Genomic DNA, 51,769 nt, shown 5'->3' with positions numbered 1-51,769 from the left:
GCCCGCAGGATGCGCTCCTCCTCGCCTTCGGGCAGGACGATGTGTTTGCGGTGGGCAACTGCTTCGTCGATCAGCTGGTGCTCGAACATCAGCGGTGTCACCGCGTTGCTGCGTGCGACCTCGAGCTGATCGAGGAGGACCTCGCCGTCCACGTTCCGCTCGAACAGTGACAGCGCGGCGTCCACCTTGCGCGGCGACTCCTTCGTGAGGCGCCCGCGGACGGCGGTCAGGGCCGCCGACGTGGCCTGCGTGTCGAAGGTGGTCTCGAGGATCGGCAAGGTCACCCCGAGGCCGTCCATCAGTCGCTGGACCTGGGCCGGCAGCGTAAAACCACCGTTGAGGACGACCGCGGAGATCTGCGGGAAGTTCAGTGACGCGTGGGCCATCAGGACCCCGAGCACGACCTCTGGGCGGTCCGCCGCGGTGACCACCGCGGCTCCGTCGAACAGTCTGTCGAGCACGTTAGGCATCGTCATAGCGGCGACGACGAGGCCGGTGACCTCGCGCGTCAGGAGCGCGGGGTCGCCCCTCAGCAAACGACCTTGGACCGGGGCCAGCAGGTCGGCCACCGTAGGTTGGCTCAGAAGCGGCTCTTCCGGGAGGGCGAACGCCGGTCCACCGGCACCGGTGAGTGCCGCGACCGTGTCGGCGAGCTGTTGCGGAGCCACGCGGTTCGCGACCACAGCCGCCAGCGAACCGTGGTTGCCTCGGAGCTCCCCGATGGCCATGTCGCCGATCATCCGAAGATCACGCGGACTGCGTTGGAACCCGTTGAGAACAAGGACGACCGGCGTACCAAGGTTGGCGGCGATCTTCGCGTTGTAGGAGAACTCCGTCGGCGTCCCCACGTCGGTGTAGTCGCTGCCGACGACGAGTACGACGTCGGCGCGGTCGGCGACCTCGTGATAGCGCTGCACGATCGCGTCGAGCGCGGCGTCGGGGTCCGCGTGCACCTCGTCGTACGTCACGCCGAGGCTGTCGTCGTACGCCAACTGGACCGCATCGTGGGCCGTGAGCAGGTCCAGGACGTAGTCACGGCCACCATGCGTGGCGATGTCCGGGCGAACGATCGGGCGGAACACGGCCACCCGGTCGACCCGGCGCGACAGCTGCTGAAGCAGTCCGAGGGCGACTGTGGATTTTCCGGTGGACCCCTCCACCGACGCGACGTAAACGCTGCTCCCCATGCCTGAACCCTAACCACTCACCGCCGGGGTGCTGCGGCGAGACCAGGTTGCAGACTCGCCGGCCTTCAGTTGCCGGGTCCGGCCGAAGCAGCGGACGGTGATGGGGGCGCCGCGGTCAGGATCGACGGAGAGGGTCACCCCGTCGGTGGACACCTCCGCGGTGAGACGGTGTCCGCGGTAGCGCAGTATCATCCGCAGGGTGCCGAGCTTGCCCGGCCAGTGCGGCTCGAAGCGGAGTACGTCGTTCGTCGTGCTGAGACCGGTGAAGCAGCGCTGGATCAGATCGACACTGCCGGCCATCGCGGCAAGGTGGATGCCCTCGGCGGTCGTACCGGTCCGGCTCGGATCGCCGGCGTCGCTGTGCAGCGCCTGCTCGAGGAACCCAAGGGCCTGATCAGGATCGAGCATCGCCAGTCCCCAGGCGTGCACCACCGCGCTGAGCGACGAGCCGTGGCACGTGCGGGCCAGGTAGTACTCGACCGTGGCGCGGATGGTCTCGGCGGTCAGCGGGTAGCCGAGCCGTTCCATCAGACCGCGCAGCTCCCGGCGCGGCAGCAGGTACAGCAACATCAACACGTCAGCCTGCTTGGAGACCTGGTACGCCGTCACGTCGCGTCCCTCGGCTTCGAGAATCCGGTCCAGTCGGCGGATGTCGCCGTACCTGGCTCGGTAGTTCTGCCAGTCGAGCTCGGTCAGTCGCTCGTACCCCTCGAACTGACTGATCACCCCGTCGTGGAATGGGACGTACATCCGGCGGGTCAGTTCGTCCCAGTGGCTCAGCTCCTCGGGCCGGAGGCCGATGGACTCGCCGAGCTCGGTTCGTTGCCAGCTCGGCAGCCGGTTCAGGGCCTTCGCGGCCACGCCGAACAGCCAGGCTGCCATGACGTTCGTGTAGGCGTTGTTGTCGATCCCAGCGGCCGGCTGATCGGGATAGCCGGTGTGGAACTCGTCAGGCCCGACCACACCACGGATGACGTAACGGTCGCGACCCTGGTCGTACTCGGCCAGGCCGGCGAAGAACCGCGCCACCTCGACGATGACCTCGGCACCGTAGTCGCCGAGGAACGCGAGGTCGCCGGTCAGCTCGAAGTACTGCCACATGGTGTAGGCGATCGCCAGACCGACATGCCGTTGCCGGAACGTCGCGTCCTCACTCCAGCGACCGGACAGCGGATTGAGATGCAGCCGCTGGCTCTCCTCGCGGCCGTCGCTGCCGGATTGCCACGGATACATGGCTCCCGGATAGCCCGCCTGCCGGGCCGCTTGCCGGGCGGCGGGCAGCCGCCGGTACCGGTACAGCAGCAGCGCCCGGGTCAGAGCCGGCCGGCGCAAGGTCAGGACGGGGAAGATGAACAGCTCGTCCCAGAAGATGTGACCGCGGTACGCCTCCCCGTGCAGGCCGCGAGCGGGTACGCCGGCATCGGTGTCGGCGCTGTGTGACGAGACCGATTGGAGCAGGTGGAAGACATTCAGCCGGACGGCGGCCAGGGTGCCGTCGAACGGCTCCTCGAGATCGAGCGAGAACTGCCGCCACAGGTGTGACCAGGCCAGCACGTGGGCTTCGCGCAGCTGGTCGAAACCGGGCGCGTTCGCGAGTGCCGTGCGGGTGGCCAGCAGCGGTTCGGAGATTCCCGGGTCTCGCGACCCGTAGATCGCGGCCACCTTCTCGGCGGTGACGACGTCGCCAAGGCCGACCGGGATGAGCACCTCCGCGGACGCGGACGTCCGCGAGATCCAGCCCGCGACTGGCGATCCGTTGTGGGCGGCGATAGTTCGCGTGCCGACGGCGACCCGGTGGCGCGATTGGGAGGTGGTCGCGGTCACCGTGAGGTTGCCGTCGGCAACCGTTGCGGACACGTCGGTCAGATGCCGGCCGGACAGTTTCCGGTAGCGCTCGACGCCGGCGTTCCGGACAGTCCCGTTCACCGCCGTCCCGAGCCGTAGACGACCCTCCCAGTTGACGACGGTGACGGCGAGCGTCTGGCCGGCCAGGTGTGCCTCGGCCATGCTGACGAAGCGCCGTTCCACGCCGAGGATCTCGCGGCCGTGCGGATCGCGGAGCCGGAACCGCCGGGTCAGGACGCCGCGCAGCAGGTCCAGCTCCTGGTCGTGCTCGAGTACCTCGCAGTTGTCGGGAGTGAGCCAGTCGCCGTCGTCGATGGCAGCCGTCAGCGGCAGCCAGTCCGGCAGGTTGACCAGGCTCTCGTTCTCGACCATATGGTCGTTGACCTGATCGGCCAGCCGGTTGTAGTAACCGGCCAGATAGGTCCCCGGGTAGTGGTGTTCGCCGGCCACCGCGCCCGCCCAGGCGCCTCGGGTGGCGACGTACCCGTTGCCGACGGTGCACAGCGCCTCGCGCCGGCGCTCGTCGCCAGGATCGTAGCCACCAAAGCGGTGGATCCAGTCGTTCATGGCTCGACGCTGACCCGATCGACGGTCTCCGACCACTGGCGGCGGCCGGTGCGTGCCTCTGCCTGGGCTGGATAGCCGATCCGGAGGATCATCTGCGGCCAGCTCCGTCCGCCGACCAGCTCCCGGACCTGCGCCCGTAGCGCCGGGTACTCCAGCGCCTGGTTGAGGAAGGAGGCGGCCAGCACCGAGGAAGTTGCTGTCAGCAACACTCTCTCCAACGCCTGGCCGGCCTGCACCCATGCGCGCTCGTCCTCGTCCGCGGTGCCGAGTACGGCGATCCGCGGTTGTCGTTCGAACACCGCGTGCTCGCGTCCGGGTACGGCGAACCCGGCCGCCAGGTCCCGGACCATGGCCGGACCGGTCGGCGCCGGCCCGAGGGCAGGGCCGGGTATGCCGTCGTACTGGCGCTTGCCGCCGATCCATCGGCCACGCTCGTGCAGGCGGTCCTCGTCGTGCAGGTCGAGGTCGTCGGCCCTCCGCAGGAGCTGTCCGAGCTTCCGGGTGGTGTGCTCGTTCAACCAGTGCAGCTCGGCGCTTTCGACCTCTGCGGCCCGGGTCAATGCGCTGATCACCGTCAGCGGGATTGCCTGGTCGAGCAGCGGGCCGCGATAGGTGTGACGGCGCGAGATCTCGCCGAACAGGGAGGACAGCTCGGTCACCGGGCTGCTGCGGTCGGACAGGTAGATCCGGGCGACCACCGCCGGTTCGGCCGGGTCGGGGGAGGCGGCGAACGTCGGCTCGTGTCCGAGCATGGCAGCGGCAACGCGGAGGTTGAAGGCCGCCGCGCCCAGACCGATCCTGATCGCACGGCCGGCCGGGTCGGCGGCCGGCAGGACCAGGTCCTCGTCGAGCCGGACGTCGATCACGGGTCCGGCGACCTCGAACCGCCAGGGCTGGGTGTTGCCCATGGACGGGGCGTACATCGCGGCGGTGAGCAGAATGCCCACCTCGTCGCGGGTCAGGACTGGAGCGTTCACGGGTATCCTCCCTTGCTGGTCATCTCCAGCACACGGCAAGCGGCGGGCGGTCGGCAGGGCCGACAGTCCTGAACCAGGCGGGACCCTCGCTCGCTCAGAGCCCTTCAGCAGCCGATCTCCGACCTGCTCATGGCTGCCTCCGAGTACGACGCCGGACGGCGACGATCAGGCCCGGGAGGATCGCGAAGGTAGCGGCGACAGCCAGCTCGGAAGCCGACAGGGCGTGCAGGCTGAGCAGCTCGCGCAGCGGTGGAACGAACAGCGGCCCGATCTGCGCCAGCAGGGCGCCCAGGACGGCGACGTCGAGGAAGCGGAGCCGACGCTCACCCCTGGGACGCGGTCGGCGGAGAGCAATGGCGACGCCCAGTTGGGCCATGCCGAGGACGACGTACGCCATCGTTTGCCAGGGTCCACCGGTCGCGCGGATGCACAGGGCGGCGGCGAGGGTGACGGCGGCGATCAGTGCGCCGGTCCAGGCGACTCGTTGCCAAAGGCCCGCACCGAGGACCTGCTCGCGCGGAGATCGTGGACCGCGCCGCATCGCCCCGGGGGTCGGCGGGTTCGGCGCCGATCGCGACGCCCGGCAGTCCATGGGTGAGCATGTTGATCCAGAGGATCTGCGCGGGGAGGAGCGGGGCGGCGAGTCCGAGCATCGGTCCGATCAGCATCACCAGGATTTCGGCCAGTCCGCCGCTGAGTGCGTAGCGCAGGAAGGTCCGCACGTTGGCGTAGATGCGGCGTCCCTCCTCGATGGCCACCACTACCGTGCCGAGGTCGTCGTCGGTCAAGACCAGGTCGGCCGCCTGCCGGGCCACCTCGGTACCGTCCTTGCCCATCGCGACCCCGATGTCGGCACACCGCAGGGCCGGTGCGTCGTTGACGCCGTCGCCTGTCATGGCGACGACATGCCCAGCGCGCTGCCAGGCGCGCACGATGTCGAGCTTCTGCTCGGGCCGGATCCGGGCGAACACCCGTCCGACGGCCGGGTCGGCGCCTTCATCGATGTCGGCACCGGTAACGACGCCGGCTGTGTGCAGGCCGACCCGTTCGGCCACCGCATGTGCGGTGCCGGGCGCGTCTCCGGTGATCAGGAGCAGGTCGACGCCGGCGTCGCTGAAAGCGGTCGTCACCTCCGCGGCGTTGTGGCGGACCGGATCGGTGAGCGCCACCAGGCCGACGAGCTGCAAGCCGTCCTCGGTGCGGGGTGTACCAGGTGGCAGCAGCCGATCGGCAACTGCCAGTACCCGGTACCCGTCGTCCGCGAGTTCGGCCGCGACGACCCGGGCCGTCGCGATGTCGCCGTACGACGTGACCGCCGGATCGAGGATCACTTCGGGTGCGCCCTTGCCGACGACCAGGATGCTGTCCTCGCCGGGTATCCGGTGAAAGGTGGTCATCCGCTTGCGGACGCTGTCGAAGGGCAGTTCGGCGATCCTCGGGTGGGCCGCCCGCAGCGGTTCGGGATCGAACCCGCCGCGATGGGCCACCGTGAGCAGCGCCGCCTCGGTGGGATCACCCAATGGCAACCATTCCTGCTGGTCCGGTCCCGGTGGCCTGAGGTCCGCGTCGTTGCACAGCACGATGTCACGAAGCAGCTGTTGCGGTGGGTCGGCATCGCCGAGCGGAGCCAGTCCGCCGGCCGGCGCATAACCGTTGCCGCTGGCAATGAATTCGCCGTGGTCGGTCCACAGGCGCTCGGCCAGCATCACTCCTTCTGTCAGCGTGCCGGTCTTGTCCGCGGCCACGACTGTGACGGAGCCGAGTGTCTCGACGGCCGGCAGCCGGCGGACGACGGCCGACCGGCGGGCCATTCGATGGGCACCGATGGCGAGGGCGAGGGTGACGACGGCGGGCAGGGACTCGGGTACGGCCGCGACCGTGAGGCTCACCGCGGTCACGATCATGTCTGCGGGCGGGAGCCCCCGAAGCAACCCAGCCACGGCGACGACGCCGGATAGCAGCAGCGCGACCACGCTGAGGATGCGACTGAGTGACCTGAGCCGGAGTTGCAGTGGCGTAGGTCGTGGTCGCTGATTGGAGAGCAGGTCCGCGATCCGGCCGAGCGCGCTGTCCGGGCCTGTGCGAGAGACAACTCCGGAACCTCGGCCGCGGGTCACTACCGTGCCTGCGAAGACTTCGTTGCCGGTGTCTTTCTCGACCGGCAGCGACTCACCGGTGAGGGCTGACTCGTCGGTCTGCAGGCGAACTGCTCCGCTGAGCTCGAGGTCTGCCGGGACGATGTCGCCTGCTTCGAGCAGGACCAGATCGCCGGGAACGACGTCCGCCGCGGGGATCACCATCGTCCGGGCGGAACGGAGTACGGTCGCGTGCGGTGCGGCAAGACGGTTCAGCGCGGCCAGCGCGTGTTCGGCCTTGAGTTCCTGGACCACGCCGACGGCGGTGTTGAGCACGATCACGATCAGGATCACCGCGAGGTCGGCGAGGTCGTGGAGCGTCGCCGTGAGTACGGCAGCGCCCAGGAGCAGCAGGATCATCGGGTCCCGCAGTTGTGCCAGGATCCGGAGGAGCGCGGACGGAGGCTTGGGGGAGGCCGTGGTGTTGGGGCCATACTGGTCGAGCTTCCGGGCAGCCTCGACCTCAGTCAGGCCGGGCGGCGCCGGCAGCTGAACGAGTTCGGTCATCGCACAGTCACCTGTACGGTCGCCAGGTTCGTCATGTCAGCTGAGGACAGCAATAACGCCGCGGACGGATCCGGCCAGGACGCGGGCGATGTTGCGCTCGCGCGGGTCGCCCGGGCCGGTCACCGTGACGACACCGTCGTGGACGTCGACCTGCCAGTCCGGGTTCTCGGCCTGGATGACTTCTTGAACCTCGGCGCGGATCCGGTCGTCACGGCCGGCGAGCAGGTGGACGACGTCGCTGCGGCTGATCATGCCGATGACGCGGGTGTGATCCAGCACCGGCAGGCTCTTCATCATCGTCGACGACATCAGGTCGATCGCGACGTCCAACTCGTCGTCGGCGTGGACGGTGACCACCAGGTGGTTCATCACGTCGGCGATCCGGCGTGGTGGTGTGTCGGTGGTTGTCCGGACGGCCGCCTTCAGCGCGCCGTCGTCCAGGGGTACGGCGTCCTGGACGAGGTCGGCCTCGCTGACGATGCCGACGAGTACGCCGGTTGCGTCGACGACCGGCATGGCGGTGATCTTCCGATCGTCGAGGAGCCGGAGTGCCACGCCGACCGGTGTCTCCGCCGTCACGGTGACCGCGGGTGCGCTCATCAGGTCCCGGATCAACATCGTCATCACCTCGTTCTGCGTGTCTACCTTCACGATGTCCTGGCTGCGAAGGCGCTCCCAGAGACGAAGGTCCCAGCCGGCACGGGACCTGTGTTCAGTGCTGATGGATGAGCCGTGCGCCGTCCGCGCCGCATGCCGTGCCGGCGGAGGTCTCGAGCTCGCAGCCGTGGCTGGTCTCGGGGACGAGGCGGATCAGGTCACTGCGGCAGACGGTTCCGACCACTCGATCGTTCTCGACGACCGGCAGGTGCTCCAGCGTGGTCGACCGCAGGAGGGCGATCGCTGCTTCGATCTTGTCGTCAGGACTCACGGTGATGACGTGGTGCGTCAGGGCGTGGCCGACCTTGCGGGATGGCGACGTACCGGAGACGCGTCCGGCCGGGACCCGGTCGGCCAGAACCGCGTCCTGAAGGAGCTCTGTCTCGCTGATGATTCCGATCAGAGCCCCGCGGTCGTCGACGACGGGAACCGAACTGATCTGCTCCTCGTGCATCAACCGCAGAACGGACCCGGTCGACGACCGCGTCGTCACGGTCACTGCCGGAGTGGTCATGACCTCCCGGATCAGCATCGTCCTCACCTCTGTTCGACTCTCGGCTCGCTCTGCCTACAGCGTGCAGTCGGTCAACCGAGCCGTGCAGGGCCGGAAGACCCGTAAACACCCTGCCGACCGGGACCTCCCGTTGTGCCGGGCTACCGATCTGCGAGGTCGCCATGCGTCTTTGGTCCCGAGTCGGCGGGCAATCCGGCCCTGGATACGGCCGGACGGCGAGACGAGGGTGGACGCACCGGCAGTGAGGAACTGGTCATGACAGAGAACATCTCGATCGCCGTAGGTGTGGACGACAGTTGGTCCGCCAACGGTGCCGTCGACTGGGCGCTGTATGAGTCAGCACTCAGTGCCGCCTCGATACGGGTGCTGCACGTGGTCGGCGAGCGGCCGCCGACGGGACTCTTTGTCGACGGACACGGCGCCGCCGAGGCGGGCAAACAGCTGGTAGCCGATGTCCGCGAGTACCTGGATCACCATGACAGCGTGGGGCTGCACACGGCCGTGCTGCTGTCCGGTGCGCCGGCGCACATTCTGGCGCGATCCACCGGGAACGACCGGATGCTCGTGGTCGGGCGGCACGGACGTGGCATCGTGGGCCGGCTGCTGATCGGATCCACGGCGGAAGCCGTCGTGTACGAGGCCTCGACGCCGGTGGTCGTCGTACCGGCGGATGGTGGCGCTCCTGCCGGGCGGCACGGCCCGCGGCATCCTGCGGCACGCCAAAGGCCCGACAGCGATCGTCCACCAACCAGGCACGCACCCCTCCAGTCCTAGGTGAACTGATCGGTCACGTGAGGCCCCAGCCGATCAGGTGCCAAGTGGCGAGCTGGGCGATCACGGTGACTGAGGCAACGGCAAGTACTGCGTAGTGGAGTTTGAGCGCATTCGACCACCAGCGGAGTGCCCACCCCGCGGTCATGAGGACAAGCGTAGACGCGCTCAGAACGGCCAGCGCTAGCGGCAAGTGCAGCGCCAAGCGCTGTGCCAAGGGGATGTCTAGCCAGCCGAGGAAGCCGGAGTCCACGAGTCCGGGCATCCACGCAAGCAGGGCCACGTTGGCGATCGTCAGCATCGCTGTGACGACCGGGGTGAGGGCGGCGATCCGACGCAGGCCGGCGGGCCGCTCGCCTGAAGCCGAGCGCGTCCGGTGGCGACGTACCTCACGAGCTGCGGCAGCGACGAGCCATGCGGCTGCAACGAGCGCGGCAGTTCCGAGAATGCTCCATTGCCACACAGCGGGGCCTTCTGCCACTCGGACGAGTCTGAGACCCTGCCACCTCGGGTCAGGGCCTCGCAGGTCTAGCGTCTCGCCGCTGTCTGCGAGGAAAAGGCCGGGTGCGACTTCGACGAGTTGGTGGCGGATAAGGGAGTCCGTCTCGACCTCGAAGTATGGGACGCCTGCGTCGACGACGAATCGGCCCAGCGGACCAGTTGGAGCGAGCGCGCCCCACTCGGGCGCCCGGTAGGGACCGGAGTAGCCCGCCCAGCGGGTCGGCTCATCACCGGTCGTGGCCATGGCGGCCTTGGCGACCAGCTTCGTCATCCCGGCCGGGGGTTCGAATCGGCTCGGATCGACCACCGGCGGCCGTGGCGGCAGTGCGAGCAGCCGATCGCGATACACGCCCGGCTCCGTTACCAGGTCACCGAGAATCGACAATGCGAGATCTCCCTGGAGCTGGTGATCTTGGGAGTTGGTCAAGATGGCGATCCCGATCCGAACCTGCGGCAGCCACCACAGATCGGAGAGGAAGCCGAAGCCACCGCCGCCGTGGGTGAACAGATCGGGTCGTTGGTCCCAGCGATTCCATCGGGTGCGCATGACGCCGAGCGCGTAGCCGGCCGGTGCTCCGGCACTGGGTGCCGGGACAGTGCGTAACTCCTCCATGGACTTCGGATCGAGGACAACGCGACCGCCGATGGAACCGTCGCTCAGCTGGAAGCGAAGGAAGCGGGTCAGGTCGGTGGCGCTGGTGTACAAGCCGCCCCCCGCGGGGCCTCGTGGGTGAAGCGGGCGGTATGGCCCAGGAGCATCCGGAGCGTGATCTTCCGCTCGGGATGCTCCTCGAACGCGCTGTGGACAGTGAACCCGGGCAGGTACGTCGTGATCGGCTCGTCGAGATCCAGTCGACCGGCCGCGACGGCCTGCATGACGGCCGTAGCCGTGAAGGTCTTCGACATCGATTGGACGCTGAAGATCGTGTCAGCGGTCACCGGGGCACCGCCCTCATGGTCCCGGTAGCCGAAGCCCTCGACCCATAGCGTCCGATCGCCGTCCACCAGCGCGATGGCCAGACCCGGTACAGCCTGCTCGGCCATGAGTTGGGGGATCCGCTCTCGGTACCGTGCGATGACCGTCGCCGCCACATCGGCCGCGGGGGCTGGTGGCGCCGACCAGAGAGAAGCCATCGGCGCGGCGGACCCAAGAAGGAGGCCTGCAGCAACGGTCCCTCTCACGACCCTAACCAGCCAGCATGACGCCCGGCTGACGGCGTTCGCGCTCATGTCGCCCACCAACGTGCTCGTCCGATGCGCACCTTCGACTCGAGCATCATCCGCCGCAGACGTGGAGCGGCAGAGTCCGAAGTCCCTCAAGCGTGGGCGACGGTGGACTTCTGCCTAGGTGTGACCTCAAGTGGCGCCACTCCTCGTCGCTTGGTGGCGGAGCCTTCAGGTGCGTTGTGTGGCGGCGCCCAGGAGTAGGCGGGAGCGGGCCTTGGCGGCGGCTTCGGTGCGGCGGCGGGCGCCGAGTTTGGCGAGGACGTTGTGGACGTGGTTCTTGACCGTGCTCAGCTCGATGCACAGACGACCGGCGATCTCCTTGTTGGACAGGCCGTCGTCGATCAGCCCGAGGATCTCGCGTTCCCGGGCGGTCAGTTGGGTCGCGCTGAACTGGTCATGCGGCGACCGGCCGGAGGAGCCGATCCGGCGAAGCATCGCGGCGGTGACCGTCGGCGGGCAGGCCGAGTCGCCCCGGGCGACGGCCCACGCGGTCGTGACGACGTCGCGCAGCGTTCCCTCCCGGGCGACGAAACCCGGCGACCCCGGCCGCCACGCAGGCGATGATCGACTCGTCGTCTTCCGGTGTTCCCAGCGCGACCAGGCGCGCTCCGGGACGGGTTGCGGGCAGCGCGGGGATGAGCTGGGTTCCGCAGTCCCCGGACACGTCCACGAGGATGATGTCGGGGTTCACGAGATCCTGTGACGTGGTGCCCGGGAAGGTCGGCGCCGTACCGATGACGTCGATTCCGGCGATCTGTCCCAGCGCCGTCGCCAGATTCTCACGATGAACCCGAACCGGACCGATGATCGTGATGACGAGCGGTCTGGTGTCGCGAAGCCCTCCCGTTGCCGCGCGGCCTGTCGTCACATCCACCACTGCCTGTGTCATGGACCCCTCCCCGACCTACGACGTTCCGGGTCGCGCCCCGTGATTCGGCCGCACTCCTAACGCGGCGAATTCTCCCCTCCTACAGAGTGCTACACCCCGGCCGGTCGCGCGAGGCCCAAACCTGGAAGGCCCGGATCTTTCGATTCAGCCCGGGCCCAGCAGAGCAGGGTCAGACAATGTTCGGTGCGGGAGGCAGGTCGTACGCCGTCTTGTCGTCGACCTTGGCTGCGCGGCCGTCGAGAGTGAAGTGGACTCGGCCGGTTGGGTATATCCAGATCTCGTCGAGGGTACGAGCGCGGAACTCCGCGAGCATCGCCGTACTGGCGTTCTGCGGCGGTCTCGTCGTGGTCCAGTAGCCGACCTTGGCCGGCCGTCCGAGCAGGGCCTGCACGGTCGCCTTGTCCTGGTGGACGATCCGCGTCCGCAAGCTGGTCATGCGTTCGAGCATGCTTCACCTCTCTCAGAACGGCCGCCAGATGCCGCGGCCTTCGTCGGTGCTGTCGAACTTGATCGAGCCGTCGCGGTTGACCTGGCTGCGGCCCTTCTCCGCTTCCCACCAGGCCTTGTGCCACCAGTTTCCTCCGGAGCGGCACGAGTCGACCGATCCGATCACGATGCCGCCGGTCGCGGCCTGCACCGCCTTGATGAAGATGTCTCCCGGACCTGCCGACGAGCAGGCGGCGATCGAGACGAACGACGGCCCGGCGCCGAGCGCGTTCTTGATGATCGTCCCGAACTTCGTCGCCTGGCTCGTGGTCGACACCATGTCGTTGGCTTCGCCGGACTCGATGTGCCCGTCGCCGTCGGTGTCGTTGCCCATCCGGAATCCGCCGTTGCCCGACCAGCCGCCGTGCGCCTCGATGTGGATGCCGGTGAGGTAGCCGCAACTTCCGACGTACGCGCGGATCGCCTCGACCAGATCGCTGACGGTATGGACCAGAATCCACGCATCCGCATCGGTGTAGCCGCCGTAGTCGCGCAGGTCGATCTCGGTCTCGGCGTCGTGCACGAGCAGCAGGGTGCCGAGGTTCTTCAGCCCGCCTAGACAAAGGGCGGCGGCCGATCTGGGGGCGATCGGCGTCAGGGCTTCCCAGGCCTGCGCCGCCTGGGTGCCGATGCGCGCCGGAAGCTTCGCCTCCGCCGACGACTGAACCGCAGACCAGTCGGGCGCTTCGGCGAGGTCTTCATCGACCGATTCAGTACTGCCCGACTGGGGGAGTGGCCCGCGGATGTTGTAGCCGCCGGTCAGCGTCGTCTCGATCGTCCAGAGGCCGCGGCTGTCCATCGCGATGGCGTTGTTGGCGTTGCTGTCACCGTTCACGGTGAGCCAGTCCCGCACGTGGTCCGTCGATCCGCTCTTCAACTTGGCCGCCATGGCCGCGGCGACCGCGTCCCCGTTGGGACTGTCGCACGGCGCCTGGCCCTGGTAGCCGAGCAGCGCGATGAGCGGTCCGCCCTGCGAGTTCAGCAGCCGTCTCCACGCGAGGCCCGGCCCGGTCGGTGGCGACTTCGTGAGGTCGATCCGCAGGACGGAGCACCCTGCGATGATCAGGAGGTCGACATCCAGGTTCGCCGGCCAGGCGGCGGCGAGTTCGGTCGGGCCGAGCCAGTTCGCGTACGTACCCGTCGATCCGCAGGCCGCGCCGGTGGTCTCGATGGCAAGCATCCCGCTCGCCGACAAGCCGTGGCCCGAGTAGTAGAAGATGTCCGCGGGGCTGCGGACGAGGCGGTGTACGGAGCTTCCGGTCTGCCAGTTGGTGCGCGGGGTGACGGTCAGGTCGAGGACCTCGACGCCACCGGCTCGGAAGAGGGCCATCGCGTCCGGCACCTCGCGGGTCTCGTCGCCGGTCGACGTTCCCAGACTCTGAGGTTGGGTCGCGATGCCGCGGACAGTCGCGCCCAAGCCGGAGCGGAAGGCAGCGTCGCTGGTTCCGCCGGACCGGACCACTGTCGCGAGCTCGGTCATGCTGGAGTCGACCGCCAGGAGTGGTCCGAGCGAGCTGACAGTTCTGCTGCCTCGGTAGCGCAGCCTGTTCGGGTTGGCCGGGTCTGGTCCTTCCAGGGGGATGGTCCAGGAGACCGCCGTGGCCACCGTCCCAGCGCCTGCCGCACGGTTCGGCGGCCGGCTCTTCAGTTCGACCGCGATCTCGGGCGGCATCGTCGCGGCCGGCAGCCCGGAGGCCGTCGCGAGTACGTCGACGGTCCGGGTGTCCAGACCGAGCACCTCGTCCCAGCGCAGGGGTGTGCCCGCGCCGCCCGGTCCGGCGAACCACAGTCCCTCGACCACGACCTGCGCCGTACCCGCCGGGCCGACGACGATCGCGTCGAGCTGCGCCCACGTCCGGGTCCCGACCTTGCCGTCGACCTCGGCCGGTGTCGTCGGAAACGCCAGTCGCTGGAACGACTCGACGGCCGCGCGCGTGTGTACGCCGTACTGGCAGTCCTCCTCCAGTGGCGCGTCGGCGAGGCCGGTCTGCCCGGCAGCCAGCCGGTACGCGTGGAGGGCGTTGAGCTTCCGCTGGATCTCCCGGACGGCAGGGTGCTGCGAACCGAAGCGCAGCACGGTCGGCCTGTTCGCGGGCGCGACCACCACGTCGGGGCAGGGGCCTTTGACCGTCTCGGTCGGCAGGTCCGTGGTCGTCGGGCGGAGGACAACCATGTGCCCGGGTACGACGCCTTGCTGGTCGGCGACCCGTCGGGCGTACCGGTGAGACCACGGGTGGGACTGGGGCTCGAGCACGTGTACGTAGAGCCCTGGTAGCGATGAGTCCGTGCGGTAGCCGGCGGCGTGCAGTTGCCCGCGATGGCGCAGATCGCCGGTCGCGATGACTGCGACCGTGCCGAAGGGGCTGCCCCGACCACGGCTCACGACAAGGTCGCCAGGGCGCAACGGACCGAGCGAGGTCTTGGGGCCGGCGATCAGGTCGAAGCGCCGGCGCAACTCCGCAGGCCCCGCTCCGGAGACGAAGAGGTCGAAGAGGGTCGTCGCGGCCAGCTGCGGTCGGGCGGAGAGCCCGGCCTCTCGCAGGAGCTGTTCCCACCACCACTCGCCGGCCTGCTCAAGGTCGTTGCCCTCGGCCACCGTTTCCGAGCTGCGGCAGGCGGCCGTCACCGCACCGACGACTCGGTAGGCCGCGAGTACGCCGGAGGTGAGCGCTCCCTCCATGTAGCCGTAGAAGCCCGGCGAAGCCTGCTCTCCGGCGAAGAACAACCGGCCCTGGAACGGCTTGGTGAGGTTCGGCGCGATCGTGGTCACCTCGCCGGGTGCGGGAATCGAGTAGCCGGTGCGGACCCACGGTTCCGACGGCCAGTCGGCGAAGACGGTCTTCGGTCGCTGAGCGGCGTACCCGCGATAGAAGATCTCGAGCCGTTCCTGGTAACGCCGCGAGTCGAGCACGAAACCGCCGCCGGAGTACACCGACAGGCAGGCGGCCGACCCGCCGGTCTGGTGGTCGGTGCCCTCCCAGACACTGCCCAGTTCGTCCCAGAGTGCGTGCGGTGCGAGGTGAGCGTCCTCCCAGAACGGGCGCGAGACGCCGCTCAGGAACTTGACGCACGGACCGTGGCTGATCGTGTAGTCGGCGGCGCGGAACGGCGTACCGGCCTGGATCCGGGGCCAGACCATCGGAGCGGTCGTGAGGATGACGTAGTCGAACTCCTCGGAGGCTGCCGGCGTACCGAACCCGACCCGGACCGATCGGGAGCCGATCTCCACCGACGTCACGGGGGTGTTCAGCCGGACGTCCCGCAGCGTCTTGGCCAGATGGGTCGCGAGCTGCTCGTTGCCACCCTTGCACCGGTGGGTCTCGATGCGGGTCCAGTAGGCGAGTGGATCGCCGGGCAGCATGTGGGCGCGGACAGCTGCCAGGTAGCCGAGGTAACTCTGCCGTGCGAGGGGAGCGCACTGGTCGTTCTCGGTGACGAACTCGAAGTACCTGCGGGGGATGCTCGATGCGCGGCCGAACAGATCGGGTTCGTCGAGACGTTGCGCGAGTGACTTGCGGTCCAGGGCGGCCGCATTGGGCGACGTCCAGGGGCGGAGGGCGTCGACTGTCGAGGCCTCGCGAGCGATCGTCGTACGGACGCGTAGCAGTTCCCGTTCGACCTCGGCGAGCTGGGCGTCGGTCAGATCCTTCGTCCCCAACCGGACCCGGACCTTGAGACCTCGCCGTTCGTAGTCGGCTTCCTTGCTCACCTTCTCCAGCTCGAGACCGAATCGGCGGGCGAGCTGGAACCAGGTCGGGTGATTCTCCCCGATCAGCTCCGCGCCCGCCTCGGCGATCTTGCCCGCGGCGAGCGTCGGGTCTGTGCGCACTCGTCCACCTAGTCGACCGGTGGCCTCGAAGACGGTGACCTTCGTGCCACCCGTCTCGAGAGTCCAGGCGGCCATCAGACCGGCGAAGCCGGCCCCGATGACGGCGACCTTGGTGGCAGGCAGGCAGCCGGCGGCAACCGCTTCTGACGCAGAGAGATCGGGTGACGGTGGTGGTTCGAAGACGACCTCCGCAGGTAGATCTGACACCGCTTCCTCCTCGGAACGTGACTCACGCACTGCCTCGAGCGCGCGGCGCGGGTTGAGGTATCCACTGCCGAGCCGGAACAGGTCTGTACCCGGAGGAGGCAGATCGCAGCTGGACAGCAGCGCACGGCGGGTCTCGTCGATCGGAAGCGGCCGATCAGCCACCTCGAACATCAACGCGACCGTCCCGGTCACCGCCGGTGCCGCCATGCTGGTGCCGCTCATCCGGACGTACCGGGGTACGTCGTCCTCCGCCGTGCCGGACCGGGCTCCGAGCACGAGCACCCCGGGCGCGACCAGATCCGGCTTCTGCCGGCCGTCACGGGTGGGACCGGAACTGCTGAAGTCACCGATCGGCCGGTCCTGCCGGTGGGCGTTGTAGGCGCCGACCGTGATGGTCCGGTAGCCGTTGCAGATCGTCCCGGTCGTCGTCCGCGGGTTCGCTTGGTCGTCGCCGAGGTGGGCCTGGCAGGGCGGGCAGGCGGTATCGCGTTCGATCCACGCATGGACGCGACCGTCCACGATGTCCTGTCCGGTCAACGTGATCTCCCAGCCGCCGGTCGGTACGCCGGGATCCGTGAAGACGCTGATCTGGTTGTCCCCGTTGTTCGGGTCGCACGCGCGGTGGTAGATCCGAGCCGCCTTGCGTCCGTCGACCATCACCGTGCCGTTGGACCCGAGCGGGACGACGGACGCCGGGCCTGTCCCCGGTGCGACCTCGACGCCGAGGCGATCTCGGCCGGGGTACCAGATGTCGACCTGATTGACGGTGAGATCTCCCGGTTGGGCTTCGATGCGGAAGCGCCGTACCGAGCCGGGCCGGAGCCGCCACGCCGCGTGGGTCCGGCGCCGGAAGTAGTTGCCGCCACTCGCGATGACGGCCAGACCGGATCTGGACGAGACGAGTTGGTCCATGGCCAGCTCGACGAGCGAGTGACCGGTGTGTTCGCCGGCGTGCCGCCCGAGACTGAGGTTGATGACGCACGGCCTCTGGCGGGCGGTCTCCACGATGAAGTCCAGCGCCTCCAGCAGCTCCACCGAGTCGCCCAGGGGAACCTCGGCAGTGGCCGGCCGGCGACCGAGATTGACGAAGATGAGGTCGGCCTCCGGCGCCATTCCCACGGGGCCTCCGCCGCGCCCGTTTCCTGCGGCGATGCTCGTCGTGTGGGTCCCGTGCGCTCCGCTTCCGGAGTCGAAGTCCGCGGCGTCGTACCCGAGTGATTGCAGGGGATCAGAGCCCTCGAGTGCCTCGTCGATGGTGGCGGCGTCGAGGATCCGTCCGTAGCCGTACTTCACCGCGGTACTGTCGGCGGTCGGCCGCTGATCCCACAGCGCCAGCACCCGCGTCGATCCGTCCGGGTTCCGGAAGTCAGGATGCGTGAGGTCCAGGCCCCAGTCGATCAGAGCGATCACTACGCCGCGACCAGTCGCGCCGAGTTCGACGGACCGGTCGTCGTGTGGATCCACCGGACCCTCGATACCTGCGGGTGCCGGCTCCAGATCCGGCGCGTAGACCCGCGGGGCCTTGACGCTGACGACGGCGGTCTCGGCTCGCAGGTCGGGGATCGCACTCCGGGCTACTCGCGCGGTGGCGATATCACCGAAGCGGCTGACGATGCGAGCGGACGCGGGTGAGTCGCCGGGGTGCCGGAGGCGGAGAACGACCGCGACCTCGTCCTCCGGCTCCCCGGCGCGGATGAGCTCCTGCAGCGCGGGATCCATCGAGGATCACCCGCGCGATCCGCCCCGGCTCGTCGTGGATCGCTTCGACGTCCCCGCGCCCTGACGGACCTCCGGTTCCTCGTCGAGTTTGTCGATGATCGTCTGGAGCCTGGTCTCCGCCGCGGTGTCGGTCTCCACAGCGGCCACAGCAGTGGCGATCTCGCCCGCTGTGGTCACCAGACCATTCACGCCGCCGGCGACGCCGTCCACCTTGGCGTCGAGCCCGTCGACTTTCGCACTGACGCCGTCCAGCTTGGCGACGATGCCGTCGAGTTTCCCGTCGACTGCGGTGACCTGACTGCTCACGCCGGCAACGGCGGTTGCCACCTGGCCGACCGACGTACCGACGTCCGCGACAGCGTTCTCGATGTCGGTCAGCTGCTGATCGAGGTTCGGCGGGATGACCGGTGCCTTGATGATCAGCAGCGTGACGACGGTCTTCTTGGGCCTCGCGGTGTTGGCCGCCGGATTCTGGCTGAAGACTGTGCCCTCGGTGCCTTCGGCCTCGATGGTCTGGACCTTGGGCACCAGCTCGAAGTCACGCAACTTGGCTTCGGCGTCGGCCTGCGGCAGGCCTTGTACGTTGGGTACGCCGACCAGTCCGCCGCCCGCACCGCCGCCGATCACGAGACTCGTCACCGTCATGGCCGCGCCCCCTCACTTCCGGCCGAGCAACACGAACAGCAGCAACAGCATCATGGTGGAGTCGCCGCCTCCCATGAATCCGCCTTTACTGTCGCCGCCGCCGTATCCCGGCATCAGCAGCAACAAGGGCAGGAGAATGCCCAACTGGTTCGACGACTGGGTGAGCACTCTGACGCTGTTCCCACTGTCGTCCGTCGCCGCGATCGACTCCTGCGTCAACAGCGGAAGCAGGACCGCCAGCATCTTGGTCTGCTGGAGGTCGGCACGGATGGCGTCCGTCGACTTCTGGCGGTCGGCCACTTCCCGCCGTACCAGCGCGACTTGGCGGTCCTGACCCGTGGACAGGATGTTGGTCCGATTCTCCAGCGCCTGAACCGCGGTACTGAGGGTCTCGATCTTGCTGTCGAGATTGCGTGCCGCGCTCTGCACCTGGGTCTGGCTGGCGGGCGTGGTCGTCTGACGTGGCATGAAGCTGCTCTGGCGGGTCGGCGTCCGGACGAGGGTACGGCGCGCCGGAGCGGCCTCCTCGAACGCCTCATAGTCCAGGCTCTCGAGCAACGAGTCCAGGTCTTCTGTGTATCCGTTCACTGAGCACCCCTCTCATCGGTGCTGCCGCGGGCCGCCGCGGCGGATGGTCGACCTTGCAGACGAACCTGCAACTTGACCGCGGGTATGACGAGCCGGTCGAACAGACTCGGCTCGGGAGGCATGAAGCCCGGCCGGCCGCGGCCCCGGCACCAACTGCAGTCCTGGTCGTCGCCGAAGCACGCCGGGCATGCACCCAGCGCACCGGCCAGTTCCAGGCAACGGCTCCGCAACGCCTGCAACTCGCCGGTGAGCTCGTCGAACTGCACCCGGACCGCCGCGACCTGCTCTCGGCGCTCGGCTTCTTGCGCGAGGTCCCGTTGGTCCTGTTCGGCCCGCAGTTCCTCCTGTTCGAGGCCCTGTCGCATCTCCGTCTCGCGTTGGGAGATCAGCTGGACCACGGGCGCCAGCTCAGGATCCGCCTGGGCCAACTCCTTGACGCTTTGTTCGAGGCTCTGTCCGCTCGTGAGTTGTTGCTTGAGCAGTTCCAGGACGTCGGTTGCGACCATCACGCTCACCTCAGAACGACGTCGTACTCGTCGTAGGCATCGAGGTCCTCGGGGAAGTCCTCCTCGAAGGCCTCGTCCCAGCCCGCGGCCTCGTCCCAGGCGGCCTCATCCCAACTCGTCGCCTCGTCCCAGGCGGCCTCGTCCCAACTCGTCGCCTCGTCCCAGCTCGCGGCCTCGGCTTCCGCCTCCTTGGCCAGGGCCGACAAGAGTCCGGCGTAGGCGTTGGCCGGTACGGGGGTGCCTGACGGGCCCGCGGAGATGGCGGCGTTCTGGCCGCCGAGGAGCGCCGCGAGGGCCTGCACCATCTCCGGTCTGCCGAGCAGCCTCAACAGTTGGTCGGTCGCCGGTGCAGGCGGGGCCGGGGCCGCAGCCGGGGCCTGGGCCGGGGGAGGACCGGCCGGCCTCGCGGCTCCGGGAAGTCCGCCGCCGCCGGCAAGGTTGACGACGCCGCTGATGACGGACCCGACATCTCGGCCGGTTCCCGTCGTGTGCTTCTGCAGGGCTGCGCCCGTACCTCCCGCCAGCGCTCCCACGAGGGCGCCGTACGGGCCGTACTTCATGCCTTGCATTCCGCCTTCGAGGCCGCCCTGCAACGCGGTCGCGGCGACCGGCGCGGCCTGTTGCGCGAAGTTCGAGAAGGCCTTGCCCAGGCCGGAGAAGAACTCTTCGTACTCGAGCGGTGTGACGTCTTCTCCGAAGGCCGTCGTGAACACCGAGTCCAGCTCGGCATCGGTCAGACCCGAGAACCGATCGTCGAGCGCATCGCGTAAATAGGGGTAGCTGGTGTCCGGCATTCCCTCATCCCTCCTGCGGCATGACTGGTCACCTCGTCGCGGATCGGAGTACCTCGCCCAGTCGCCGCCCGGACAGGTGCTCGATCAGATCCGCATCGGCTGCCACCGTCTGGACCAAGGCCTCGGCTCGATCCACGTCGAGCGCGACGACGGTGAGTTCCGGATGTTCGTCGAGCAGCCGCTCGACGAGCGGTGGAGCGGTGCGATCCGACATCGAAACGACCACGAGATCGGCCCCGGCCTCGGCCACGCACAGCATCAACTCCACGTCGGTGCCGAACGCGAGGTCGAGCTCCAGGTCCGATTCCCCCGAGATCGCGGCTCTGACCGCCTCAACCATCGGAGACGGTCGATCGGCAACCAGGATCCGGCTCACTGTCACCTCCCGCGTCCGAACGACCATCACCTGTCCCGCCAAACTACGAGCGATGGCCCCGCCCCGAAATGAACCCAAAGATCCCTTCTCGACTCAAATTCGGGTCTGGTCCTCGCGCAGGCGCCAACAGATCGCCGTCAGATGATGCCCGACAGCTGCGCGCACGGATGTCCAGCGGAATAGGGATGCGTATCGATGACGGTCGTGTCATCGTCGGGTTCCATGACAGCCAAGGAGTTCCACGACGGTGCGGACGGGTCCGACGATCCGCAGGTGGCGGAGGCCGTCGCTGCGGAGCAGGAGTCGCTGAGCCTGGAGTGCCGTGCCGACCCAGCTCGCCTGCGGAGGTTGCTGGCCCCGGACTTCCATGAGTTCGGGGCATCGGGGGGTGAGATCGAGTTCGAGGGCACGGCAGAGCTCATCGCGGCCAGCACCGACCCGAACGGTGAGCCGATCCGGTTCCACGACATGCGCGGCTACCGCTTGGGCGACGGGCTGGTGATGATCAAGTACACGTCTGACAACGGTGAGCGGCGTTCCAACAGAACCTCGCTTTGGCGTCGGGTCGCCCCGGGACATTGGCAGATGTTCCACCATCAAGGAACACCAACCCAGCAATAACATTCGCCATGCAGCGATCCCCGCGCGACTGTCGCAGACCACGCGGCGTACGAGCGTCACGGAGTGGGCCGGCTAGGCCGGTGGGTGGTGGGAAGGGGATTGAGGGCGGGTCTTGACCAGGCCGTCCCTGATGGTGGTGAGCAGCGTGAGGGCGGCGTCGAGGTGGGTGCTGTCGTCGCCCGCGGCCTCGCTGACGGCGGTCGCCCACGCGTGCCGTACCAGGGCGGAGTTGGTGCAGCTGATCATGGTGTTGCCGCCGCCGTGATCGCCGTCGTTGTCGCTGTCTTCGCCCTCATCCGGATGCCCGCCACGCGGACCGCTGGGGCTGGCGGCCACCTACACCTGCACTGAGCGTGCGTGGCTGACGGTCAGAAGATGTAGAAGCCGGTGATCGCGGTTGGGAGGATGCTGGCGATCAGCCAGAGTGAGAGCGGGGAACGCCGGAAGATGGCGAGTACGCCGGCGACGGTGAGGAGGCCGATGACGCCGGACATGGCCCACAGGCCGACGCCTTTGCCGAAGTCCGCCTTGGCGGAGCCGATTGCGTAGACCGCGAGAGTGATGGCGGGGACGCTGCCCACGTGGAGGAGGATGACGGACGCGACCCATCGCTGGACGGTCTCGATGTTCATCGGGCGAGGGGTTCTGCGGTGCCTTCGCTTCCTGCCCGGCACGGTTTCAGTGGGGCTGCTCACGACTACGATAGTACCCGAACAATTAGTGCCCTAACTATCTCCTGGACTGTGACGTCTGGCACTGTTCACCGGCGCCGACCGCTGGTCATGGCCGAACGGCTTCTCGACGACGACCGGGCACCCGTAGCGCCTCGTCGTCAGGCCGGCCGCGGCTGCCGGCCGGGGATCTGGTTGCGTTGGGTGATGCTCGCCGCCCAGTGCCCGATGTCGAACAGCGCGGCCAGCCCGATCCAGAACCAGTCGAATCCGTGCAGTCCCCCGGGCGCCCAGAGGAACAGATAGATCAGGGTCGTGAAGGGCAGGAAGATGATGCCCAGCAGCGGCCAGATCCAGGTACTGAACGCCGCGTCGACCCGTTCCGGTCGTGCGACCCACACGATGAACACGCCTAGCCGCGGAAACACCCCGGCGAACAATGCGAACAGGCAGCCCATTTGGTCCCCCCTGACGATCAGTGCTTACCGACGGCGGTCGACGCGTTGCGCCGTACGGCGGGCAGTCCGTCGCGCCACCCTGCCGGGCTGATGACGCCGTCTGCGCCGCCGAACCATCCTCATCAGCGGCCCGTCCGGCGGCATCACCCCCGGCGGATGATTCGGCTCTTCACGACTCTGGGTGTGGCCTCCATGGCAGACAGGTGATCTGCCCTCGTCTGTACCGGCAAGATTCTGCTGAGCTGAAATGAACCTTCGCACGTGCCGCCGGGCTAGATGGAGGTTGGGATTGGGTATTTGCCTTTCAGGAGTGGCTGGATTTTGGGCTGGAGGTTGTCGAGGACGGTCTTGGCGGGGGTCTTGCCGCTGGCGATCTGCTCGATGGCGGGGGTCAGGACCTCCTCGATCGCGGGGACGTTCTTGAGGACCTGGGTGAAGTCGCGGACCGAGTTGTTCAGCCGGTAGTCGACGGCCGCGGTGCGGTACTCAGGCGGGTGTACGTCGTTCTTGGTCCAGGAGTCGATCGCCGCGCTGTCGGAGTAGTACTTGGTCTCGACCGGCATCCACAGCCCCTTCTTGAAGAGGTCGCTGTTGCTGCCGTCCACGCTGTAGGCGTAGAGCTCGATCGCCTCCTCCGGGTGCTTGGTGCTCGCCGACATGACCCGGCAGCTCCCGGCCTCCTGGGTGATCGGTTCTTGATAGGAGGGCAGAACGCCGATGCCGTACTTGAGATCGCTCTCTCCCATGTCGAGCAGGGTCCATTGACCGTCGATCGCCATCGCGACTCGCTTGGTCTGCAGCTGGACCGTGGTGGTCGGGGCGTTGGCGGTGTCGCCGCCACCGAGCTGGGCCGGGCTGGGTGCCACACGGTGCTTGTAGATCAGGTCCTGCAGGTCCTGGAACACCTTGACGCATTCCGGGCTGTTGAGCGTGTACTTGGTGCCCGACTCGTCCGTCACGTCGCCACCGTTGCTGCGGATCAGCGGATACCAGGTCCACTGTGTCGTCAACGGAGCCGAGATGCCGAACTGGCGGATGCGATCGGGTTTGAAGCCCGGGTCGCTCGGCCGCTTGCCGTTCTGGTCAAGGGTCAGGGCGGTCGCGACTTCAAGCAGGCGATCCCACGACCAGGCTTTGCCGGCCACCGCCGGCGGGGTCATCGAGTCGTCCGTGAACAAGTCCTTGTTGTACCAGAGCAGACTGATCTCGCTGGCCGCGGGAGTTCCGGCGACCTTCTTGTCGCCGTACCAGAAGAAGTTCTGCGGCTTCCGGCCGGACAGTTGCGCGTACTTCTCGATGTAGGGATAGATATTGGCGATCTTGCCCTGGTCGGCAAGCCGGTACGCCGTCGGCGCCGTCATGTACGCCACGTCGGGAAGATTGCCGCTGGCAACGAGGGTGTTGACCTTGGTCTCGTAGTCGCCAGGCACGTGCACCGCCTGCACCTTGATGCCCGAATGCGACTTCTCGAAGGCCTGGGTCATCTGCTCGATCGCGGCCTTCTCGTTGGCCGACCCCCAGTACATGAACTGCAGGTTGGCCGCGCCGCCGCTCTTGGTGGTTGATTGCCCACCGCAACCGTAGAGGCCGAGGGCGGCGGCTGCGCCGGCACCGAGGAAGGTCCGGCGAGACAAACTGGGTGGCATAGCTGTCTCCTTAGAGTGCGATGGGAAGGTCGTGCTGTGCATATTGGGACAGCTCATCGCGTCCGGGCCAGGAAGTCGCGCGACACCCGCAGCCCCTCGACGATCTCGGCGCGGCTCTCCTCGTCGACGCACAGCGTGACGCCCGGGCCGAGCTTGGCAACGGTGTCCAGGACGCTCGTCAGGTCGACCGACCCCTGCCCCAGCAGGCGGAACTCGCCGTCGTCGTAGTCCTTGAGGTGGATGTTGTCGATCACCGAGGCGAAGTCGGTGAGTAGTGCGGGGATGTCGGTCACTCCGGACATCAGCAGGTGCCCCGTGTCAACCGTGAGCCGAAGAGTGTTCTCGCGCACCGCACCGAAGAACACCTCGAAATCGCGCCGATGCATCACCGGCTCGCCGGTGTGGTGATGCAGTGACAGTACGACGCCTTGTTCCGCGGCTGCTTCGGCGTAGTCGGACAGTTCGCCGGCGAAGCGGATCAGATCACTGTCATCGAGCCCGTCCCGCGGAACGTCGTGGCACAGGACGACTCGCTGCGAACCGACCGCACCGGCGAACGCCGACAGCGCGCGGAGCCGTTCCTTCCCCGCCTCGTCGAGCGGATTCATCGTGATCACGGACGAGACGTGGCCTGGCTCCGTTCCCCAGTCAGCCCGGAACCGCTCCGCGCCCGCGACCGGGTCGTCCAGGTACTCGCCGTACTGTCCGCCCTTCAGCTGGAGCCCGGCAAATCCGAACTTCGGGTAGCGGTCGAACAACAGTCGCTGCTGCTCGGCTCCTCGCGTGGGCTTGGAGAACGCGATCGTCACCACGGCAAACCGTCCTTCAACTCGATGGGTACGCCGGTGTCCGCGGAACGGTAGGCCGCGTCGAGCAGCGCGATGGTCCGCAGGTTGTCCCGGCCGCTGTTCGCGGGTTCGACCCCGGTCTCCACGGCGGTCAGCAGGCGATCGAGTCCGAGGAACATGGCTTCGGATCGCTGGCTTCCCACGAGGAGGTTGGGAATCGTCTTGGTCTGGCCGTCCCGATGCAGCTGTGCCTCGGTGTACCCGAGCTGCAGCGTGCCCGACGTACCGAAGACCAGCGTCTCGGTCCGTTCGACGCGGCTGGAGAAACTCTGGACGTACGTGACCGGGGTGTCACCGAAGAAGATCTGGACACTGGCGTCGGTCTCGCCGGCAGCGTCGACGGCGGGGGAGGAGAAGGTGCGTGCCGACAGCCAGGTCGCCTCGCGGCCCAGCAGAACCCGGAACCCGTCGAACCAGTGGACTCCCATGACGGACAGCGCGTGCCGTTGCTGGGAGAGTCGCCAGCCCTTGTCCTGCCGGAACGTCAACTCCTGCTGGGAGATCGCGAGGACCTCTCCGATCTCGCCCTGCTCGATCAGCTCGCGACCGAGACCGAAGGCGTAGCTGTCCCGGAAGTTCTGGTTCACGGCGAGCTGGACACCGGTGGCGTCGCCGGCCTCGACGATGGCACGGGCATCGGCCAGATCGAAGGAGAGCGGCTTCTCCACGAAGATGTGCTTCCCGGCGGCGGCGAGCTCCAGTACGGCGGAAGTCCGCACGTGGCTCGGCGTACACACGACTGCGACGTCCCAACCGCCCGCGTCGATCAGATGGGCGACGGTGTCGTAGGTACGGGCGACGCCGAACGTGTCCCGCACCCAGTCCCGTCGTTCGGGCAGCGGGTCGCACGCGGCGACGACCTCGACGCGGTCAGGGTGTTGTGCGTAGCTGGTGAGATGAGTGCGCGAGATGTTGCCCGCGCCAACCAAAGCGATTTTGTGTGTGGTCATTTGCCTTCCCAGATGTGTGGTCAGCCCTTGACGCCGGTCAAGGTGACGCCCTCGATGAGGTATCGCTGGGCGAAGAAGAACAAGACGATGATCGGGACGATGGTCGTGGTGGCGGCGGCCATCAGGTAGCCCCACTGCGCGTTGTACGTGCCCTGGAACGACGCGAGGCCGAGGGCGAGCGTGAACTTGCTGCTGTCGTTGAGATAGATCAGCGGATCGAGGAACTCGTTCCAGGTCCGGATGAACGTGAAGATTCCGACCACCATCAGGGCCGGCTTCGAGAGCGGAACGATCACCTGCCAGAAGACCCGCCAGGGCGATGCTCCGTCGATGTACGCCGCCTCGTCGAGCTCGTACGGGATCGTGAGGAAGAACTGCCTGAGCAGGAAGACGTTGAAGATCCCGCCGCCCGCGCCACCGAGCCAGGCGGGCACGATCAACGGGTAGTAGGTGTTGATCGCCTGGACGGCGTCCCACATCAGGAACGTGGGGACCAGCAGCACCGCCTGGGGGAGCATCAGCCCACTGAGCAGGATTCCGAAGACCACGTTGCGTCCCCGCCAGCGGAGCCGGGAGAAGCTGAACGCGGCGATCGAGCAGGTGAGCAGCGTCCCGACGACTGTGAAGACCTCGATGAACATCGTGTTCAGGAAGTAGCGGGCGAACGGCTGTGCGGTCAGCGCTCCGCTGAAGTTCGCCCACTCGAAAGGCCGGGGAATCCATTCCGGCGGCGCGATGAACATCTGGTTGTTGTCCATCAGCGCGCTGCGCACGAGCCAGACGAACGGCAGCACTGTCGGCACCACTCCGACGATGAGCACCGTGTAGATGAGCACCCGTCGCCCTCGGACCGCGGTCATCGCGCGGTTCCCATCTCGTAGTACACCCACCGGCTGGAGGAGCGGAAGAGAGCCACCGTGATCACCATGACGAGCACGAACAGAGCCCAGGCCAGGGCGCTCGCGTAGCCCATCTCGCTCTTGGTGAACGCGGTCGTGTACAGGTAGTACACGTAGAAGGTCGACGCGTTGTTCGGGCCGCCCTGAGTCATGATGTAGGCCTGGTTGAAGGCCTGGAACGTCCCGATGATGCTGGTGACCAGGTTGTAGAACAGCACCGGCGTCATCATCGGCAGCGTGACGTGGCGGAACTGCCGCCAGACCCCGCCACCGTCGATGGCCACCGCCTCGTAGAGATGCCGGGGAACGCCTTGGAGCCCGGCGAGGAAGATCACCATGATGTTCCCGAAGCCCCAGGTGCTCATCAGGATCAGCGACGGCACCACAGCTGTTTCACTGAAGACCCAGTTGGACGTGGGCGCGCCCAGTTGCCGCAGTGTGGAGTTGAGCAGGCCGAAGTCGGGATTGAAGATCCACAGCCACAACACGGCGTTGGCGACACTGGGCACCAACGTCGGCAGGTAATAGATGGTGCGGTAGACCCCGAGCCCGCGGACCTTGGCGTTGAGCAGCATCGCGATCGCGAAGGCGACCACCAGTGTCAGCGGTACCGCGCCCAAGGTGTAGTACGTCGTGACACCGAGGGACTTGAGGAAGAGTGGATCGCGGGTGAACATCCGCACGTAGTTGTCGACGCCGATGAAGGACGGCGCCGAGCCGATGGTCCAGTCGGTGAGGCTGAGGACCGCCGAGGTTGCCATCGGTACCAGGGTGAAGACGACGAACCCCACGATGGCAGGCATCGCGAGCAGCAGTCCCCACCGACGCTCGAGCCGGCTCTGCCCGCTGACCCCGGTTCGCACTGTCCGGACAGCCCGCGAGACGGCCGTACGGCGGATGGCGATCTCCTCTGTCATGGTCACCTACCCGGCTACTCGCCGACGACCTTCCGGTCAGGGGTCGAGAACGCGATCACCATGACCGCCGGCTCCGCGCCGACGTTGCGCGCGTTGTGAACCGTGCCGGCCGGGATCGAAATGGTGTCGCCCGCCGACATCGGCAACTGCGTGTCGCCCAGCCGGTGGTCGATCGTCCCGCTGAGGACGTGCAGTACCTCGTCGCAGTTCGGGTGATAGTGCGGAGGATTCTGCCGGCCGGGCTCGATCGTGCAGCGACCGATCGTCATGGTGTCGGAGTTGCCGATGGCCCCCGACACCATCCATTCCAGCTTGCCCCACACCTGGGGTTCGACGACGACCTCGCCGGCAGGCGTCAGTCCACCACGGCCCACGATGTGCCTCCTGTTGTTCACTGTCCGGTTTCGTTGTCCTGCAATCCTGGGAGCAGGACGCGAACGGGGACAGTGCCAATTCGGCACTCGTGGGCGTTCAGGCGCGGTGGCCGACGATCCGCCAGGCCTCGGCCAGGGCACCCACCCCGGCCAGCAGTTGGCCGTGATCGGCCGCGAACCCGATGCGCAGGTGATCGTCGAACGCATCGATGCAGCTGAAGGTCGGACCGGGAAGCAACTGCACCCCGAGCCGCTCGGCGCGTTGCACGAGACTGGTCGCGACCGGAGCCGGCAACCGGACCCACAGCGAAGCTCCACCGGCCGGAACCACCGGCTCCCACTCCGGGAGATGCTCCGCGAGCGAGGTGAGCACGAGATCACGAGCAGCGCCCAGAACCCTGCTGCGCTCGGCCCTCGCCTCGTCGATCCGCGGGAGCAACCGGGCGGTGGTCACCTGTGCGAGCAGCGACGTACCGAGGTCTTCGCCTGCCTTGATCGAGGCCAGTGACGCGACCGTGGCCGGGTCGGCCCGCAACCATCCCACGCGCAGGCCGCCCCAGAACGACTTGCTGACCGAACCGACCGTGATCACGCCAGGTCCCCAAGCGGCCATCGGAGTCGCCGGCGGACCGTCGATCATCGCATCGGCCAGCGTCGTGTCATCCAGCACGGTGAGTCCGAGCGTCGTTGCGGTGAGGGCGAGTTGCCGCCGTCGGCCGGCGTTCATCACCGACCCGGTCGGATTGTGCACTGTGGACTGCATCACCAGGAGTTTCGGCTTGGTACGGCGTACCGCCGCGGTCAACTCGGCTGTCTCGATGCCATGCGGTCCTCGCCGGATCGGCTCCAGGCGGGCGCCGGCCGCGCGGAGTACCTCGATCGCGCCACGGAACGACGGCTCCTCCACCAGCGCGACCGATCCCGGCTCCAGCATCGACACGGCGGCCATCCGCATCGCCTGTTGAGCACCGGAGGTGATCAGGATCTGATCCGGCGTGGTGGGCAGGCCGATCGAGCTGTAGTAGCCGGCGACCTCGACCCGCAGCGCGGGCAACCCCTCGGGAAGGTACCCGTGCGACTCGACGAGAGGTGCGAGCTCGGGGCCGACGATCGACGCCGCGTCGACGACCAGGCGGAGCCCGGGGAGCGCGGCGCTGCGCAGATCGATCCGCGAGCCGATGCCGTCCGTCGTCGCCAGGAATGACTCGAAACGGTCGTCGCCGCGGATGCCGAGGAACTGCCGGGCCGAGCTGACGTAGGTGCCGTCACCGCGGCGGCTAGTCAGGATGCCGTCGCCGCGAAGCTCGTCGAACGCTGCTCCGACGGTGTTGCGGCTCACGTCGAGGGCTTCGGCCAGCGACCGCTCCGACGGCAGCCGGACCCCGGCGGCAAGCCTGCCGGAGACCACGAGCATGCGCAGATGACTTGCCAGCTGAGTGTGCAGGGCACCTTCCCCCAGTCCCCACTGTCCCATCAGGCGCACCATCTGATGGACATTCAGCGGAGTGACCATTCGAGGGGAATTGGCTCTCGTTGGCTTCATACCGGTCCTCCATCATGGGACTGAACTTTTTCGGGAGGAGACCATGGCCGCCGTCGCACTCGTAGGCACGCTCGACACCAAGAGCTCCGAATATCAGTTCGTCGCCGAACGACTCCGCGATCTCGGAGTCGAGGTGATCATGATCGACTGCGGAGTACTAGGGGAGCCGGGCTTCGTCCCGCAGATCGATCGCTATCACGTCGCCAGGGTTGCCGGCGAGGATCTCGAGCGACTGGCCTCCGCGGGCGATCGCGGAGCCGCCGTCCAGGCGATGTCGCGCGGCGCGGCACGAGTCGTCGAGCAGTTGTACGGTGACGGCAGGCTACAGGGAGCGATGGCCTTGGGAGGTACGGGCGGAACCTCGCTGGCGGCCGCCGCGTTCCGGCCACTGCCGCTCGGTGTCCCCAAGCTGATCGTCTCCACGGCCGCTGCCGGGGACAATTCGCCGTACGTCGGTGAGACGGATCTGATCCTGGTCCCGAGCGTCGTCGATGTGGCCGGACTGAACCGGATCTCCACCCGGGTCCTCGGCAACGCCGCCGCGGCGATGGCCGGCATGGTGACCGCTGCGCCGATCCAGTCCCGGAGCGACGAGAAGCCGTTGGTGGCGGCAAGCATGTTCGGCGTCACGACCCCCTGTGTCACCCGGGCGCGGGAACAACTGGAGGCGCTGGGGTACGAGGTCCTCGTCTTCCACATGACCGGCGCCGGCGGGCGCACGCTGGAGTCGTTGGTGTCGAATGGCATGCTGGCCGGGGTTCTCGACGTCACCACGACCGAGCTTGCGGATCATCTCGTCGGCGGCATCTTCGATGCCGGACCGGACCGGCTGTGCGCCGCGGCCCGCACCGGCACTCCCGCGGTGGTCTCGCTCGGTGCCTTGGACATGGTCAACTTCGGACCCCCGGAGAGCGTGCCCGAACGCTTCGCGGGTCGCCTGACCTATCAGCACAACGCCACGACAACGCTGATGCGGACGACACCCGAAGAGTGCCGGGAGCTGGGCAGGCAACTGGCCGCGAAGGTCCGCCAGTCGGTCGGAGCCGCCACTGTCTTCCTGCCGCTGGACGGCATCTCGGCGATCGCGGTGAAGGGCGGTCCGTTCTACGACTCGGCCGCCGACCAGGAGCTGTTCGACGCAGTCCGGGCGGGATTGCGTGACAGCGACGTGGACCTGATCGAGCTGAACAGCGACATCAACGCCGTGGAGTTCGCCGACGCCATGGTGCAGCGGCTGCATACGGCGATATCCACCCGGTAACGGCACGAGATCACGAGGGAGATCGAGCATGGGTCGAATCGAGCGCCAGGACATCCTGCGGCGGCTGCGCGGCAAGGTGGAGCGGCACGAGCCGATCGTCGGCGGCGGGGCCGGAACGGGTCTGTCCGCCAAGTGCGAGGAGGCCGGGGGGATCGATCTGATCATCGTCTACAACTCAGGCCGCTTCCGGATGGCGGGTCGTGGCTCGCTGGCCGGGCTGCTCGCCTACGGCAACGCGAACGAGATCGTGCTCGAGATGGCCGGCGAGATCGTCACCGTCGTCGAGCGGACGCCGGTACTGGCCGGCGTCAACGCTACCGATCCGTTCTACCAGCCCGCGACCTTCCTGGATCAGTTGATCGCGGCCGGATACTCCGGCGTACAGAACTTCCCGACCGTGGGACTGATCGACGGCACGTTCAGGCTCAATCTCGAGGAGACCGGCATGGGCTACCAGCGGGAGGTCGAGCTGATCAGGCTCGCGGCCGAGCGGGACCTGCTGACCACGCCGTACGTCTTCTCCGGTGAGGATGCGATCGCGATGGCCGGTGCGGGCGCCGACCTGATCGTGTGCCACATGGGCCTGACAACCGGTGGACAGATCGGAGCTGAGACCTCTCGCAGCCTCGACGACTGCGTCCAACTGAGCAACGAATGGTCCGAGGCCGCGCGTTCCGTCCGGGACGACGTCATCGTGCTGGTGCACGGCGGCCCGGTCGCCGAGCCGAGCGACGCCGAGTACGTCCTGCGCAAGACCACCGGAGTTCACGGGTTCTACGGCGCGTCCTCTCTGGAGCGCCTCCCAGTAGAGCGCGCCCTCATCGACCAAACCCGAGCCTTCACTTCAATCACCTTCTAAGCCCCAATTTGGTGTTGTTGGTGCGTGGTGGTGGGTGACGTGCGGTCGTAGTGTCGAGGAGGGGCGGGGCGATGCCGTCCTCGGGCTGAGAGGGATGAGCGATGGTTGACTCGGTTGCGCCGCATGGGTTGCATCACGTGACTGCTATTGCGGAGGATCCGCAGCGCAACGTGGACTTCTACACCACGGTGCTGGGGTTGCGGCTGGTGAAGCGGACGGTCAACTTCGACGCTCCGGATACCTATCACCTGTACTACGGGGATGCCTCGGGTCGGCCGTCGACTCTGTTGACGTTCTTTCCTTGGCCGGGAGCGCCGAACGGCGTGCAGGGGACCGGCCTGACCACAGCAACCGCTTTCAGTGTCCCGCCGGAGTCTCTCGGCTGGTGGCAGCAGCGGCTGCAGACACTTGGAGTCGACGCGGACGAGCCGGTCGCTAGCTCCGACGAGGAGGTCTTGAGACTGCGCGATCCCGACGGCTTGGTGATCGAGTTGGTCGCGTCCGACGGCGACAGCCGGTCCGGTTGGGACGGTGTTGCGGCCATACCGTTCGACAACGCGATCCGGGGGCTCTTCTCGGTCACCATGACGGAGCAGCTGCTCGATCCGACGGCCGAGATGCTCGCAGGCATGCTGGGGATGCAGCACGGCCAGGACACCACCGATGGGTCACGGTTCGTGATGTCCGGCGGAGCCGAGGGTACGGCTGTAGACGTTCGGCCCAGCAACGTGTCTCGCGGAGTCCAGGCGGCCGGAACGGTCCACCACATCGCGTTCCGGGCACCCGACGGCGAGACCCAGGCAAAGTGGCGGATGGAACTGATCGAGGCCGGCGTACAGGTCACCGAGATCCTCGACCGGCAGTACTTCACCTCCATCTACTTCCGTGAACCGGGCGGGGTGCTGCTGGAGATCGCGACCGACCAGCCAGGCTTCACTGTGGACGAACCGCTGCTGGAACTCGGGCAGCACTTGAAGCTTCCACCCTGGCTCGAACCGAACCGCGAGCAGATCCAAGCCTCGTTGCCGGCCCTGCGCGTACCACCGCAGCCGGACAAAGCCGACTCATGAGCGAGGACCCGCTGCGGCGGCCGCACGTCTGGCAGCCGGGCTCGTCCGCGCCGCCGCTCCTGTTGCTGCATGGTACGGGTGGCGACGAGCACGACCTCCTCATACTGCGGCAGCACCTGGCGCCCGACGCACCGGTGCTGTCGCCTCGAGGGACCGTGTCGGAGCAGGGGATGGCACGCTTCTTCCGCAGGCTCGGCGAGGGCGTGTTCGACGAGGACGACATTCGGCTGCGCGCCGACGAGCTCGCCGCCTTCCTCACCGCCGCAGAGCAGAAGTACGACGTGACCGCCGGCTCCTGGCTGGCGGTCGGCTTCTCCAACGGTGCCAACATGGCCTCCGCGCTGCTCCTCCGCCACCCCGAGTCGCTCGCCGGCGCCGTACTGCTGGCCGCGATGGTCCCCTTCGCCAAGGACGAACCCAGGGACCACGCGCTCGCTGGCAAGCGAGTGCTCATCGTCAACGGCGACAGCGACCCGATGGCGACAGCCGAACAGACCAGCAGACTGACCGAGCAACTCCGCCGACGCGACGCCGACGTCGAACTGCTGCCGTTCTCAGGCGGCCACACCATCGACCCTGGCCAACTTCCCCACATCAAGAAGTTCATCGACGCGGGCCGCCCGAGCGGCTAGATCAGGTGAGGGACTCGATCGCGGAGTGGATGAGGTCGGCGACCGCTTGGGGCTGGGAGACGTAGACCGAGTGGCTGCCGGGGACCTCGCGGACCGTTGCGCCGGTGCGCTGGGCCATCTGGCGCTGGGCCGGCGGTGGGATCATCCGGTCGTCGGCGGCGACCAAGTACCAGCTCGGCTTGGAGCGCCAGCCGGGTTCGGTGACGGTGCCGTCGAGAGCGTTGACGCCCCACGGAACCTGGGAGTCGGCCATGAAGGCTGCCTCGTCGGCGGGCAGGTCGCCGGCGAACGAGTCGTGGAACTTGTCGCGGTCCAGGTAGAGGTAGCCGTCGCGAGGCGGCAGAATCGGCGGAACCGGTGCGCCGGGTGCCGGGTTGGCGATGAGGGTGTTGACGGACTCGCCCTTGTCCGGAGCGAACGCCGCGATGTAGACGAGCCCGGCGACGCGCGGGTCGCTGCCGGTCTCGGTGACGACGACTCCGCCGTACGAGTGTCCGACGAGGATCGCCGGGCCGTCGAGTTCGTCGAGCACCTGCTTGGTCGCGGCCACGTCGCCTTCGAGTGACATGGTCGGGTTCTGTACGACGGCCACCCGGTGACCCTGGGCACGGAGACGGTCGTACACACCTCGCCAGCCGGAGCCGTCGACGAAGCCGCCGTGGATGAGTAGGACGGTCGGCAGTGTCGTTGCGGTCATTGCTTCCTCCTCGAAATGTTGGGTACGGCGGCGACGCTACGGATGGGATCGCTCTCATCGCAGCAGGGGAAACCCTCGATCGGGTCCGGCCCGACCCTCGATCGAAGGAGCGGGGTGCCGGATGATGACCTGGTGGACGAGGTATCGGCGGCTGCCTACGGGTTGTACGGTCGCGAGGACGCCGTACGGGTCATTGGCGACCTCTTGGAACACGGTGGCAGCGTGGTCGCGATCGGCGAGCCGGGTGTCGGCAAGAGCAGTCTGCTGAAGGTCGCGGACCAGCTGGCGCAGCGGCGGGGGCGGAGGGTGCTGTCCGTCACGCCCACGCAGTTCGACCTCGGGTTGCCGTTCGCGGGACTGGCCGAGCTGGTGAGTCAGTGTCCGGAGTCAGCGGAGGATCGGCTGCCGGCGCCGCAGCGCCGCGCGCTGGCCGTTGCTCTGCAGCGCACGGAACCCGATGACCGCGAGGTCGACGCCTTGGCGGTGCCGTTGGCGATCCGCACCCTCCTGACCCAGCTGTGCGAGGCCGAGCCGATCCTGCTCGTGATCGACGATCTGCAGTGGCTCGATCAGGCGAGCGTCGGCAGCCTCGGGTTCGCGCTGCGGAACACCGACTCGCGGCGCTTGAGTGTCCTCATCGCATCGCGACCCGATCCGGACTCCGGAGGCGACCTGATCCGGTCCTTGGTGGAGCCGCGCCGGGAGCTCATCCTCGGTGCCTTGCCGGAGTGGGCGATCGGTCAGTTGCTGCGGAAGCGTCTTGGGCCGCGATGGACTCCGCCGATGAGTGCCGGAGTGGCCAGGGCGAGCGGAGGGAACCCGTTCCTCGCCCTGATGATCGCGCAAGCCATGCAGTCCGATGTCTCGAAGTGGCGGTGGAGCGCGCAGCAGGGCCACGATCCGATTTTCCCGGTCCCACCGAGCCTCACCGGACTTCTCTGCGAGAAGGTCGGACTGCTTCCGCGGGGCGCTCGCGACGTTCTGCTGCTGGTGTCCGCGGCGGGACGGCTCACAGTGACGCAGTTGCAGCGGTTCGTCGAGGAGACTCGGCTTCGGTCGGCCCTCGAAGCCGCCGGTGATGCTGACGTGGCGAAGGTCGGCGCCGGGTCGGTGGTCGCGTTCACGCACCCGCTGCTGGCCTCGGCCATGTACGACGTTGCCACGCCGGAAGAACGACGTCATGCGCACCGGGTCCTTGCCGAAAAACTCGAGGATCCGGTCGAGCGCGCACGCCATCGCTCCACGTCGATCACCGCTCCCGACGAAAGGGTGGCGAGTGAGCTGGAACGGGCCGCCGAGACCTCCCGGAGCCGTGGCGCACTGCAACTGGCCGGTGAACTGCTGGAAGGCGCGGCTCTGGCAACCCCTTCCGATGTGGACACCGCCGTCGGCTTTGCTCGCTGGCTCCGGGCCGTGGACACCTATGCCGGCGCCGGCGATCCCTTGGCCGCACGTGCTGCACTGGACAAGGGGTCGGCTTTGGCCGACGAACCGCAGCAGCAAGCCCAAGTGCTGGTACGGCGTGCTCGGCTGGCCGACGACCTGACTGGGGCTCGAGTGCTCGCCGAGCAGGCGTTCCGGATGACGCCGCCTGGCAGTGAGAGCCGCGCCGAGATCCTGCAGGAACTCAGCGAGTACCACCGCATGGAAGGCCACGGCAGGCTCGCGCTGCGGCTGGACCAGATGGCTGTCCGCGAGGCGGCTGCGGTGAACCGTCCGGATATTCAGATCGTCGCGTTGAACCAACTCCAAGGTGTCCAGCGGCTCTGGGGGATCGGCGATCCCAGCGAGACGTTGAGCGAGATCGACCGACTGGTCGAGACTTCGTTGCTGGAACTGTCTCCGGCGGAGTGGGCCTGGGCTCACGGCTTTCATGCGCCCTGGAACGACGAGTCCGCCGAGAGACGCACCCGCGATGGCATCGTGCGGACCATCGACGGCGGGCGGTACGGAGAGCTGTCGGGCCTCTACATCTGTCTGATTCTGAACCTCATCCGCGCCTCCAAGGTCCGCGAAGCCCGGGCGGCTCTGGACGAGGCGGATCGCATGGGTGCCTGGGTGAGCGGCTTTGGCCGCCAAGAAGCCATGGCTCGGGTTCTGGTCACGGAGTACGCGGGAGAGCTGGACGAGGCTCGTGTGTTGGCGCAGGCGGCGGCCGATCAAGCGAGAGCGAGCGGGCTGGTCTACTGGCTGGGTGGCTTCCTGGCACAGCTTGGGTTCATCGAGACTTCTGCCGGGGACTGGCGAGCGGCCCTCGTGCCCTTGCGTGAGCTTGCGCAGATCTTCGCGAGTACCAAGCTGGTCGACCTGGAGCAACTGCTGTGGCCGGTCGACTATGCCGACGCGGCTCTGCAGGTCGGCGCACTGGACGAGGTCGCGAAGGCCATCTCCCTGCTCCGACGTCAGGCAGCGGCCGGCCGGCCCGAAGCGGCCGTCGCGGCGGACCGTTGCCAGGCACTGTTGAGTGCCGCTCGCGGGGAGATCGACAACGCGTTATCCGAGCTTCGCAAACTCGTTGATCGGAAGGGATCCGAGTGTCCGTTCGAAGCGGCCCGGACCCGGCTGGCGCTGGGACAGGTCTGTCGTCGCGCCGGGTACCGAAGCATGGCCGACGAGCAGCTGACCACGGCCGCAGAAGCCTTCGACGAGCTGGGCGTACCGCGATGGGCGGAGCGTGCCCGCCTTGCAGCCGGCCGGATCGGCCTGCAACCCACAACGAAGTTGCTCACAGCAACAGAACGCCGAGTCGCCGAGCTCGTCGCGGCCGGCCGCTCGAACCAGGAGACCGCCGCGGAACTCTTCATGTCCGTCAAGACCGTGGAAGCCAACCTGACCCGGATCTATCGCAAATTCTCGGTCCGAACCCGCACAGAACTAGCCAACAACCTGAAGAGCTCCGACTCACCATGATGAGCGGTCATTTCAGACGAACGCCGATTGGCCGGTGATGGAGCGGCCGACGATGAGGGTGTTCATCTCGCGGGTGCCTTCGTAGGAGTAGATGGCTTCGGCGTCGGCGACGTAGCGGGCCACGTTGTGTTCGAGGAGGATGCCGTTGCCGCCGAGGAGTTCGCGGGCGTAGCCGACGGTTTCGCGCATGCGGACGGTGCAGAAGGCCTTGGCGAGCGAGGCGTGTTCGTCGTACGCGAGACCGGCGTCCTGCAACTGGGAGAGACGGGTGCAGAGGGTTGCGGACGCGGTGGTGTTGGCGAGCATCCGGACGAGCAGGTCCTGGACGAGCTGGAACGACGCGATCTGCCGGCCGAACTGCTCGCGCTCACCTGCGTAGGCAAGCGCATGACGGTAGGCGCCGCGCGCGCATCCGACCGCCATCCACGCGACACCGGCGCGGGTCATCAGCAAGACTTTGGCCGTGTCGCGGAAGGACTGAGCGCCCGCCAGGCGGTTCGTCTCCGGCACCCGTACGCCGTCCAGCGTGATGAGCGCGTTCTGTACGACGCGCAGCGCCATCTTGTCCTCGAGCTTCGTGGTCGTGAATCCCGGTGTGTCCTTCTCGACCACGAAGCCCTTCACCTGTCCGTCCTCGACGTCACGGGCCCAGATCACCGTGAGGTCGGCGAAGGTCGCGTTGCCGATCCACTTCTTCTGCCCGTCCAGCACCCACGTGTTGCCCTCGCGCCGGGCGGTGGTCTGGAGACCGCGTGAGGCGCCGGATCCGACCCCGGGCTCGGTGAGGCCGAACGCACCGATCTTCTCCAGCCGGGCCATCGCCGGCAGCCAGCGTTCCTTCTGCTCCTCGGAGCCGCACAGATAGATCGATCCCATCGAGAGCCCGCTGTGGACGCCGAAGAACGTGGCGATCGACGGGTCCGCCGTACTGAGCTCCATCGAGATCAGGCCGTCGAGCAGGAAGCTCCGCCCGGGGCAGCCGTACCCGGTGTACGGAGTACCGGCGATCCCAAGGTCACGCAGCGCCGGGACGAGTTCGAACGGGAACGCGGCCCGGTTCCAGTAGTCGTTGATGATCGGCGCCACCTGCTTGTCGCCGAACTCGCGGACGGCATGAAGGAGCTCGCGATCGTGGTTGTCCAGTAGCAGTTCGAGGCCGTAGAAATCGATCGGGTCGGTGGTCATGGTTCCCCCTTAGTTAGACAGGAATCGAGTGATGACGGGCACCAGGGCGGGTGCCTCGGTGACGAGCTCGACATGCCCGCCGCGGTAGATGTGCAACTCGGCGTGCGGGATCAGCCGGGCGAGGATCCGCCCGTTGACCACCGGGATGATCGGGTCGTCGTCGCCGGTCAGTACGAGCGTCGGCTGCCGGATCAGGCCGAGGAACGGCAGGCTGGTCCAGCAGGCCCCGGCCGCGAGTTGGTACAGGTAGCCGCGCAGCGATCCGGCCCGCACCTGGTTCTCGAAGACCGCCCGGATCTCCCCAGCGTGCTTCCGGGCGCTGCCGCCGTAGATGGCGCCGGCGATTCCGGCGGCGTACTCGGGATCGCCGAAGCGCCGCGGCGTGAGCATCCGCAGCAGCGTGCTCGGCCGTCCGGGCACCATCAGGACGCCCGTGCCGGTGCTCACCAGAACCAGGCGACGGACCCGCCGCCGGTGCTGGACAGCGAGTTGTTGCGCGAGCGCGCCACCCCACGACAGTCCCAGTACGTCGACCTCGTCGTACCCGAGCTGCGACAGCATCCGGTCGACCATCCACGCGAGTCGGGGGATGCCGTCCGGGAGCAGCCCGGTCTGCGAGCCGCCGACGCCGGGGACGTCGAACCGGATCACCGTCCGGTCGAGCTCGTCGACCACCGGCTGCAGTACCTCGAACCCGGCGCCGATCCCGCAGCACAGCAGCAGCGGCGTACGTCGTACGTCCCCCGGGCGTACGTCGTACCGGATCCGTCTCCCGGCGGCGGTCAGCATCTCCACGTCACGTCTCCCGGACATAGCTGCCGGGCGCGGGTTCGAGCGGCTCCAGCCCGCCACCGCCGAGACTCTCGGGCGCGGCCTTCATCCGACCGCTCCGCCGGCCCAACCAGTCCGCATAGTCGGGCCACCAAGATCCCTGGTCTGTCGTTGCTGTGCGCAACCACTCGTCAGGATCCGGTGGGTTGGCCTCGTTGAGCTGGTACGTCGCCTTCGGATTGCCGGGCGGATTCACCATCGAGGCGATGTGCCCGGCCGTGGACAACACGAACCGGCTCTCCCCGCCGAGCAACTGGGTACTGCGATAGCAGGCCTGCCACGGGCAGATGTGATCGGAGATGCCGGCGATCACGTACGACGGGGTGCCGATCTTCCCGAGGTCGATCGCGGACCCGAGCATGGTCGCCTGACCCGGCTGGGTCAGCGCGTTCGTCATCGCCAACTCGACGAAGCCGCGGTGCAGCGCAGCGGTCATCCGGGTGGTGTCGGCGTTCCAGAACAGCACGTCGAACGCCGCCGGTGGCCGTCCCTGCAGGTAGTTGTTGACCCAGTAACTCCAGATCAGATCGGTCGGGCGCAACCAGGCGAACACCTCGGCGAGCGCCCGGCCGTCCAGGTATCCCCTGGAGGCGGACGAGGCGACGGCCGCGGCGGCCACCCGCTCGTCGAGCGCGGCCGATGCGAATCCGGCGTGCGTCTGGTCGAGCACCGAGACCGCGAGGGTGAACCCGGCGACGCGGTCGAGTTCACCGCGATCGGCGAGATGACCGAGCAGCATCGAGGCCAGGATCCCGCCGGAGCAGGTGGCAAACAGCTGCGTGCTGTCGGTACGGCAGATCCGCTGGACGGCGTCCATCGCGTCGATGATTGCCTGGCCATAGGTGTCGATATTCCAATCGCGGTGCCGGGCGTCCGGGTTCCGCCACGAGATGGTGAACACCTGCTGGCCCTGCTGGACGAAGTACTCGACCATGCTCCGGCCCGGCGCGAGGTCGACAACGTAGTACTTGTTGATCACCGGCGGCACGATCAGCAGCGGTACGGCGCGGACCTTCGGGGTCTGCGGGGTGTACTGGATCAGCTCCAGGACCTCGTTGCGGAACACGACCGCGCCAGCGGTCGCGGCGACCGTCTTGCCGACCTCGAACGCCGTCGGCTCGACCATGCTCGGGACGCGCGGTGCCGTGGCCAGGTCGCGGACCAGGTTGCGGGTTCCGGCGACCGAGCTCAGGCCGGCGGTGTCGATCAGCGCCTTCCAGGCCACCGGGTTGACCAGCGGGTTGTTGCTCGGAGCAAGTGCTTCGACGAGGTTGTCGACGACGAAACCCATCCGTTGCCGGTCCCGCCACTCCAGTTGCGCGTCCGCGGTCAGCGCGCCGGCGGTCTCGGCCGCGGCGAGGTAGGCCTGCACGATCCGGCGCAACACCGGGTTGTGGGTCCACGCGGGGTCGGCGAACCGGCGGTCGCGGCGGGAAGGTGCCCGTTCGGAGTGTCCGATCGCGATCCGGCCGAGCTCGCCGGCCAGGTCTGTGGCGCGCCCGGCAACCGTCCGCGGCCGGCGAGCCAGGCCGGTCGTCATCCGGGCCCAGGAGGCGTTCGGCAGGAACCGGCGCAGCGGGCCGACGGCGGCACTGGTGAGCAGCAGGTCGAGCGGGGCGGCGAGCTCGTCGGCGTGGGCGTTGTGGGTGCTCATCGGAGGACTCCGTCCGGTACGACGACGTCGCGGCGCTGGATCTTGCCGGTGGGTCCCTTCGGCAGATTGTCGACAATCCACACCGCGCGCGGATACTTGTACGCCGCGATCCGGGTCTTGACGAAGTCCCGCAGTTCCTCGGGGGTCGCCGTCGTACCGGGCTTGAGGGCGACGGCGGCGCCGATCTCCTCGCCGAGGGACGCGTGCGGGATGCCGACCACGGCCGCCTCGGCGACCGCCGGGTGCTCGTAGAGGACCTCCTCGACCTCGCGGGGATAGACGTTGTAGCCGCCACGGATGAGCAGGTCCTTCTTCCGGTCGACGATGAAGAAGTAGCCGTCCTCGTCCTGTCGCGCCAGGTCGCCGGTGCTCAGCCACCCGTCGGCGTCGACCGTGGCGGCGGTGGCGTCGGGCTTGTTCCAGTAGCCCTTCATCACGTTGTGCCCACCGATCTGGATCTCGCCGATCTCACCGGCCGGCAGCGGCTGCCGCGTGTCGTCGACGACCCGCATCCGCACGCCCTCGATCGGCGTACCGATCGACCCGGGCTTGCGGACCGCGTCCGGATGGTTGAACGAGGCGACCGGAGATGTCTCGGACAGCCCGTAGCCCTCCAGGATGATGCAGCCGAACGCTTCCTCGAAGGCGCGTAGCACCTCGACCGGAAGGGCCGCCCCGCCGGACACGCAGGTGCGCAGCGTGCTCACGTCGTACTTCTCGCGCTCGGGTACGCCGAGCATGGCGGCGTACATCGTGGGCACGCCCTCGTACACCGTGACGCCGTCGCGGGCGATCACCTCGAGCGCCTTCGCCGGGGCGTAGCGGGGGATGAGGGTCAGTGTCGCGCCGCTGGCGATCGCGGTGTTGAGTCCGCAGGTCAGTCCGAACACATGGAAGAGCGGCAGGCATCCCATCACCACATCGTCCGGGCCGATCCGGAACAGCGTCCGGGCGCTGACTGCCTGGTTGGTGTTGAGGCCGGCGTGGGTCAGCTCGGCGCCCTTCGGCCGGCCGGTGGTGCCGGAGGTGTAGAGGATCACCGCCGTGTCGGAACCGTCCTTGCTGACCGGATCGGCGATCGGTTCGCGGGTCGAGATCACAGCGCGGAACTCGTCCGGTGACACCGTCACCAGCTCGGCGCCCGCGGCCTTGGCGCCGGCTTCGGCTTCGGCGGCCATCTCGTGCCAGGCGAACAGCACCTTGGCGCCCGAGTCGGCGAGGTAGTACTCGACCTCGCGCCGCTTCAGCAACGGATTCATCGGTACGGCGATGCCGCCGGCCCGGAGTGTTCCGTAGAACACGATCGCGAACTCGGGGATGTTCGGCAGCATCAGGCCGACCCGGTCACCGGGCTGCACGCCGTACTCGCGGCGCAGGCTCACGACGCGGGATGCGGCGTCATCGAGTTCGGCGTAGCGCAGGACGTCGTCGTCCAGCCGGATCGCGGGGTGGTCCGGGTACATGGCCGCGGACTCGGTCAGGTTCAGGCTGAGATTCGTCATGGTGTCGCTCCGGGATGGTTCGGGGGGGATCTGACTCCACGATCCGTCCGGGTCCGGCCCGCGTCGATGGTCCGCCGGCCAACGTGGCGGGCGCGCGAGTGTGCCCGTGAACAACGGCCCGGGGCTTATGCTCCGAGGGTGAGCACGGAGCGCGCCAGCTCGGAGATCGAGGATCTTGTCGCCCGGCTCCGGGGCCGGGCCGGCGAGTTCATCGAGGCCATGGCGGCCCAGATCGAGAGCGAGATCGACTTCTACCGCACCGGCGGTCTCGTACCGCCGGCCGAGTTGCGGGCGTCCTGCGGGGCGAACTTCGACTTCATGCTCGAATCACTGGTCGGCGATCGCTCCGACCCGGTGTCCGCCCGCGAGACCGGGCGGCTGCGGGCGGAGCTGGGTGCACCGCTGGCGGACGTGATGGCGGCGTACCGGGTCGGCACGCGCTACCTCTGGGACGCGGTGCTGACCGAGGCCCATTCCGCCGGGATCACCGACCAGGCCCTGGTGCGCGCATCGAGCCGGCTGTGGCAGATGCAGTCGTCCTACACCGACGCGATGACGGATGCCTACCGCGACGTGCAGTCCCGGCGGATGCTGGAGCAGGACCAGCAGCGCTCGGCGTTGGTCGAAGCGTTGCTCGAGGGCCGCGTGAGCGGCGGCGGCACGTTGTGGGAGGCGGCCGAGCTGTTGCGGCTGCCGCACAAGGGACCGTTCGTGGTCGTTGCCGCGGAGGTGCCCGAGGTCGGTCGGCAGGCACTGACCGCGGTGGAGGAGCGGCTGCGGTCTGTCGGTCTCGCGTCTGCCTGGCGACTGTTGCCCGAGCTGCAGATCGGCGTGGTGGGCGTGCCGCCCAGGCGTCTCGCCGTACTGATCGACCTGCTGCGCCAGTCCGCGACCGGTCGCGTCGGCGTCAGTCCGCCGTACGACGAACTCGACGGGACCGGGCAGGCGGTGCGGTTCGCGCGGGTCGCGCTGTCGGGTTCGACGCCGGACTCCCCGGTGGCGCTGTTCGACGAGTCACCGTTGACGATGGCGGCGGTCGCGGCACCGGATGTGATGCAGTACTTCGTCCGGAAGGTGCTCGGTGGGCTCGACGACCTACCGATCGACGACCGTGAGGTGCTGCTCGAGACCTTGGCGGTCTGGTCGACGCATCACGGCTCCGCCACCGAGACCGGCGAGCAGCTCTACTGCCACCCGAACACCGTCCGCCATCGTCTGCGCCGCATCGAGGAACGCACCGGGCGCTCGCTGAGCGATCCACATTCGGTCGCCGAACTCCTCCTCGCCCTGGAAGCTTCCCGCCACGCTTAGCTGACATCAGCGGGTGATGCGGTCGATGCGGCGGCCGCTCTCGTCGAAGATGTGGAGGCGCGAGGTGTCGACGGACAGCCGTACGGTCGCTCCGGTCTGGAGACCGTCCGCGGCGCCCACCTCGATGACCAGGTCGCTCCGGCGATGTGCCGGAGTGGAAGGTTCCTCGGCCGGGGGCTGCGGGGGCCGCCGTCGGAAGGCGGCCTTGACTATCGCTCCCAGTGCTGATGCGAGTGCGGGCGAAGAGGCAGCCGCATGCCGCGTGCGTGTGCCGCTGGCCGGTGATGGCGGAGGTGGCGCCGTCGGCCGTGCCGGGACTGCGCCGACCAGGTCCGGGTTGATCATCTCGAGGTCGCAGTGGACGAACGCGATCCACTGATGACCGTGGAACTCGAGCGTTCGCAACGTTCCCGAGAGTTCGTTGGCGTCGCCGCCGGCGACCGGGGTGAACGCGTCCGAGCGGGCGCCGACGATCACCTGGCGGCCGTCGTTGTGCCTCAGGATCAACGACCGGCGGTCGATCGGCGACAGCGAGATCGTCTGGATGCCGAAGTCGAGGAAGACGCGATGGTGGTCGGTGACTCGGACGGTCGCTGACATCAGGTTGATGCGCGGGCTGCCCATGAATCCCGCAACGAATGCGGTGGCCGGGTCGTTGTAGACCTGGGCGGGCGTGCCGACATCCTCGATCCGGCCTTCGCGCATGATCGCGATCCGGTCCGCCAGGGTGAGGGCCTCGATCTGATCATGGGTGACGTACACCGTGGTGACGTTGAGATCCCGGGCCATCGCCCCGATCTCCTGCCGCAACTCGGTCCGCATGGTCGCGTCGAGGTTGGGCAGCGGCTCGTCCATCAGGAAGATCCGCGGCTGTCTCACCAGCGCCCGTCCGATCGCGACCCGTTGCCGCTGACCGCCGGAGAGCGTTCTCGGCAGCCGGTCGAGAGTCGTGTCGATCCCGAGGATCTTCGCCAGCCCGCTGACCTTGGCGTTCGCTTCGGTGGCGTCTTCGCCGGCGATCTCCAGCGGGAACATGATGTTTCCGCGCGCCGTGCGGTTCGGATACAGGGCGCCGTTCTGAAAGACGAGCGCGACGCCGCGGTCCCGGGGCGGAAGAATTGTGGTCCTGGTGCGGTCGAACCACAATTCTCCCTCGGTGATCTCCTCCAGACCGGCGATCATCCGGAGCAAGGTGGTCTTGCCGCAGCCCGATGGCCCGAGGAGCACCATGAACTCGCCGGCGGCGACCTCGAGCGAAACCCCGTCGACCGCAAGGTATTGGCCGTCGTACACCTTGGACACTGCGTCCAACCTGATTCCTGTCATGACCACCTCCCTCCGACGAACACGGGTGAGTACACAGCCCAGGGATGTGCTTGTCCAGTGCCAGGGACGGGATCGAGTACGGACAACGGTTGCCCGAGGCAATCGGTGAAAGAGATTCACTCCAGGACGGCCGATTTGGAAGCTAGGCAACGGAAACGTTCAGGAACCCAGGGCGGAAGAAGGTCGACTCCGGCGACGGAGTAGCTCAGCAGGTTCGCCTCGCTGGCATCGGTGACGTTCGATCGCGACGGAACGGTTGTTTGCCCGGGACAACGATCCGAACAGGCCCGTACCCGATCAACGTGGGGGCCGTGGAACCACGTCGTACAGCGGCAGTTCCATGAACGCTGGTTCGTTCCTGAGCGGCTGCGGCGAGCTTCGGAAGCGACGTCCTGAAGGCGAATCGGGCGAAGGCTCTGTACGAGCGTTTGGGGTTCCGGGCAATCGCGGACGAGGACCCGAACTCCGGATGCGGGTCGACTGGGTTTCCGGGTCTTACTGTGACGGGTAGAGCTGGGCGTCGATGACCTCCGGGCGGTTGCGGGCTTCTATTGACTGCAGGGACTCGCCTTGGCGCCAGAGGGTGCGGGCGATTTCGGCGTACGGGCGGACGGCTGTTGGGTTCCAGGTGTCGGGTTTCCAGGTTTTGGAGCGGGCGAAGGATTTCGGGCAGTGGAAGAACGTTTCCTCGACCTCTACGACGAGCGCCACGGGGGGTCGGTGCGAGCGCACGACCATGTCGTCGAAGAAGGGTCCGTCGGTGACGATCCTGGCCCGGCCGTTCACCCGTAGCGTCTCGGGCCGTCCCGGGATCACGAAGATCAGCCCGGCATGAGGGTTCCCGAGGATGTTGTGGAAGCCGTCCATGCGGCGGTTGCCCGAGCGTTCCGGGATGGCGAGCGTGACCTCGTCCAGCACCTTCACGAATCCGGGCGGGTCGCCCTTCGGCGATACGTCGCATCGACCGTCCGGCGAGGACGTCGCGATGAACACCAGCGGCGTGCCTTCGATCCACTCGCGGTGCACCTCACTCAGCCGGCTCTCGACCTTGTCGCGCACGATCGGGTCCGGACTAGCGAGCTGCTCCAGTTCGGCCACGCTCCGCACCTCGGGCAACTCCCGCCACCCATCGCCGTCACTCATCCCACTGCCTTCCCACTCGATCCGGTGTCTCGGCATAAGACGAGCGGACAGTCATCCCTGTGACATTGTCACGGGGATGCGGCACTAGGTGGTTGTGACGAGAGTGTTGATGAAGGTGGCGGCGGTTTCGAAGGTCAAGGGTGGTTCTGGGTTCCAGGGGAGGACCTTGCCGGTGCGTACGGCGGGGACGTTCGACCAACCGGACAGGGCTGTTAGCTGCGCTGAGGGCTGTTAGTCGGGTGCACAGGGGCGTTACACATCGTGATGGGGGCTGCGCGACACGTGGCGATCGGGGGCGAAAGGCGGGGCGCGGTTCTACGATGGCGGAACGATGACGCCTACTCAGCTCCGCGCGTTCTCTGCGGTCGTCCGCCTCGGTTCGGTGAAGGCTGCCGCCGCCGAACTCCAGGTCACCGAGGCTGCCGTCTCGCTGCACGTCGCCCAACTGCGCAAGGAACTCGGGGACCAGCTCTTCACCAGGACGGCGTCGGGCCTGGCGTTCACTCCCGGCGGACTGCGGCTCGCCAGCCGCGCCGTCGAACTGCTCGGGCTGCAGAACCGAACGATCCAGGAGGTCAGCCAGGCCGGTCGCGGTCGGCGGCTGATGCGGATCGCGTCCTCGACGTTGTTCGCGGAGCACGCTGCTCCGGGCCTGATCGAACTGTTCGCCGCCCGGGCCGACGACCTGGACGTCGAGCTGAGTGTGCACCATCCGCGCGAGTTCGCCGCGCTGTTGTCCGAACGCGCGGTGGACGTTGCCCTGGGCCCTGTTCCGGCCGACCTGCCGGAGTCGATCCGGCGGATTCCGTTCCTCAACTACCGCCTGGTCGTGGTCGCCGGCAGTGCGCACCCCGCGGCGATCGGCCCGGCCCGGCCGGCGCTGCTACGCGAGCAGACGTGGTTGCTGGGACCCTCGGCGGTCACCGACGGCGCGGTCGCGGCGATGCTGCGCAAGCTGGAGGTTCCGGAGTCGAGGCAGCGGATCTTCCAAAGTCACGCGGCGGCGATCGAGGAGGCGAAGCGTGACGGGGGAGTTGCCGTGGCGCTGTCGTCTGCGGCCGCCGGTGACGTCTCGAGTGGCCGGCTGACGATCGTCACCGGTCGGGGGCTGACGATGGGCGGAGTCTGGACCGCGATGACGCTGCCCGCGCATGCCGTCGTACCAGCGGCCGCCGAGTTGACGCGTTTCATCACCACACCGCGTGCGACCCAGGCGATGCTGCGAGGAGCGGGGGTGACGATCGGGCATTTCCGGCCGTCGATCCACGTCACCTTGTGGAGTTGACCACCTCGGCGAGGCCGTCGAGGGTGTTGCCGGGGAGCAGAGCATCGCAGTACGGCAGGGCAGCGACCAGCGCGCCGGTGAGTGGCTGGTAACCGGGTGCGGCGACTCGCGGGTTCAGCCAGATCACTCGATGGGCTCGTCGTGCCAGCCGCGCCATGGTGCGAGCCAGTTGCTCGGGGTCGTCGCTGTCCCAGCCGTCGGAGGCGATGATCACCACCGCACCACGGACGAGCGCGCCGTACCTCGACTTCAGCAGTGCGCCGAGATTGGTAGCGATCCGGGTCCCGCCGAAGCGGTCCGTGACCAGCTTCGTCGCCTGGTCGACGGCCACCGCGACATCACGATGCGCGAGTACGGCGGTGAGCCGGGTCAACGTGGTCCCGAAGGCGAACACCTCGGCGTCGGCGGTCATCGTTGCCGCGCGCATCAGATGCAGGTACGGCGTGATGAAGGCCTGCATCGACTGGCTGACATCGCACAGCATGACCAGGCGTCGGGGCTTGTGGACAGGTCCGGTACGAACGAGCTCGGTCGGTTCCCAGCCGGTGCTGCGTGAGCGTGCCATGGTGGCCCGGAGATCGATCATCGTCCCACGGCTCCGCGTCGCGAAGCGGCGAGTACGACGGGTTGGCCAGCGCTCGCGAGCACTTTCGAGCCATGCTCCGACTTCCGCCAACTGCACCGGGTCGAGTACGTCGAACGGGGTGTCGCGCAGCCCGGCCAGTGCGCTCGGAAGCCGTTCGGGGACAGCGAGACCGGTGTTCGCCTCTTCGGCGCGGCCCGTGGCTGCGGCCATCGTGATCCACGGCAGACCTGCACCGTCCTGAACCGCCGAAGTTGGTGGCGAGATGGGGCTGGAAGCGCGCTCGAGGGCGGAGTCGAGCGGTCGGCGCCGGGTCTGTGGGTCGACCCGGAGGACCGCGTCGGCGAACACGGCGGCGAACACCGCGTCGTACTTGTCGAGATCCGGCCGGTGGCGAACCAGGGTGACTCGACCGAGCCAGTACAACCGGCGCCGGTCGGGTGCCGGGATCACGGTCAACGCCTCGGTGAAGATCTCGGTCGCGGTGAGATCGACGGCAGCTCCTGCTCGCCGTAGCCGTTCCGAGAACGCTACGGCGAAGGCCGCGCGGTCCACCGCGCGGAACAGGACAGCGTCATCGGACAAGGAAGTAGATCACCACCCCCACGATCACGACGCCCACGAGGACCGGCACCACCCGTCGAGCCACCGACCCACCTGCCAGCTGCATCAGATCGAGCGGAGCTGGTTCCTCGCTGCTGCTTGAAGTCGTGCCCGGCGACGGTTCCGCCACAGTGCTGGCTGGACGAGTAGCAGCGTGCCCGTCGCTCGTCGCGGTGTGCTGCGGTGCGGACACTTGTTCTGCTCCCGAGCCCAGTGCGCCCGCCGCCAGCTTGGCTTCCAGGCAGGTGGTGAACTCTCCGAGGAGCTTCTCGGACACCTGCTTGATCATGCTGCTGCCGAACTGGGCGACCTTGCCGGAGATGGTCAGGTCGGTGTCGACGCTCACCACAGTGCCGGCCGGATCGGGCCTGAGGTCCGCGGTGATCCGCGCGGACGCGTTGCCGGCCCCGCGGGAGTCCTTGCCTTTGGCATCGATCACGGCATGGTGGGTCGCGTCGTCCTTGGCGGTGAACCGGGCGGTGCCGCCGAAGTCGCTGATCACCGGTCCGAGCTTGACCCGGACCTTGCCCTGGTAGGTCTCGCCGTCGAACCCGGTCAGGCTCGCACCCGGCATACACGGCGCGATCGCCTCGAGATCGGTCAGCACCGCCCAGGCCTCGGCCGGCGGTACGCTCACGATGAACTCGTGGGTGATCTTCATCCTGTGCCCTCGCTCGGTTCGAACAGTTCGGTCATGGCGTCCACGTCGTCGGGCGACTTGGCGATCGCCGACAGGGTTCGGAGCGCGTTGTCGCGACCGAGTGAGCTCACACCGAGCGCGCTCAGTGCGGCCACCCAGTCGATCGTCTCGGCCAGCCCCGGCGGCTTGTCGAGATCCAGTTCCCGAGCCCGCCCGACGAAGTCGGTGACACTGCGGACGAGCGCTTCGGCGGCCGCCGGGATCCGGCGCCGGACGATCCGGACCGCTCGGTCGGGAGACGGGAACTCGATCCAGTGGTAGAGACAACGGCGCCGCAGCGCGTCGTGCAGCTCGCGGCTCCGGTTCGAGGTGAGGACGACGTACGGCGGTCTCGCGGAGGCGAACGTACCCAGCTCCGGGATCGTCACCGACGCCTCGCCCAGGAACTCCAGCAGCAGCGCCTCGAATTCGTCGTCGGCCCGGTCGATCTCGTCGAGCAGCAACACCGGCGGCACCGGCCCGGTCGCCGTCACACTGCGCAGGATCGGCCGCTCGATCAGGAACTCGGCGGTGAACAGATCGGCGTCCTCGAGCCGGTCGTGCCGGGATTCGGCCAGCCGGATCGCGAGCAGCTGACGCTGGTAGTTCCATTCGTACAAGGCTTCCCGCGCGGTGAGCCCCTCGTAGCACTGCAGCCGGATCAGGGACGTGCCGAGAACCGTCGCCAGCGTGAGCGCCGACGTCGTCTTCCCGACCCCTGGCTCGCCTTCGAGCAACAGCGGCCGGGGGAGGGTCGACGCGAGGTACAACGCCATGGCGGTGCCTTCGTCGAGCAGGTGCCCGGCCTCGTCGAACCGAGTGACCACCTCCTCGGGATCCTGGAACGGCGCCGTCATCGCCCGATCCCCTGTGCCAGCAGGCTTTCGTAGTCGGCCCAGGTGTCCACGTCGGCCGGCACGTCGTCGTCCACGGGAACCTCGACGGCGGCATGACGGCCCGACTCGATGAGCTTCCAGACCCCCTTGTCCCCGTGCAGATTCGCGAGGTCGGGAAACACCGATCGGGCGAACCAGAAGGGATGGCCGATGCCGTCGCGGTACCGGCAGACAGCGATCGGCGCGTCCGGGCGGATCACCGAGCGGGCCGACTCGGCGACGACTCCGGGCTGGTCGCCGAGCAGGAGCACGATGCCCGCCGCTCGGTCATCGACCGCGTCCAGTGCGGTGACGATCGAGGAAGAGCAGCCGGTCCCGTACGACGGGTTGAGAACTACCGCGGTCCCGGTCAGATCCACCGTTTCACGGACTTGCTCGGCGGCACCGCCGAGGGTGACGAGCAGTTGGTCGAACCCACAGTCCCGTGCAGTGCGCAGTACGGCGTCCAGCAGTGTCGTGCCCTGGTAGGGGAGGAGCTGCTTCGGCCGGCCCAGCCGACGCGACCCACCCGCGGCGAGCACGAGTCCGGTGACGAACATGCCGCTCAACCCGAGACCTGCGCGGCGTGCGCCTCACGGCAGCCGGTTCCGCAGAACCAGTAGGTGGTGCCTTCGACGTCCAGGTGCGGCGTGTCCGGTGTGATCACCACCGACATTCCGCAGACCGGATCAAGGGCCTGTGCAGGCACAGCTGTCTGCCCGGGAGCCGGGCCGAGACCCTCCTGCCGGACCGAGCGGACGATATCGGCGAGAACGGAGAGAGCGATCTCTCCGGGGGTCTCCGCGCCCAGATCCAGGCCGGCCGGGGTTCGGATCCGCGCGCTCTCCTCGTCGGTCAGTCCGAGCTCGGCCAGCACCGCACGACCACGCTTGCTACTGGCAACCAATCCGACGAAGCCGACGCCGGCGTCCAGCGCGGCCCGCAGTGGTCCGGTTTCGTCCCGGCCGAGCCCTGCCACCACGACCGCCAGCGTGCCCGGCGACGGTGGCTTGGTCCCGTCGAGCCGATCGATGGCGAAGCCGGCCGCGGCACCGACGGCGGCGATCGCGTCGGCGATCGGAGTCGATCCCGAGATGCCGAGCAACGGCGGCGGGATCTGTGGTCGCAGGAAGATCTCCAGCGCGCCGCCACTCAGGCAAGGGTTGGTCGCCACCACCGCGCCCGGCACCTCCGGAAAGGCATCCGCCTCGGTGGGCACGACGCGCAGCAGGACCGCGCGGCCGTCGGCGAGGCTGGTGAGGGCGGCCGCGACCACCGACCCCTCGGCGCAGACGCCGCCGACGAACCCCTCGATCGATCCGTCCGCGAGCACGATCGCGTCGTCACCCGGGCGCGCCGAGGTCGGGTGCTCCGCGCGGACGACGGTCGCGTGGACGAAGGGCACCCGCGCACCGGTGAGCTCGGCGACCCGATCCGCGACGGCTGTCTTCATCAGCACCTCACACCGGGGGCCGCGGGTGGCCCTGCATGGCGTCCCAGACTCGCGAC

Annotated in this window: 47 protein-coding genes and 2 pseudogenes; 9 read left to right on the top strand and 40 right to left on the bottom strand. The window is 68.0% G+C overall.

Annotation, left to right across the window (positions count from 1 at the left end):
* The 7 genes and pseudogenes from AB0E63_RS36755 to AB0E63_RS36725 all read right to left on the bottom strand — a co-directional run.
* Positions 1-1,187: DRTGG domain-containing protein (locus tag AB0E63_RS36755; RefSeq protein ID WP_360376482.1), on the bottom strand; the 1,187-nt coding region annotated here is incomplete at its 3' end.
* 9 nt (positions 1,188-1,196) lie between these two features.
* Positions 1,197-3,599, bottom strand: coding sequence for a glycosyl hydrolase family 65 protein (locus AB0E63_RS36750; RefSeq protein WP_360376479.1), 2,403 nt, complete (start codon positions 3,597-3,599; stop codon positions 1,197-1,199).
* Positions 3,596-4,576 (bottom strand): hypothetical protein, encoded by a 981-nt coding sequence (locus tag AB0E63_RS36745; RefSeq protein ID WP_360376477.1) that lies wholly within the window; start codon positions 4,574-4,576, stop codon positions 3,596-3,598. Before AB0E63_RS36745 ends, AB0E63_RS36750 begins: the two co-directional genes overlap by 4 nt.
* Positions 4,577-4,703: 127 nt before the next feature.
* A complete protein-coding gene (locus tag AB0E63_RS36740; RefSeq protein WP_360376475.1) occupies positions 4,704-5,117 on the bottom strand; it encodes a cation-translocating P-type ATPase C-terminal domain-containing protein in 414 nt (137 codons plus the stop codon).
* Positions 5,118-5,172: 55 nt separating this feature from the next.
* Positions 5,173-7,218 (bottom strand): annotated as a pseudogene (locus AB0E63_RS36735) (HAD-IC family P-type ATPase); the annotation flags it as partial.
* A gap of 36 nt (positions 7,219-7,254) precedes the next feature.
* Positions 7,255-7,869 carry a CBS domain-containing protein gene (locus AB0E63_RS36730; protein WP_360376473.1) on the bottom strand — a complete coding sequence of 205 codons (615 nt, stop codon included), beginning with the start codon at positions 7,867-7,869 and terminating at the stop codon, positions 7,255-7,257.
* Positions 7,870-7,930: 61 nt separating this feature from the next.
* Positions 7,931-8,407: a CBS domain-containing protein gene (locus AB0E63_RS36725; protein ID WP_360376470.1), complete on the bottom strand. Its 477-nt coding sequence runs from the start codon at positions 8,405-8,407 to the stop codon at positions 7,931-7,933.
* Between the two features lie 237 nt (positions 8,408-8,644).
* Here AB0E63_RS36725 and AB0E63_RS36720 point away from each other — a divergent pair, with 237 nt between their 5' ends.
* Positions 8,645-9,163, top strand: a complete 519-nt coding sequence (locus tag AB0E63_RS36720) for a universal stress protein (protein WP_360376467.1) — start codon at positions 8,645-8,647, stop codon at positions 9,161-9,163.
* 13 nt (positions 9,164-9,176) lie between these two features.
* Here AB0E63_RS36720 and AB0E63_RS36715 read toward each other — a convergent pair whose 3' ends face one another.
* The 11 genes and pseudogenes from AB0E63_RS36715 to AB0E63_RS36665 all read right to left on the bottom strand — a co-directional run bounded on the left by AB0E63_RS36715 (position 9,177) and on the right by AB0E63_RS36665 (position 20,954).
* Positions 9,177-10,571, bottom strand: coding sequence for a serine hydrolase (locus AB0E63_RS36715; RefSeq protein WP_360376487.1), 1,395 nt, complete (start codon positions 10,569-10,571; stop codon positions 9,177-9,179).
* Positions 10,527-10,705, bottom strand: a pseudogene (locus tag AB0E63_RS36710) (serine hydrolase domain-containing protein); the annotation flags it as partial. The pseudogene AB0E63_RS36710 and the gene AB0E63_RS36715, both read right to left, overlap by 45 nt.
* A gap of 351 nt (positions 10,706-11,056) precedes the next feature.
* Complete coding sequence (locus AB0E63_RS36705) at positions 11,057-11,323, bottom strand: response regulator transcription factor (protein ID WP_360376465.1); 267 nt, start codon at positions 11,321-11,323, stop codon at positions 11,057-11,059.
* Entirely contained in the window at positions 11,283-11,777 is a 495-nt protein-coding gene (locus AB0E63_RS36700; protein ID WP_360376463.1) for a hypothetical protein, read from the bottom strand. The genes AB0E63_RS36705 and AB0E63_RS36700 overlap by 41 nt, the downstream gene beginning before the upstream one ends.
* A 169-nt stretch (positions 11,778-11,946) precedes the next feature.
* The gene (locus tag AB0E63_RS36695; RefSeq protein WP_360376461.1) at positions 11,947-12,213 is read right to left on the bottom strand and encodes a hypothetical protein; all 267 of its coding nucleotides are present in this window, start codon (positions 12,211-12,213) and stop codon (positions 11,947-11,949) included.
* Between the two features lie 24 nt (positions 12,214-12,237).
* A complete protein-coding gene (locus tag AB0E63_RS36690) occupies positions 12,238-18,018 on the bottom strand; it encodes an FAD-dependent oxidoreductase (RefSeq protein WP_360376459.1) in 5,781 nt (1,926 codons plus the stop codon).
* A gap of 6 nt (positions 18,019-18,024) precedes the next feature.
* Positions 18,025-18,663 (bottom strand): PASTA domain-containing protein, encoded by a 639-nt coding sequence (locus tag AB0E63_RS36685; RefSeq protein WP_360376457.1) that lies wholly within the window; start codon positions 18,661-18,663, stop codon positions 18,025-18,027.
* 12 nt (positions 18,664-18,675) lie between these two features.
* Positions 18,676-19,251: a hypothetical protein gene (locus tag AB0E63_RS36680; RefSeq protein ID WP_360376454.1), complete on the bottom strand. Its 576-nt coding sequence runs from the start codon at positions 19,249-19,251 to the stop codon at positions 18,676-18,678.
* On the bottom strand, positions 19,248-19,757 hold the full coding sequence (locus tag AB0E63_RS36675; RefSeq protein WP_360376452.1) for a hypothetical protein: 510 nt from the start codon (positions 19,755-19,757) through the stop codon (positions 19,248-19,250). Before AB0E63_RS36675 ends, AB0E63_RS36680 begins: the two co-directional genes overlap by 4 nt.
* Positions 19,758-19,762: 5 nt before the next feature.
* Positions 19,763-20,551, bottom strand: a complete 789-nt coding sequence (locus AB0E63_RS36670; protein ID WP_360376450.1) for a hypothetical protein — start codon at positions 20,549-20,551, stop codon at positions 19,763-19,765.
* A gap of 28 nt (positions 20,552-20,579) precedes the next feature.
* Complete coding sequence (locus AB0E63_RS36665; protein WP_360376448.1) at positions 20,580-20,954, bottom strand: hypothetical protein; 375 nt, start codon at positions 20,952-20,954, stop codon at positions 20,580-20,582.
* A gap of 195 nt (positions 20,955-21,149) precedes the next feature.
* Between AB0E63_RS36665 and AB0E63_RS36660 the strand changes: the two genes are divergently transcribed.
* Positions 21,150-21,548 carry a DUF4440 domain-containing protein gene (locus AB0E63_RS36660; protein WP_360376446.1) on the top strand — a complete coding sequence of 133 codons (399 nt, stop codon included), beginning with the start codon at positions 21,150-21,152 and terminating at the stop codon, positions 21,546-21,548.
* A gap of 72 nt (positions 21,549-21,620) precedes the next feature.
* Here AB0E63_RS36660 and AB0E63_RS36655 read toward each other — a convergent pair whose 3' ends face one another.
* The 10 genes from AB0E63_RS36655 to AB0E63_RS36610 form a co-directional block, all read right to left on the bottom strand.
* Positions 21,621-21,884 (bottom strand): hypothetical protein, encoded by a 264-nt coding sequence (locus AB0E63_RS36655; protein WP_360376444.1) that lies wholly within the window; start codon positions 21,882-21,884, stop codon positions 21,621-21,623.
* Positions 21,885-21,916: 32 nt separating this feature from the next.
* Entirely contained in the window at positions 21,917-22,180 is a 264-nt protein-coding gene (locus tag AB0E63_RS36650) for a hypothetical protein (protein ID WP_360376441.1), read from the bottom strand.
* Between the two features lie 200 nt (positions 22,181-22,380).
* Positions 22,381-22,677, bottom strand: coding sequence for a hypothetical protein (locus AB0E63_RS36645; RefSeq protein WP_360376438.1), 297 nt, complete (start codon positions 22,675-22,677; stop codon positions 22,381-22,383).
* Between the two features lie 272 nt (positions 22,678-22,949).
* Positions 22,950-24,323 carry a sugar ABC transporter substrate-binding protein gene (locus AB0E63_RS36640; protein WP_360376436.1) on the bottom strand — a complete coding sequence of 458 codons (1,374 nt, stop codon included), beginning with the start codon at positions 24,321-24,323 and terminating at the stop codon, positions 22,950-22,952.
* 53 nt (positions 24,324-24,376) lie between these two features.
* Positions 24,377-25,135 (bottom strand): sugar phosphate isomerase/epimerase, encoded by a 759-nt coding sequence (locus AB0E63_RS36635; RefSeq protein ID WP_360376433.1) that lies wholly within the window; start codon positions 25,133-25,135, stop codon positions 24,377-24,379.
* Positions 25,129-26,121, bottom strand: a complete 993-nt coding sequence (locus tag AB0E63_RS36630) for a Gfo/Idh/MocA family oxidoreductase (RefSeq protein ID WP_360376431.1) — start codon at positions 26,119-26,121, stop codon at positions 25,129-25,131. Before AB0E63_RS36630 ends, AB0E63_RS36635 begins: the two co-directional genes overlap by 7 nt.
* 20 nt (positions 26,122-26,141) lie before the next feature.
* Entirely contained in the window at positions 26,142-26,981 is an 840-nt protein-coding gene (locus AB0E63_RS36625) for a carbohydrate ABC transporter permease (RefSeq protein ID WP_360376429.1), read from the bottom strand.
* On the bottom strand, positions 26,978-27,937 hold the full coding sequence (locus AB0E63_RS36620; RefSeq protein WP_360376426.1) for a sugar ABC transporter permease: 960 nt from the start codon (positions 27,935-27,937) through the stop codon (positions 26,978-26,980). Before AB0E63_RS36620 ends, AB0E63_RS36625 begins: the two co-directional genes overlap by 4 nt.
* A gap of 14 nt (positions 27,938-27,951) precedes the next feature.
* Complete coding sequence (locus AB0E63_RS36615; protein WP_360376424.1) at positions 27,952-28,311, bottom strand: cupin domain-containing protein; 360 nt, start codon at positions 28,309-28,311, stop codon at positions 27,952-27,954.
* A gap of 97 nt (positions 28,312-28,408) precedes the next feature.
* A complete protein-coding gene (locus AB0E63_RS36610) occupies positions 28,409-29,785 on the bottom strand; it encodes a PLP-dependent aminotransferase family protein (RefSeq protein WP_360376421.1) in 1,377 nt (458 codons plus the stop codon).
* A gap of 112 nt (positions 29,786-29,897) precedes the next feature.
* Between AB0E63_RS36610 and AB0E63_RS36605 the strand changes: the two genes are divergently transcribed.
* The 4 genes from AB0E63_RS36605 to AB0E63_RS36590 all read left to right on the top strand — a co-directional run bounded on the left by AB0E63_RS36605 (position 29,898) and on the right by AB0E63_RS36590 (position 33,676).
* Positions 29,898-31,115, top strand: coding sequence for a Tm-1-like ATP-binding domain-containing protein (locus AB0E63_RS36605; RefSeq protein WP_360376419.1), 1,218 nt, complete (start codon positions 29,898-29,900; stop codon positions 31,113-31,115).
* 28 nt (positions 31,116-31,143) lie between these two features.
* On the top strand, positions 31,144-31,974 hold the full coding sequence (locus AB0E63_RS36600; RefSeq protein WP_360376416.1) for a phosphoenolpyruvate hydrolase family protein: 831 nt from the start codon (positions 31,144-31,146) through the stop codon (positions 31,972-31,974).
* A 101-nt stretch (positions 31,975-32,075) separates the two neighbouring features.
* The gene (locus AB0E63_RS36595) at positions 32,076-33,044 is read left to right on the top strand and encodes a ring-cleaving dioxygenase (RefSeq protein ID WP_360376414.1); all 969 of its coding nucleotides are present in this window, start codon (positions 32,076-32,078) and stop codon (positions 33,042-33,044) included.
* On the top strand, positions 33,041-33,676 hold the full coding sequence (locus AB0E63_RS36590) for an alpha/beta hydrolase (RefSeq protein WP_360376412.1): 636 nt from the start codon (positions 33,041-33,043) through the stop codon (positions 33,674-33,676). The genes AB0E63_RS36595 and AB0E63_RS36590 overlap by 4 nt, the downstream gene beginning before the upstream one ends.
* Before the next feature lies 1 nt (position 33,677).
* Here the strand turns inward: AB0E63_RS36590 and AB0E63_RS36585 are convergent, their stop codons facing one another.
* Positions 33,678-34,373, bottom strand: a complete 696-nt coding sequence (locus tag AB0E63_RS36585; protein WP_360376410.1) for an alpha/beta hydrolase — start codon at positions 34,371-34,373, stop codon at positions 33,678-33,680.
* Between the two features lie 114 nt (positions 34,374-34,487).
* Between AB0E63_RS36585 and AB0E63_RS36580 the strand changes: the two genes are divergently transcribed.
* The gene (locus AB0E63_RS36580) at positions 34,488-37,283 is read left to right on the top strand and encodes an AAA family ATPase (RefSeq protein ID WP_360376407.1); all 2,796 of its coding nucleotides are present in this window, start codon (positions 34,488-34,490) and stop codon (positions 37,281-37,283) included.
* A gap of 12 nt (positions 37,284-37,295) precedes the next feature.
* On the opposite strand, the gene AB0E63_RS36575 is transcribed toward AB0E63_RS36580, so the two are convergent.
* The 4 genes from AB0E63_RS36575 to AB0E63_RS36560 are packed head-to-tail and all read right to left on the bottom strand — an operon-like array spanning position 37,296 to position 42,455.
* Positions 37,296-38,468, bottom strand: a complete 1,173-nt coding sequence (locus AB0E63_RS36575; protein ID WP_360376405.1) for an acyl-CoA dehydrogenase family protein — start codon at positions 38,466-38,468, stop codon at positions 37,296-37,298.
* Positions 38,469-38,477: 9 nt separating this feature from the next.
* A complete protein-coding gene (gene phaZ / locus AB0E63_RS36570; RefSeq protein ID WP_360376484.1) occupies positions 38,478-39,257 on the bottom strand; it encodes a poly(3-hydroxyalkanoate) depolymerase in 780 nt (259 codons plus the stop codon).
* 7 nt (positions 39,258-39,264) lie between these two features.
* On the bottom strand, positions 39,265-40,953 hold the full coding sequence (locus AB0E63_RS36565) for an alpha/beta fold hydrolase (RefSeq protein ID WP_360376403.1): 1,689 nt from the start codon (positions 40,951-40,953) through the stop codon (positions 39,265-39,267).
* Positions 40,950-42,455: a long-chain fatty acid--CoA ligase gene (locus AB0E63_RS36560; RefSeq protein ID WP_360376401.1), complete on the bottom strand. Its 1,506-nt coding sequence runs from the start codon at positions 42,453-42,455 to the stop codon at positions 40,950-40,952. Before AB0E63_RS36560 ends, AB0E63_RS36565 begins: the two co-directional genes overlap by 4 nt.
* Before the next feature lie 138 nt (positions 42,456-42,593).
* Between AB0E63_RS36560 and AB0E63_RS36555 the strand changes: the two genes are divergently transcribed.
* A complete protein-coding gene (locus AB0E63_RS36555) occupies positions 42,594-43,766 on the top strand; it encodes a helix-turn-helix domain-containing protein (protein ID WP_360376399.1) in 1,173 nt (390 codons plus the stop codon).
* Positions 43,767-43,772: 6 nt separating this feature from the next.
* Here the strand turns inward: AB0E63_RS36555 and AB0E63_RS36550 are convergent, their stop codons facing one another.
* Positions 43,773-45,092 (bottom strand): ABC transporter ATP-binding protein, encoded by a 1,320-nt coding sequence (locus tag AB0E63_RS36550; RefSeq protein ID WP_360376396.1) that lies wholly within the window; start codon positions 45,090-45,092, stop codon positions 43,773-43,775.
* Between the two features lie 495 nt (positions 45,093-45,587).
* Positions 45,588-46,235 (bottom strand): MSMEG_1061 family FMN-dependent PPOX-type flavoprotein, encoded by a 648-nt coding sequence (locus tag AB0E63_RS36545; RefSeq protein ID WP_360376393.1) that lies wholly within the window; start codon positions 46,233-46,235, stop codon positions 45,588-45,590.
* 331 nt (positions 46,236-46,566) lie between these two features.
* Between AB0E63_RS36545 and AB0E63_RS36540 the strand changes: the two genes are divergently transcribed.
* Complete coding sequence (locus AB0E63_RS36540) at positions 46,567-47,520, top strand: LysR family transcriptional regulator (protein WP_360376390.1); 954 nt, start codon at positions 46,567-46,569, stop codon at positions 47,518-47,520.
* On the opposite strand, the gene AB0E63_RS36535 is transcribed toward AB0E63_RS36540, so the two are convergent.
* From AB0E63_RS36535 to AB0E63_RS36515, 5 genes are read right to left on the bottom strand one after another with little or no spacing between them, the layout of a single operon-like run.
* Positions 47,504-48,688, bottom strand: a complete 1,185-nt coding sequence (locus AB0E63_RS36535; protein ID WP_360376387.1) for a VWA domain-containing protein — start codon at positions 48,686-48,688, stop codon at positions 47,504-47,506. The genes AB0E63_RS36540 and AB0E63_RS36535 overlap by 17 nt on opposite strands.
* Complete coding sequence (locus AB0E63_RS36530; protein ID WP_360376385.1) at positions 48,678-49,367, bottom strand: SRPBCC family protein; 690 nt, start codon at positions 49,365-49,367, stop codon at positions 48,678-48,680. The genes AB0E63_RS36535 and AB0E63_RS36530 overlap by 11 nt, the downstream gene beginning before the upstream one ends.
* Positions 49,364-50,242 (bottom strand): MoxR family ATPase, encoded by an 879-nt coding sequence (locus tag AB0E63_RS36525; protein WP_360376382.1) that lies wholly within the window; start codon positions 50,240-50,242, stop codon positions 49,364-49,366. Before AB0E63_RS36525 ends, AB0E63_RS36530 begins: the two co-directional genes overlap by 4 nt.
* Positions 50,239-50,820, bottom strand: a complete 582-nt coding sequence (locus AB0E63_RS36520) for a nucleotidyltransferase family protein (protein ID WP_360376379.1) — start codon at positions 50,818-50,820, stop codon at positions 50,239-50,241. Before AB0E63_RS36520 ends, AB0E63_RS36525 begins: the two co-directional genes overlap by 4 nt.
* A 5-nt stretch (positions 50,821-50,825) precedes the next feature.
* Positions 50,826-51,713, bottom strand: a complete 888-nt coding sequence (locus AB0E63_RS36515) for an XdhC family protein (RefSeq protein WP_360376377.1) — start codon at positions 51,711-51,713, stop codon at positions 50,826-50,828.
* Between the last annotated feature and the right edge of the window lie 56 nt (positions 51,714-51,769).

The sequence above is a fragment of the Kribbella sp. NPDC026596 genome, assembly GCF_040638415.1.
Lineage (GTDB): Bacteria > Actinomycetota > Actinomycetes > Propionibacteriales > Kribbellaceae > Kribbella.
The sequence above is the reverse complement of the archived record's forward strand: the minus strand, read 5'-3'. Positions and strand labels throughout refer to the sequence as shown.

Bases quoted from the DNA above. Each gene is read 5' to 3' on its own strand.
- AB0E63_RS36750 (WP_360376479.1), bottom strand. From the start codon at position 3,599: ATGAACGACTGGATCCACCGCTTTGGTGGCTACGATCCTGGCGACGAG.
- AB0E63_RS36740 (WP_360376475.1), bottom strand. From the start codon at position 5,117: ATGCGGCGCGGTCCACGATCTCCGCGCGAGCAGGTCCTCGGTGCGGGC.
- AB0E63_RS36725 (WP_360376470.1), bottom strand. From the start codon at position 8,407: ATGCTGATCCGGGAGGTCATGACCACTCCGGCAGTGACCGTGACGACG.
- AB0E63_RS36720 (WP_360376467.1), top strand. From the start codon at position 8,645: ATGACAGAGAACATCTCGATCGCCGTAGGTGTGGACGACAGTTGGTCC.
- AB0E63_RS36705 (WP_360376465.1), bottom strand. From the start codon at position 11,323: ATGCTTCGCCGGATCGGCTCCTCCGGCCGGTCGCCGCATGACCAGTTC.
- AB0E63_RS36700 (WP_360376463.1), bottom strand. From the start codon at position 11,777: ATGACACAGGCAGTGGTGGATGTGACGACAGGCCGCGCGGCAACGGGA.
- AB0E63_RS36695 (WP_360376461.1), bottom strand. From the start codon at position 12,213: ATGACCAGCTTGCGGACGCGGATCGTCCACCAGGACAAGGCGACCGTG.
- AB0E63_RS36690 (WP_360376459.1), bottom strand. From the start codon at position 18,018: ATGGATCCCGCGCTGCAGGAGCTCATCCGCGCCGGGGAGCCGGAGGAC.
- AB0E63_RS36685 (WP_360376457.1), bottom strand. From the start codon at position 18,663: ATGACGGTGACGAGTCTCGTGATCGGCGGCGGTGCGGGCGGCGGACTG.
- AB0E63_RS36675 (WP_360376452.1), bottom strand. From the start codon at position 19,757: ATGGTCGCAACCGACGTCCTGGAACTGCTCAAGCAACAACTCACGAGC.
- AB0E63_RS36670 (WP_360376450.1), bottom strand. From the start codon at position 20,551: ATGCCGGACACCAGCTACCCCTATTTACGCGATGCGCTCGACGATCGG.
- AB0E63_RS36665 (WP_360376448.1), bottom strand. From the start codon at position 20,954: ATGGTCGTTCGGACGCGGGAGGTGACAGTGAGCCGGATCCTGGTTGCC.
- AB0E63_RS36660 (WP_360376446.1), top strand. From the start codon at position 21,150: ATGACAGCCAAGGAGTTCCACGACGGTGCGGACGGGTCCGACGATCCG.
- AB0E63_RS36650 (WP_360376441.1), bottom strand. From the start codon at position 22,180: ATGAACATCGAGACCGTCCAGCGATGGGTCGCGTCCGTCATCCTCCTC.
- AB0E63_RS36645 (WP_360376438.1), bottom strand. From the start codon at position 22,677: ATGGGCTGCCTGTTCGCATTGTTCGCCGGGGTGTTTCCGCGGCTAGGC.
- AB0E63_RS36640 (WP_360376436.1), bottom strand. From the start codon at position 24,323: ATGCCACCCAGTTTGTCTCGCCGGACCTTCCTCGGTGCCGGCGCAGCC.
- AB0E63_RS36630 (WP_360376431.1), bottom strand. From the start codon at position 26,121: ATGACCACACACAAAATCGCTTTGGTTGGCGCGGGCAACATCTCGCGC.
- AB0E63_RS36625 (WP_360376429.1), bottom strand. From the start codon at position 26,981: ATGACCGCGGTCCGAGGGCGACGGGTGCTCATCTACACGGTGCTCATC.
- AB0E63_RS36620 (WP_360376426.1), bottom strand. From the start codon at position 27,937: ATGACAGAGGAGATCGCCATCCGCCGTACGGCCGTCTCGCGGGCTGTC.
- AB0E63_RS36610 (WP_360376421.1), bottom strand. From the start codon at position 29,785: ATGGGACAGTGGGGACTGGGGGAAGGTGCCCTGCACACTCAGCTGGCA.
- AB0E63_RS36605 (WP_360376419.1), top strand. From the start codon at position 29,898: ATGGCCGCCGTCGCACTCGTAGGCACGCTCGACACCAAGAGCTCCGAA.
- AB0E63_RS36600 (WP_360376416.1), top strand. From the start codon at position 31,144: ATGGGTCGAATCGAGCGCCAGGACATCCTGCGGCGGCTGCGCGGCAAG.
- AB0E63_RS36595 (WP_360376414.1), top strand. From the start codon at position 32,076: ATGGTTGACTCGGTTGCGCCGCATGGGTTGCATCACGTGACTGCTATT.
- AB0E63_RS36590 (WP_360376412.1), top strand. From the start codon at position 33,041: ATGAGCGAGGACCCGCTGCGGCGGCCGCACGTCTGGCAGCCGGGCTCG.
- AB0E63_RS36585 (WP_360376410.1), bottom strand. From the start codon at position 34,373: ATGACCGCAACGACACTGCCGACCGTCCTACTCATCCACGGCGGCTTC.
- AB0E63_RS36575 (WP_360376405.1), bottom strand. From the start codon at position 38,468: ATGACCACCGACCCGATCGATTTCTACGGCCTCGAACTGCTACTGGAC.
- phaZ (WP_360376484.1), bottom strand. From the start codon at position 39,257: ATGCTGACCGCCGCCGGGAGACGGATCCGGTACGACGTACGCCCGGGG.
- AB0E63_RS36565 (WP_360376403.1), bottom strand. From the start codon at position 40,953: ATGAGCACCCACAACGCCCACGCCGACGAGCTCGCCGCCCCGCTCGAC.
- AB0E63_RS36560 (WP_360376401.1), bottom strand. From the start codon at position 42,455: ATGACGAATCTCAGCCTGAACCTGACCGAGTCCGCGGCCATGTACCCG.
- AB0E63_RS36550 (WP_360376396.1), bottom strand. From the start codon at position 45,092: ATGACAGGAATCAGGTTGGACGCAGTGTCCAAGGTGTACGACGGCCAA.
- AB0E63_RS36545 (WP_360376393.1), bottom strand. From the start codon at position 46,235: ATGAGTGACGGCGATGGGTGGCGGGAGTTGCCCGAGGTGCGGAGCGTG.
- AB0E63_RS36540 (WP_360376390.1), top strand. From the start codon at position 46,567: ATGACGCCTACTCAGCTCCGCGCGTTCTCTGCGGTCGTCCGCCTCGGT.
- AB0E63_RS36530 (WP_360376385.1), bottom strand. From the start codon at position 49,367: ATGAAGATCACCCACGAGTTCATCGTGAGCGTACCGCCGGCCGAGGCC.
- AB0E63_RS36525 (WP_360376382.1), bottom strand. From the start codon at position 50,242: ATGACGGCGCCGTTCCAGGATCCCGAGGAGGTGGTCACTCGGTTCGAC.
- AB0E63_RS36520 (WP_360376379.1), bottom strand. From the start codon at position 50,820: ATGTTCGTCACCGGACTCGTGCTCGCCGCGGGTGGGTCGCGTCGGCTG.
- AB0E63_RS36515 (WP_360376377.1), bottom strand. From the start codon at position 51,713: ATGAAGACAGCCGTCGCGGATCGGGTCGCCGAGCTCACCGGTGCGCGG.